General features: G+C 71.2%; 42 protein-coding genes and 3 pseudogenes (1 of these 45 cut by a window edge). 26 read left to right on the forward strand and 19 right to left on the reverse strand.

Annotated features, from left to right (window positions below; all coding sequences use genetic code 11):
- The 9 genes in view from AB0C69_RS00280 to AB0C69_RS00320 are tightly spaced (at most 49 nt apart) and all read left to right on the forward strand, a layout consistent with a single transcriptional unit that may run on beyond the window.
- Positions 1-499: the end of an NADH-quinone oxidoreductase subunit G gene (locus AB0C69_RS00280; protein WP_360347751.1), read on the forward strand. The gene continues 1,967 nt to the left of window position 1, outside the view; 499 of the gene's 2,466 nt are visible here — the last part of the coding sequence; its start codon lies beyond the left edge, outside the window; its stop codon occupies positions 497-499.
- The gene (nuoH, locus tag AB0C69_RS00285) at positions 496-1,836 is read left to right on the forward strand and encodes an NADH-quinone oxidoreductase subunit NuoH (RefSeq protein ID WP_345178222.1); all 1,341 of its coding nucleotides are present in this window, start codon (positions 496-498) and stop codon (positions 1,834-1,836) included. The genes AB0C69_RS00280 and nuoH overlap by 4 nt, the downstream gene beginning before the upstream one ends.
- Before the next feature lie 43 nt (positions 1,837-1,879).
- The gene (gene nuoI, locus AB0C69_RS00290) at positions 1,880-2,458 is read left to right on the forward strand and encodes an NADH-quinone oxidoreductase subunit NuoI (RefSeq protein WP_345178464.1); all 579 of its coding nucleotides are present in this window, start codon (positions 1,880-1,882) and stop codon (positions 2,456-2,458) included.
- Positions 2,455-3,375 (forward strand): NADH-quinone oxidoreductase subunit J, encoded by a 921-nt coding sequence (locus AB0C69_RS00295; protein WP_345178224.1) that lies wholly within the window; start codon positions 2,455-2,457, stop codon positions 3,373-3,375. The genes nuoI and AB0C69_RS00295 overlap by 4 nt, the downstream gene beginning before the upstream one ends.
- Complete coding sequence (gene nuoK, locus AB0C69_RS00300; protein ID WP_185028663.1) at positions 3,372-3,671, forward strand: NADH-quinone oxidoreductase subunit NuoK; 300 nt, start codon at positions 3,372-3,374, stop codon at positions 3,669-3,671. The genes AB0C69_RS00295 and nuoK overlap by 4 nt, the downstream gene beginning before the upstream one ends.
- Positions 3,672-3,681: 10 nt before the next feature.
- Positions 3,682-5,598, forward strand: coding sequence for an NADH-quinone oxidoreductase subunit L (nuoL, locus tag AB0C69_RS00305; protein ID WP_345178226.1), 1,917 nt, complete (start codon positions 3,682-3,684; stop codon positions 5,596-5,598).
- Positions 5,595-7,175, forward strand: coding sequence for an NADH-quinone oxidoreductase subunit M (locus tag AB0C69_RS00310; protein ID WP_360347756.1), 1,581 nt, complete (start codon positions 5,595-5,597; stop codon positions 7,173-7,175). Before nuoL ends, AB0C69_RS00310 begins: the two co-directional genes overlap by 4 nt.
- Positions 7,172-8,758 (forward strand): NADH-quinone oxidoreductase subunit NuoN, encoded by a 1,587-nt coding sequence (gene nuoN / locus AB0C69_RS00315; RefSeq protein ID WP_345178229.1) that lies wholly within the window; start codon positions 7,172-7,174, stop codon positions 8,756-8,758. The genes AB0C69_RS00310 and nuoN overlap by 4 nt, the downstream gene beginning before the upstream one ends.
- Before the next feature lie 49 nt (positions 8,759-8,807).
- The gene (locus AB0C69_RS00320; protein WP_345178465.1) at positions 8,808-9,809 is read left to right on the forward strand and encodes a polyprenyl synthetase family protein; all 1,002 of its coding nucleotides are present in this window, start codon (positions 8,808-8,810) and stop codon (positions 9,807-9,809) included.
- A gap of 193 nt (positions 9,810-10,002) precedes the next feature.
- Here the strand turns inward: AB0C69_RS00320 and AB0C69_RS00325 are convergent, their stop codons facing one another.
- Positions 10,003-11,190, reverse strand: a complete 1,188-nt coding sequence (locus tag AB0C69_RS00325; RefSeq protein ID WP_360347760.1) for an MFS transporter — start codon at positions 11,188-11,190, stop codon at positions 10,003-10,005.
- A gap of 88 nt (positions 11,191-11,278) precedes the next feature.
- On the opposite strand from AB0C69_RS00325, the gene AB0C69_RS00330 reads away from it, so the two are divergent.
- Positions 11,279-12,172 (forward strand): LysR family transcriptional regulator, encoded by an 894-nt coding sequence (locus tag AB0C69_RS00330; protein WP_360347763.1) that lies wholly within the window; start codon positions 11,279-11,281, stop codon positions 12,170-12,172.
- Here the strand turns inward: AB0C69_RS00330 and AB0C69_RS00335 are convergent.
- The 9 genes from AB0C69_RS00335 to rarD all read right to left on the reverse strand — a co-directional run bounded on the left by AB0C69_RS00335 (position 12,169) and on the right by rarD (position 21,953).
- Positions 12,169-12,783: an ATP/GTP-binding protein gene (locus AB0C69_RS00335; RefSeq protein ID WP_345178233.1), complete on the reverse strand. Its 615-nt coding sequence runs from the start codon at positions 12,781-12,783 to the stop codon at positions 12,169-12,171. The genes AB0C69_RS00330 and AB0C69_RS00335 overlap by 4 nt on opposite strands.
- The gene (locus AB0C69_RS00340) at positions 12,764-13,192 is read right to left on the reverse strand and encodes a DUF742 domain-containing protein (RefSeq protein WP_360347766.1); all 429 of its coding nucleotides are present in this window, start codon (positions 13,190-13,192) and stop codon (positions 12,764-12,766) included. Before AB0C69_RS00340 ends, AB0C69_RS00335 begins: the two co-directional genes overlap by 20 nt.
- Entirely contained in the window at positions 13,189-13,614 is a 426-nt protein-coding gene (locus tag AB0C69_RS00345; protein WP_345178237.1) for a roadblock/LC7 domain-containing protein, read from the reverse strand. The genes AB0C69_RS00340 and AB0C69_RS00345 overlap by 4 nt, the downstream gene beginning before the upstream one ends.
- Complete coding sequence (locus tag AB0C69_RS00350; protein ID WP_360347768.1) at positions 13,611-16,037, reverse strand: nitrate- and nitrite sensing domain-containing protein; 2,427 nt, start codon at positions 16,035-16,037, stop codon at positions 13,611-13,613. The genes AB0C69_RS00345 and AB0C69_RS00350 overlap by 4 nt, the downstream gene beginning before the upstream one ends.
- Before the next feature lie 208 nt (positions 16,038-16,245).
- The gene (locus AB0C69_RS00355) at positions 16,246-18,000 is read right to left on the reverse strand and encodes a prenyltransferase/squalene oxidase repeat-containing protein (RefSeq protein WP_360347770.1); all 1,755 of its coding nucleotides are present in this window, start codon (positions 17,998-18,000) and stop codon (positions 16,246-16,248) included.
- The gene (locus AB0C69_RS00360; RefSeq protein ID WP_360347773.1) at positions 17,997-18,917 is read right to left on the reverse strand and encodes a terpene synthase family protein; all 921 of its coding nucleotides are present in this window, start codon (positions 18,915-18,917) and stop codon (positions 17,997-17,999) included. The genes AB0C69_RS00355 and AB0C69_RS00360 overlap by 4 nt, the downstream gene beginning before the upstream one ends.
- The gene (locus AB0C69_RS00365; RefSeq protein ID WP_360347776.1) at positions 18,914-20,284 is read right to left on the reverse strand and encodes a cytochrome P450; all 1,371 of its coding nucleotides are present in this window, start codon (positions 20,282-20,284) and stop codon (positions 18,914-18,916) included. Before AB0C69_RS00365 ends, AB0C69_RS00360 begins: the two co-directional genes overlap by 4 nt.
- 380 nt (positions 20,285-20,664) lie before the next feature.
- Positions 20,665-21,024 carry a hypothetical protein gene (locus AB0C69_RS00370; RefSeq protein ID WP_360347779.1) on the reverse strand — a complete coding sequence of 120 codons (360 nt, stop codon included), beginning with the start codon at positions 21,022-21,024 and terminating at the stop codon, positions 20,665-20,667.
- Positions 21,025-21,062: 38 nt separating this feature from the next.
- On the reverse strand, positions 21,063-21,953 hold the full coding sequence (gene rarD, locus AB0C69_RS00375; protein WP_360347782.1) for an EamA family transporter RarD: 891 nt from the start codon (positions 21,951-21,953) through the stop codon (positions 21,063-21,065).
- Between the two features lie 77 nt (positions 21,954-22,030).
- Here rarD and msrA point away from each other — a divergent pair.
- The 5 genes and pseudogenes from msrA to AB0C69_RS00400 form a co-directional block, all read left to right on the forward strand.
- Positions 22,031-22,359 (forward strand): annotated as a pseudogene (msrA, locus tag AB0C69_RS00380) (peptide-methionine (S)-S-oxide reductase MsrA); the annotation flags it as partial.
- 54 nt (positions 22,360-22,413) lie between these two features.
- Entirely contained in the window at positions 22,414-22,725 is a 312-nt protein-coding gene (locus AB0C69_RS00385) for a hypothetical protein (protein WP_360347785.1), read from the forward strand.
- Positions 22,701-23,117, forward strand: coding sequence for a PIN domain-containing protein (locus AB0C69_RS00390; RefSeq protein ID WP_360347788.1), 417 nt, complete (start codon positions 22,701-22,703; stop codon positions 23,115-23,117). Before AB0C69_RS00385 ends, AB0C69_RS00390 begins: the two co-directional genes overlap by 25 nt.
- 42 nt (positions 23,118-23,159) lie before the next feature.
- Positions 23,160-23,257, forward strand: a pseudogene (locus AB0C69_RS00395) (peptide-methionine (S)-S-oxide reductase); the annotation flags it as partial.
- Between the two features lie 355 nt (positions 23,258-23,612).
- On the forward strand, positions 23,613-24,008 hold the full coding sequence (locus AB0C69_RS00400; RefSeq protein ID WP_360347791.1) for a helix-turn-helix transcriptional regulator: 396 nt from the start codon (positions 23,613-23,615) through the stop codon (positions 24,006-24,008).
- Between the two features lie 69 nt (positions 24,009-24,077).
- On the opposite strand, the gene AB0C69_RS00405 is transcribed toward AB0C69_RS00400, so the two are convergent.
- A complete protein-coding gene (locus AB0C69_RS00405; RefSeq protein WP_345178250.1) occupies positions 24,078-24,908 on the reverse strand; it encodes a LysR family transcriptional regulator in 831 nt (276 codons plus the stop codon).
- 95 nt (positions 24,909-25,003) lie between these two features.
- Here AB0C69_RS00405 and AB0C69_RS00410 point away from each other — a divergent pair, with 95 nt between their 5' ends.
- The 7 genes from AB0C69_RS00410 (at position 25,004) to AB0C69_RS00440 (ending at position 29,919) form a co-directional block, all read left to right on the forward strand.
- Positions 25,004-25,735 (forward strand): SDR family oxidoreductase, encoded by a 732-nt coding sequence (locus tag AB0C69_RS00410; RefSeq protein WP_360347794.1) that lies wholly within the window; start codon positions 25,004-25,006, stop codon positions 25,733-25,735.
- 521 nt (positions 25,736-26,256) lie between these two features.
- Positions 26,257-27,297, forward strand: a complete 1,041-nt coding sequence (locus AB0C69_RS00415) for a hypothetical protein (protein ID WP_360347797.1) — start codon at positions 26,257-26,259, stop codon at positions 27,295-27,297.
- 57 nt (positions 27,298-27,354) lie between these two features.
- Positions 27,355-27,771, forward strand: coding sequence for a DUF2809 domain-containing protein (locus tag AB0C69_RS00420; RefSeq protein ID WP_360347800.1), 417 nt, complete (start codon positions 27,355-27,357; stop codon positions 27,769-27,771).
- 191 nt (positions 27,772-27,962) lie between these two features.
- Positions 27,963-28,160, forward strand: coding sequence for a hypothetical protein (locus tag AB0C69_RS00425; RefSeq protein WP_360347803.1), 198 nt, complete (start codon positions 27,963-27,965; stop codon positions 28,158-28,160).
- Between the two features lie 218 nt (positions 28,161-28,378).
- Entirely contained in the window at positions 28,379-28,900 is a 522-nt protein-coding gene (locus AB0C69_RS00430; protein ID WP_360347806.1) for a flavoprotein, read from the forward strand.
- A 13-nt stretch (positions 28,901-28,913) separates the two neighbouring features.
- On the forward strand, positions 28,914-29,483 hold the full coding sequence (locus tag AB0C69_RS00435; protein WP_360347809.1) for a DUF2716 domain-containing protein: 570 nt from the start codon (positions 28,914-28,916) through the stop codon (positions 29,481-29,483).
- Positions 29,484-29,535: 52 nt separating this feature from the next.
- Positions 29,536-29,919 carry a hotdog domain-containing protein gene (locus tag AB0C69_RS00440; protein ID WP_360347812.1) on the forward strand — a complete coding sequence of 128 codons (384 nt, stop codon included), beginning with the start codon at positions 29,536-29,538 and terminating at the stop codon, positions 29,917-29,919.
- 279 nt (positions 29,920-30,198) lie between these two features.
- Here AB0C69_RS00440 and AB0C69_RS00445 read toward each other — a convergent pair whose 3' ends face one another.
- The 3 genes from AB0C69_RS00445 to AB0C69_RS00455 all read right to left on the reverse strand — a co-directional run bounded on the left by AB0C69_RS00445 (position 30,199) and on the right by AB0C69_RS00455 (position 34,210).
- A complete protein-coding gene (locus tag AB0C69_RS00445; protein ID WP_360347815.1) occupies positions 30,199-31,029 on the reverse strand; it encodes an ABC transporter permease subunit in 831 nt (276 codons plus the stop codon).
- A complete protein-coding gene (locus tag AB0C69_RS00450; RefSeq protein WP_360347818.1) occupies positions 31,026-33,500 on the reverse strand; it encodes an alpha/beta fold hydrolase in 2,475 nt (824 codons plus the stop codon). Before AB0C69_RS00450 ends, AB0C69_RS00445 begins: the two co-directional genes overlap by 4 nt.
- Positions 33,501-33,589: 89 nt before the next feature.
- Positions 33,590-34,210, reverse strand: a complete 621-nt coding sequence (locus tag AB0C69_RS00455; RefSeq protein ID WP_360347821.1) for a TetR family transcriptional regulator — start codon at positions 34,208-34,210, stop codon at positions 33,590-33,592.
- 135 nt (positions 34,211-34,345) lie between these two features.
- Here AB0C69_RS00455 and AB0C69_RS00460 point away from each other — a divergent pair, with 135 nt between their 5' ends.
- Together AB0C69_RS00460 and AB0C69_RS00465 are read left to right on the forward strand one after the other, a co-directional pair.
- Positions 34,346-36,922, forward strand: a complete 2,577-nt coding sequence (locus AB0C69_RS00460; RefSeq protein ID WP_360347838.1) for an MFS transporter — start codon at positions 34,346-34,348, stop codon at positions 36,920-36,922.
- 70 nt (positions 36,923-36,992) lie between these two features.
- Positions 36,993-37,814, forward strand: a complete 822-nt coding sequence (locus tag AB0C69_RS00465) for a YceI family protein (protein WP_345178274.1) — start codon at positions 36,993-36,995, stop codon at positions 37,812-37,814.
- Between the two features lie 198 nt (positions 37,815-38,012).
- On the opposite strand, the gene AB0C69_RS00470 is transcribed toward AB0C69_RS00465, so the two are convergent.
- The 5 genes from AB0C69_RS00470 to AB0C69_RS00490 all read right to left on the reverse strand — a co-directional run bounded on the left by AB0C69_RS00470 (position 38,013) and on the right by AB0C69_RS00490 (position 45,506).
- Positions 38,013-39,017, reverse strand: coding sequence for a hypothetical protein (locus AB0C69_RS00470; RefSeq protein ID WP_360347824.1), 1,005 nt, complete (start codon positions 39,015-39,017; stop codon positions 38,013-38,015).
- A 190-nt stretch (positions 39,018-39,207) separates the two neighbouring features.
- Positions 39,208-40,239 carry a 2-oxoacid:ferredoxin oxidoreductase subunit beta gene (locus AB0C69_RS00475; protein ID WP_360347841.1) on the reverse strand — a complete coding sequence of 344 codons (1,032 nt, stop codon included), beginning with the start codon at positions 40,237-40,239 and terminating at the stop codon, positions 39,208-39,210.
- Between the two features lie 82 nt (positions 40,240-40,321).
- Positions 40,322-42,163, reverse strand: a complete 1,842-nt coding sequence (locus tag AB0C69_RS00480) for a 2-oxoacid:acceptor oxidoreductase subunit alpha (protein ID WP_360347827.1) — start codon at positions 42,161-42,163, stop codon at positions 40,322-40,324.
- 427 nt (positions 42,164-42,590) lie between these two features.
- The gene (locus tag AB0C69_RS00485; protein ID WP_360347830.1) at positions 42,591-44,180 is read right to left on the reverse strand and encodes a hypothetical protein; all 1,590 of its coding nucleotides are present in this window, start codon (positions 44,178-44,180) and stop codon (positions 42,591-42,593) included.
- Between the two features lie 258 nt (positions 44,181-44,438).
- The gene (locus AB0C69_RS00490; RefSeq protein WP_345178283.1) at positions 44,439-45,506 is read right to left on the reverse strand and encodes a hypothetical protein; all 1,068 of its coding nucleotides are present in this window, start codon (positions 45,504-45,506) and stop codon (positions 44,439-44,441) included.
- A gap of 356 nt (positions 45,507-45,862) precedes the next feature.
- Between AB0C69_RS00490 and AB0C69_RS00495 the strand changes: the two genes are divergently transcribed.
- Positions 45,863-46,234 (forward strand): NADH-quinone oxidoreductase subunit A, encoded by a 372-nt coding sequence (locus tag AB0C69_RS00495; protein ID WP_345178286.1) that lies wholly within the window; start codon positions 45,863-45,865, stop codon positions 46,232-46,234.
- Between the two features lie 27 nt (positions 46,235-46,261).
- Positions 46,262-46,679 (forward strand): annotated as a pseudogene (locus AB0C69_RS00500) (hypothetical protein); the annotation flags it as partial.

The following is a 46,679-nucleotide window of genomic DNA, read 5'->3' on the forward strand; positions in this document are numbered from 1 at the left end:
GGTGCTGGACGCGCTGGCCGACGAGATGGACGTCCACCTGGGCCTGCCGGGCCCGGAGGCCGCCCGCCGCGAGATGGCCGGCCTCGGCGCCCACCGCGGCGAGCGCCCGGACACGCCGAGCGTCGCGCAGGGCCTGGCGCCGCACCCCGAGCGGGGCGAGGCGCTGCTGGCGACCTGGCGGCTGCTCCTCGACCGGGGCCGCCTGCAGGACGGCGAGCCGTTCCTCGCCGGCACCGCCAAGCCCGCCGCCGCCCGGCTGTCGCCCGCGACGGCCGCGGAGATCGGCGCGACCGGCGCGGTGACGGTCTCGGGCCCGCGCGGCGAGGTCACGCTCCCGCTGGAGATCACCCCCGACCTGCCCGACCGGGTGGTGTGGCTGCCGACGAACTCGGCGGGCTGCGCCCTGCACCGGGACCTCGGCGCGGCCGCGGGAGGCGTCGTCAAGATCGCGGGCGCGGTGCCCGCGACCGCGACCGAGAACGCTGGAGGCATCGAATGAGCTCCCTGGCCGCGGCGCCGGCGCCCGACCCGCAACTGCAGGACTTCGGGTCGGACCCGTGGTGGCTGATCGGCGGCAAGGTCCTCGCCATCTTCGTGTTCCTCGTCGTCACCGTGCTGATGACGATGTGGATCGAGCGGCGCGTCATCGGCCGGATGCAGCTGCGGGTCGGCCCCAACCGGGCCGGGCCCTTCGGCCTGCTCCAGGGCCTCGCCGACGGCGTCAAGCTGGCGCTGAAGGAGGACATCGTCCCCCGCCAGGTCGACAAGATCGTCTTCGTCCTGGCGCCGGTGATGGCCGCGGTGCCCGCGTTCATCTCCTTCATCGTCATCCCGTTCGGGCCGACGGTGTCGGTCTTCGGGCACCAGACGGCGCTGCAGGGCACCGACCTTCCGGTCGCGGTGCTGCTCGTCCTCGCGATGTCCTCGATGGCGATCTACGGCATCGTGCTGGCCGGCTGGTCCTCGATGTCGCCGTACTCGCTGCTCGGCGGGCTGCGCTCGTCCGCGCAGATGATCTCCTACGAGATCGCGATGGGCCTGTCGTTCGTGGCCGTGTTCATGTTCGCGGGCTCGATGTCCACCTCGGAGATCGTCGCGGCGCAGCACGACAAGTGGTTCGTGGTGCTGCTCGCGCCGTCGTTCGTCGTGTACGTCATCACGATGATGGGCGAGTCGAACCGCATCCCGTTCGACCTGCCCGAGGGCGAGGGCGAGCTGGTCGGCGGCTTCCACACCGAGTACTCGTCGCTGAAGTTCGCGATGTTCTTCCTCGCGGAGTACATCAACCTCGCGACGCTGTCGGCCCTGGCCACCACCTTGTTCCTCGGTGGCTGGCGCGCCCCCGCTCCGATCTCCACGGTGTGGGCGGGCGCCAACTCCGGCTGGTGGCCGGTCCTGTGGTTCCTGATCAAGATCTTCATGTTCATCTTCTTCTTCATCTGGCTGCGCGGCTCGCTGCCGCGCGTGCGCTACGACCAGCTGATGAAGCTCGGCTGGAAGGTGCTGATGCCCTTCTCGCTCGGCTGGATCCTGCTGGTCGCGACGATCCGCGCGCTGCGCAACGACGGCTACGAGATGCGGCAGCTGTTCATCGCCGCCGCCGTGGTCGCCGCGATCGTGCTGGTCGCCACGGTGATCTGGGAGATGGCGCGCGGCCGCGAGGACGACAAGGAGATCGTCCCGGGGGCGACGCCGGGGCCGCGCACCGACCCGGCGGCGGGCGGGTTCCCGGTGCCGCCGATGGACGCGCCCCACTACCACGGCCGCGCCCGCGAGCCGGTCCGGCCGGCCACGATCGAAACCCCCTCCGAGGAGGTCACCAGTGGGACTCACTGATTTCCTGAACCCGGTCAAGGGGTTCGGGGTCTCGTTCCACCAGATGTTCATGAAGAGCGAGACCGTTCAGTACCCCGAGGTGAAGAAGCCGACGGCTCCTCGCTTCCACGGGCGGCACCAGCTGAACCGGTGGCCGGACGGCCTGGAGAAGTGCATCGGCTGCGAGCTGTGCGCGTGGGCGTGCCCCGCGGACGCCATCTTCGTCGAGGGCGCCGACAACACGGCCGACGAGCGGTACTCGCCGGGCGAGCGCTACGGCCGCACCTACCAGATCAACTATCTGCGGTGCATCCTGTGCGGGCTGTGCATCGAGGCGTGCCCGACCCGGGCGCTCACGATGACCAACGAGTACGAGCTCGCCGACGACAGCCGCGAGAGCCTTATCTACACCAAGGAGATGCTGCTGGCGCCGCTGCGCGAGGGCATGGAGGCGCCCCCGCACGAGATGCGGCTCGGCGACACCGAGGAGGAGTACTACCGCCTCGGCCTCCAGGAGGGCGAGCCGTCGTCCGGGACGCCCTCGGCTCCGAAGATCCCTTCCGAGGACGGCGGGCGCGCGAGCGCCGACCAGGCCGTCGAGCGCGAGAAGGCGAAGGCGCGCAAGGGCGGTGAGGGCAAGTGACCGGCTCCGTCGCGAGCGCGCACGTGCTCGCCGCCGAGGTCGCCGACAAGCAGTCCGGGGAGCCGTTCTTCTTCTGGCTGCTGGCGATCGTCTCGGTGCTCGCCGCGCTTGGCATGATCTTCATGCGGAAGGCGGTGCACTCGGCGCTGCTGCTGGCGACCGTGATGCTCTGCCTGGCCGCGCTGTACGCGATCCAGAACGCGCCCTTCCTGGCGTTCGTGCAGGTGATCGTCTACACCGGCGCGGTGCTGATGCTGTTCCTGTTCGTGCTGATGCTCGTCGGGGTCAGTTCCACCGACTCGCTGGTGGAGACGATCCGGGGCCAGCGGTTCTGGGCGGTGATCGCCGCGGTCGGCTTCCTCGTCCTGCTCACGGTCGGGGTCGGCAACGCGGCGCTCGGCGGTTCGGCCGGGCTGACCCAGGCCAACTCCGAGGGCAACGTCGTCGGGCTGGCCCGGCTGCTGTTCTCCAAGTACGTGTTCGCGTTCGAGGCGACCAGCGCCCTGCTGATCACCGCGGCGCTGGGCGCGATGGTGCTGGCGCACCGGGAGCGCACCGAGCCGAAGCCGACGCAGAAGGACCTGTCGCGGCAGCGGTTCCTGTCCGGCTCCCACCCGGGCCCGCTGCCGGGCCCCGGCACCTACGCCCGGCACAACGCCGTCGACATGCCGGCGCTGCTGCCCGACGGGACGCCCTCGGAGCTGTCGGTCAACCCGGTCATCGCGGCCCGCACCGACACCGCGGAGCGGCACGCCGACCTGTACGGCGGCTCCGAGGAGGAGGCCCTCGAACGGGACGTGGCCGCGGTCAAGGCGGTCACCGAGGACGTCCGCGACTCGGACGCCGAGGAGCGCTCGGTCAAGTCGGGGACGCCGGCCGCCGGCGGCGGCGCGAGTGAAGGCGAGGCAGGAGAATGAGCCCGGGGCACTACCTGGCGCTCTCGGCGGTCCTGTTCACCATCGGAGCGCTCGGCGTCCTCGTGCGCCGCAACGCGATCGTGGTGTTCATGTGCGTCGAGCTGATGCTGAACGCGACGAACCTGGCGTTCGTCTCGTTCTCCCGAATGCACGGCAACCTGGACGGCCAGATCATCGCCTTCTTCGTGATGGTGGTGGCCGCGGCGGAGGTCGTGGTGGGTCTGGCGATCATCATGACCATCTTCCGGACCCGCAGGTCCTCGTCGGTCGACGACGCGAACCTGCTGAAGTACTGAGAGGCCAGGGATGAAAGCGGAAGGCATCCAGGCCGCGTCCTGGCTCCTCGTCGCGCTCCCGCTCGCGGGCGCCGCGATCCTCCTGCTGGGGGGACGGCGGACCGACAAGTGGGGCCACCTGCTCGGCGCGGCGATGTCGCTGGCGTCGTTCGCGGTGGGCGCCGCGATGTTCGCCCAGATGCTCGGGTACGACGCCGAGGCCCGGCGCCGCACCCTGCACCTGTGGGACTTCATCGACGTCGGCACGTTCAAGGTCGGCATGGACCTGCTGGTGGACCCGCTGTCCATCACCTTCGTCCTGCTGATCACCGGGGTGGGCTCGCTCATCCACATCTACTCCATCGGCTACATGGCCGGGGACCCCGACCGGCGCCGTTTCTTCGCCTACCTGAACCTGTTCCTGGCGTCGATGCTGGTGCTGGTCCTGGGCGGCAACTTCCTGATCCTGTTCCTGGGCTGGGAGGGCGTCGGTCTCGCCTCCTACCTGCTGATCGGGTTCTGGCAGCACAAGCCGACGGCCGCGACCGCCGCGAAGAAGGCGTTCGTCGTCAACCGGGTCGGCGACATGGGGCTGATCATCGCAATCGCGCTGATCTTCGCCTCGTTCGGCAGCATCGACTTCGGCGCGGTCCTCGGCACCGGCGCCGAGCACGTGGGGCTCGCCTCCAAGCTCGGCACCGGCACCGCGACGGCCATCGGGCTGCTGCTCCTGGTCGGCGCGTGCGGCAAGTCGGCGCAGCTCCCGCTGCAGTCGTGGCTGCTGGACGCGATGGAGGGCCCGACCCCGGTGTCGGCCCTCATCCACGCCGCCACGATGGTCACCGCGGGCGTCTACCTGATCGTCCGGTCCGGCCCGATCTTCGAGATGTCCGAGACCGCGCAGCTGGTGGTGACGATCGTCGGCGCGGCCACGCTGCTGGCCGGTGCGATCATCGGTTGCGGCAAGGACGACATCAAGAAGGCCCTCGCCGGATCGACGATGTCGCAGATCGGGTACATGGTGCTCGCCGCGGGCCTCGGCCCGGCGGGCTACGTCTTCGCCATCGCGCACCTCGTCGCGCACGGCTTCTTCAAGGCGGGCCTGTTCCTCGGCGCCGGCTCGGTCATGCACGGCATGAAGGACGACGTGAACATGCGCCACTACGGCGCGCTGCGCACGGTCATGGTGATCACCTACGCGACGTTCGGCCTCGGGTACCTCGCCATCATCGGGTTCCCCGGCCTGTCGGGCTGGTTCACCAAGGACGGCATCATCGAGGCCGCCTACGCCAAGGGCGGCACGTCCGGGATGATCCTCGGCTCCTGCGCGCTGATCGGCGCCGGGATCACCGCGTACTACATGTCCCGGGTCATGTTCATGACGTTCTTCGGCGAGAAGCGCTGGGAGGACGACGTCCACCCGCACGAGTCGCCGGCGGTCATGACCGTGCCGCTGATGCTGCTCGCGGTCGGGTCCGTCTTCGCGGGCGGGTTCCTGATCCTCGGCAGCTTCCCCGAGTTCCTCGAACCGGTCGTCGGGGCGCCCGAGCACGCGCACGAGTTCAAGTGGCTCACCGCGCCCGGCGCCGCCACCTTCGTCCTGATGATCGTCGGCGCCGGGATCGCCTGGATGCAGTACGGCGCCCGCAAGGTGCCGCGCGAGGCGCCCAAGGGCTCGTTCGTCACCGTCGCGGCCCGTAAGGACCTCTACGGCGACGCGCTCAACGAGTCGCTGCTGATGCGCCCCGGCCAGTGGCTGACCCGGCTCGCGGTCTGGTTCGACGGGCGCGGCGTCGACGGCGCCGTCAACGGGACGGCCGCCGGCGTCGGCGGCAGCTCCGGCCGGCTCCGGCGCGTCCAGACCGGCTTCGCCCGCTCCTACGCCCTCTCGATGCTGGGCGGCGCGGCCCTCGTGGTCGCGGCGCTCCTGGTGGTGAACGTGTCATGAGCGACTTTCCCTGGCTGAGCGTCCTCATCGCGCTGCCGCTGGTGGGCGCGGTGCTGCTCAGCGCCATCCCGCGCGAGCGGGAGACGCTGGTCAAGCAGTTCTCGCTCGGTGTCTCCCTCGTCGTCGCGGCCCTCACCGGGGTCATGGCGTCGGGCTTCGACGCTGGCGGCGCGCGGTTCCAGTTCACCGAGAAGTACTGGTGGATCAAGGAGTTCGGGGTCCACTGGGCGGTCGGCGTCGACGGCGTCGCGCTGGTGCTGATCGTGCTGTCGGTCGTCCTCGTCCCGCTCGTCATGCTGGCGTCGTGGAGCGAGGCCGACCGGTCCGGCGGCGTGGACGTCCCGGCGAAGCGGTCGGTGAAGACGTACTTCGCGCTGCTGCTGACGATGGAAGCGGCCATGATCGGCGTCTTCGCCGCGACGGACGTGTTCCTGTTCTACGTCTTCTTCGAGGCGATGCTCATCCCGGTGTACTTCATCATCGGGTACTACGGCGGCGCGCAGCGGTCCTACGCCGCGGTGAAGTTCCTGCTGTACTCGCTGTTCGGCGGGCTGCTGATGCTCGTCGCCGTCATCTGGCTGTACCCGCTGTCGAGCCGGTCGGTCGACAGGGGCGGCCTCGGGCACGGCACGTTCATGTTCGACGAGCTGTCGAAGATGAACGTCGACCCGACGACGGCCAAGTGGCTGTTCCTCGGCTTCTTCGTCGCGTTCGCGATCAAGGCGCCGATGGTGCCGGTGCACACCTGGCTGCCGGACGCGGCGCAGCAGTCCCCGGCCGGCGCGCTGGTGCTGATCGTCGGCGTCCTGGACAAGGTCGGCACCTACGGGATGCTCCGGTTCTGCCTGGAGCTGTTCCCCGGCGCCGCCAAGTGGGCGACCCCGGTCGTGCTGGGGTTCGCGGTGCTCAGCATCATCTACGGCGCGGTCCTCGCGATCGGCCAGGTCGACATGAAGCGCCTCATCGCCTACACGTCGGTGTCGCACTTCGGGTTCATCGTCCTCGGCATCTTCGCGATGACGTCGCAGGGCCAGTCCGGCGCGGCGCTCTACATGGTGAACCACGGGTTCTCCACCGGCGCGCTGTTCCTCGTCGTCGGCTTCATGATCGTCCGGCGGCGGTCGGCGCGGATCTCCGACTTCGGCGGGGTGCAGAAGGTCGCGCCCGTCCTCGCCGGGATGTTCCTGATCGCCGGCCTGTCCGCGCTGTCGCTGCCCGGCCTGTCCACGTTCGTCTCGGAGTTCCTCGTCATCGTCGGGACGTTCAGCCGGTACGAGTGGGCGGGCGCGCTCGCGGTCAGCGGCGTCGTGCTCGCGGCCGTCTACATCCTGTGGATGTACCAGCGGACCATGGGCGGCCCCAAGGTCCCCGCGGTCGAGGGCATGAAGGACCTGTCCGCCCGGGAGAAGTGGGCCGTCGCCCCGATCATCGCGATCATCGTGGCGATGGGCTTCTTCCCGCAGCCGGTGCTGCACGTGATCAACCCGTCGGTGGACCACACGCTGGCGCGGGTCGACCAGCACGACCCGGCGCCGGACATCACCGGTAACGTCGCCGAGAACGGAGCCCGTCCATGACCACCACCAGTCAGGTGAGCGCGGTCCTCGCGCAGGGGGGTGACATCCCCGCGCCGCACATCGAGTACGGGCAGATCGCCCCGCTGCTGCTGGTCCTCGGCGTCGCCGTCGCGGGCGTGCTCGTCGAGGCGTTCGTCGGCCGGACCGCGCGCTACTACGTGCAGGTGCCGCTGGCGTTCCTCGGCCTCGCGGGCGGGTTCGCCTGGACGATCCTGCTGGCGTGGCGCGACAATCCGCACCACGTCGCCGCCGAGGGCGCCCTGGGCGTGGACGGCCCCACCCTGTTCATCCAGGGCACCATCCTGGTGCTGGCCCTCGTCAGCCTCCTGCTCATCGCCGAGCGCGGCGACGGCAGGGCCGGCGGCCACTTCGCCGCGCAGGCCTCGGCCCTGCCCGGCAGCGAGGCCGAGCAGCGCACCACCGAGGCCGGGTTCACCCAGACCGAGGTGTTCCCGCTGATGATGTTCGCCGTCGGCGGCATGGTGATGTTCCCGGCGGCCAACGACCTGCTCACCATGTTCGTGGCGCTGGAGGTCATGTCGCTGCCGCTGTACCTGCTGTGCGGGCTCGCCCGCCGGCGGCGCCTCCTCTCCCAGGAGGCGGCGGTCAAGTACTTCCTGCTCGGCGCGTTCTCCTCGGCGTTCTTCCTGTACGGGGCGGCGCTGCTGTACGGGTACGCCGGGTCCGTCCGGCTGTCGGACATCTCCGCGCAGATCGGCAAGGACGCGGGCAGCGAGACCCTGCTCCTCGCGGGCGTCGCGCTGCTGTCGGTCGGGCTGCTGTTCAAGCTCGGCGGCGTCCCCTTCCACATGTGGAAGCCGGACGTCTACCAGGGCGCCCCCACGCCGATCACGGCGCTGATGGCGTCCTGCACCGTCGTCGCCGCGTTCGGCGGGATCCTGCGCGTCTACTACGTCGCGTTCGAGACGCTGAAGTGGGACTGGCGGCCCGTCCTGTGGGGTGTGGCCATTCTCACCATGATCGCCGGGTCGATCATCGCGATCACGCAGACCGACATCAAGCGGATGCTGGCCTACTCCTCGATCGCGCACGCGGGCTTCCTGCTCATGGGCGTGATCGCCAGCTCCCCGGACGGCCTGTCCAGCACGATGTTCTACCTGGTCGCCTACGGCTTCACCTCGATCGGCGCGTTCGCCGTCGTGACGATGGTGCGGGACGCGGGCGGCGAGGCCGGCCACCTGTCGCGGTGGGCGGGCCTCGGCAAACGGTCCCCGGTGGTCGCGGGCGTGTTCGCCTTCTTCCTCCTGGGCTTCGCGGGCATCCCGCTGACCAGCGGCTTCACCGGCAAGTTCGCGGTGTTCAAGGCGGCCGTCGAGGGCGGCGCGACGCCCCTGGTGATCGTCGCCGTGATCTCCTCCGCGGTCGCCGCGTTCTTCTACGTCCGTGTGATCGTCGTCATGTTCTTCAGCGAGCCGGACGCCGAGGGCCCGGTCGTGGTGGCCGGCCCGGCGACCGCGGTCGCGGTCGCGCTCGGAGTGACGGCTACTGTGGTACTCGGCGTGATCCCGCAGCCCGTTCTGGACCTCGCGGGGCAGGCCACGACCCACATGTTCGTCCGGTAGGGAGTCTTGGGTGAGCAACCCATTCGCTGAGAAGTCCGGCGGGCCGGCCATCCAGGAGACCGGCCCGTTCGGGCTTCCCGTCGACGCCGCGCTCGCGTCCGACGCCAAGGACCGCCTCGCGGCCGTCGAGTCCCTTCTGCTCGACTGCGTCCGGGGCGAGGACCCGCTGCTCACCGAGGCCTCGCAGCACCTCGTCGAGGCGGGCGGCAAGCGCTTCCGGCCGATGCTGGTGCTGCTGGCCTCCCACTTCGGCGACCCGGCCGCGCCCGGTGTCGTCCCCGCCGCCGTCGTCGTCGAGCTCACCCACCTCGGCACCCTCTACCACGACGACGTCATGGACGAGGCCACCATCCGCCGCGGCCAGCAGTCCGCCAACTCCCGCTGGACGAACACCGTCGCCATCCTCACCGGCGACTACCTGTTCGCCCGCGCGTCCGACCTGCTCGCCGACCTCGGCCCCGAGGCCGTCCGCATCCAGGCCCGCGCCTTCGCCCGCCTGGTCCGCGGCCAGATCCAGGAGACCGTCGGCCCCGGCGAGGACGCCGACCCCCTCAAGCACTACCTCCAGGTCGTCGCCGACAAGACCGGCTCCCTGATCGCCGTCTCCGGCCAGTTCGGCGCCCTGCTCTCGGGCGCCCCCGCCCACGTCGTCGACACCGTCACCTCCGCCTGCGAGAAGATCGGCATCGCCTTCCAGCTGTCCGACGACATCCTCGACGTCGCCTCCGAGGCCGAGGAGTCCGGCAAGACCCCCGGCACCGACCTGCGCGAAGGCATCCGCACCCTCCCGACGCACCACGTCCTCGCCGGCATCGGCTCCGGCCCCGACGACGCCCGCCTCCGCGAGCTCCTCACCCAGGACCTCACCGACGACGCCCTCCACGCCGAGGCCCTCACCCTCCTGCGCGCCCACCCCGCCATGGACCGCGCCCGCGCCGACCTGCGCCGCTGGGCCGAGGACGCCCGCAACGAACTCCTCACCCTCCCCGAGATCCCCGCCCGCGAAGCCCTCACCAACCTCTGCGACTACGTAATTACTCGTACTGGATAGCTTCTATCTCCTCCTTCGGGCCTGGCGGCCCTCCATCGTCGATAAAAGCGGGCGATCGCTGGCATCGCTCCGTCTCGCCTTGGCGGCTCGCTGCGCGATCAGATTCTTGCTTCGCTCGAATCTGCCTTCGGACGCGATCGCGGCCCTTGAGGTTGTCGCGTGGTTGCGGTGGTGGCTGAGGTCGGCGCGGGGGCTATTGCGGTGCTCGCTGCCGTAGAGGTCGCCTGGTGGTTGCGGCGGCGGCCAGGGCTAGGGCGGCTAGGGTTCCGCCCAGCCACATGACGCCGGTTTCGCCTGTGGTGTCGGTCATCTGGCCGCCTGCCAGGGCTCCCAGAGAGATGGCGAGGTTGAAGGTGGCGACGAACAGTGCCGATGCCGGCTCGGCGGCGTGCGGGGGCACGGCCTGGAGCAGCCAGTTCTGCAGCGTCACCGACACGCCGCCGTAGGCGACTCCCCACAGGACCAGCAGCACGATCGCTGGAAGCGGGGATCGGCCTGCCAGCGGGAACAGCAGGACGGCCGGTGCGAGCAGGACGGTGATCCGGATCAGGGTGCGGCGCGGGGCGCGGGCGGCGGCCGTGCCCGCGGTGAAGTTGCCCGCGATGCCCGCCACGCCGTACACCAGCAGCAGCGTGCTGATCAGGTCCGGGTCCACGCCGGACACCCGCTCCAGCACGGGACGCACGTAGGTGTACGCCGCGAAGTGCCCGGTGACCAGGAGGAACGTCACCAGGAGTCCGGCCTGCGCGCGGGGCGCGCGAAGCACCTGCGGCATGGCGGACAGACCCGCCGCGCCGGTTCCGGGCAGCGGCGGCAGCAGCGCGGCGAGCGCGGCGCAGGCGACCAGCGACAGCGCTCCGGCCGCGGCGAACGCCGCCCGCCAGCCCGCGAGGTCGCCGATCAGCGTGCCGGCCGGAACCCCCGCCACCGACGCCACCGCCACTCCGCCGAAGATCACCGAAGTGGCGGCGCCGGCGGAGCGCTCCGGCACCAGCCGTGCCGCCAGCCCGCCGGCGATCGCCCACACGCCGCCGATCGCCACGCCGACCAGGACCCGCGACGCCAGCAGCGCGGGCAGCCCAGGGGCGGCTGCCGAGCCGAGGTCGGCCGCGGCAAGCAGGCCCGCCAGCACGGCCAGCACCGCCCGCCGGTCCAGCCGGGCGGTCGCCGCGGAGAGCGCGGGGGCGGACAGCGCCGCGACGAGGCCGGGCACGGTCATCGCCAGCCCGGCCGTGCCCGCGGACACGCCGAGGTCCGGGCCGATCGAGGTCAGCAGGCCGACCGGCAGCATCTCGCTGGTGACGACGAGGAACGTGGCCGCGGCGACCGCGAGCACCGCCGGCCACCCCCGGCGCGGCGGGGGAGAGGAGGGAACCGTCATGCCCCCGACCCTGGCGGGCGGGCCGATGGGGAACAACGGCGAAGATCGCATCCTTGTATGAGCCAGACTCATCGATCGGGGGCGTCGCGTGCCGGAACTGGAGACCCGGGAGCTGGAGTGCTTCCTCGTCCTCAGCGAGGAGTTGCATTTCGGCCGGACCGCGGAGCGCCTCTACCTCTCCCAGAGCCGCGTCAGCCAGCTGGTGCGCGCCCTCGAACTGCGGGTCGGGGCCCGGCTGGTGGAGCGCACCAGCCGCCGCGTCCGGCTGACCCCGCTCGGAGCCGCCTTCCGGGACGAGCTGCGGCCCGCCTACGCGGCCCTCCTCGACGCCGTCGAAGGGGCCAGGAGCAGGGCGCGCGGTGTCGGCGGGGTGCTGCGGATCGGCTTCCTCGGGTTCCTGGACGAGGAACTGGCGGGTCTGGTCCGCGCGTTCCAGAGCGGTCACCCCGGCTGCGAGGTGCGGACCGTCGAGATGCCGCTGGCCGACCCGTTTGGGCCGGTCCTGGGCGGCGACGTGGACGCCGCGATCGTCCTGACCCCGGTGCGGGAGCCCGGCCTCGCCGTCGGCCCGGTCTTCTCCGAGGCGCCGCTGCGCCTGGCCGTCCCGGCTCGCCACCCGCTCGCGGACCGCCCGTCGGTCCGCGCCGAGGACCTGGCCGGGCATCCGCTCGTCAGGATCGCCGGCCCGGCGCCGCGCTACTGGCGCGACGCGCAGTCCCCGCCGCTGACGCCCGGCGGCGCCGCGATCCCGTCCGGACCGGCCGTCAGCACGATCCAGGAGGCCCTCGCGATGGTCGCCGCCGGGCGCGGCGCGATGCCGCTGTGCGTCCCTACCGCCCGCCGCCACGTGCGGGGCGACGTCGTCTTCGTCCCGCTTACCGGCCTGCCCGATTCGGCGCTCGCGCTCGTCTGGCATCGGGACCGCGCCACCGCGCGGCTCCGCGCCTTCGCCGGGACCGTCGCCGCGGGCGTCCGCGGCTAGGCGTTCTGGGGTTCGGGCTCCTCCGTGAGGCCGCGGGTCTTCATGGCGTGCAGGACGAGGTCGATGAGGACCTCCTTGCAGGAGCCGAGGCTGCGGGCGTCGCAGAGCATGACGGGAACCTTCGGGCCCAGGTTGAGGGCCATCTGGATCTCCGCGAGGTCGTAGCGCTGGGCGCCCTCGAAGCAGTTCACGGCGACGATGAACGGGGTGCCGCGGCGCTCGAAGTAGTCGACGGACGGGAAGCAGTCCGACAGGCGGCGGGTGTCGGCGAGGACGACGGCGCCGAGCGCGCCGAGCGAGACCTCGTCCCACATGAACCAGAAGCGCTCCTGGCCGGGGGTGCCGAACAGGTAGAGGACGTACTCGTCGCGCATCGTGATGCGGCCGAAGTCCATCGCGACCGTCGTGGTCGTCTTGCGCTCCACCCCGGAGATGTCGTCGACGCCCACGCTCTCGTCGGTGAGCAACTCCTCGGTGCGCAGGGGGCTGGTCTCCGAGACCGTGCCCACCATCGTGGTCTTGCCGACCCCGAAACCGCCCGCGATCACGATCTTGACCGCGGTGGGGAGCCGGCGGGCGCGCACGCCGCGCCTAGAGGGCCCGGAGACCATCGATCACCGCCTTGTAGAGCCTGATGTCGTGCATGTCCGCCTCCGGTTCGGGCTCCTGAAGGGAGACGAATCCCTTGTCGAGCAGGTCGCCGAGCATCACCCGGACGGTCGCCACGGGCAGATCGAGATGGCCGGTGATCTCGGCCACCGACATCACCGCCTGGCACAGCCGGATGATGGCCAGGTGCTCGGGTCCGAGGCCGATCGCGCCCTCCGGCTCCGGTCCGACCGCCACCACCAGGGTGATGAGGTCGAACTTGCCGCGGGTCGGCTCGATCCGGCCGCTGGTCATCACGTAGGGCCGCACCATCGGACCGGCGTGCTCGTCCAGGAACCGGTCGTCGACCGGCGGGCGCGTCGCGGCCTCGTCCGCCCAGGGCTCCTGGGCGGGATCCTCGGGGGGCATCATGCCGGGCGCCCCTCCTGCGCGGACTCCGAACGCGACGGGGAGGTGAGGTGGTGGCCCATGGCGGTGACGAGCATCGCCATCTCGTACGCGGTGAGGCCGACGTCGACCTCCTCGGTGGCGAGGACGGCGAGGCACGCGCCCTTCCCGGCGACCGTGACCAGCAGGAACGCCGACGCCATCTCGACGATCGTCTGCCGGACCGGGCCGCCGCCGAAGCGGGTCCCGGCGCCCTTGGCGAGGCTCTGGATGCCGGCGGCGACGGCGGCGAGGTGCTCGCCGTCGTCCTGCGTCATGCCCTCGGACGACGCCATGAGCAGGCCGTCCGCCGACAGCACGACCGCGCTGCGGGCGTGCGGCAGGCGGTGGACGAGGTCGTCCAGCAGCCAGCCCAGATCGGAGGAGGAACCGGTCTTCTGCGTCACTGATCTGCCTCGCCTTCCGCTGCGTTGGTGCCGAGGGCTTCCGCCGCGTCGACGCGGCCCCGCTGGGTGCCGCGCTGGTAGGAACCCATGATCCGCTGAATCTCCTCGGGGGAGCGGCCCGGGTCCTCCTGCTCGTCCTGCTCGTCGGCGACGGCGGGCTCGTCGGTGCGCAGGGGTTCGGCCAGGTTCGCCTGCGGCACACGGACGGGAAGACCGGACGGTGTTGTGGAGATGTCGGGCACGGGTGGCAGGTCCTCCGGCTCGATGGGGTCGGGACGTGCGCCGTCCGCGGGGTCGTCGTGCCGCGCGGGCGTGGGGGCCTCGGGCTCCGGTTCGGGGGCGCCGCCGGGGGGCCGCACGGGCAGCGGGTCCGCGGCCGGCGGGGGGACCGCCACGAGGGCGGGTGCGGGATGCTGCGGGCCGGTGCCCGCCGGGGGGAGCGTCGTCGTGGGGGACGCGGAGCGGACGCCGGACGCGGCGAGCGCCGCGGCGGGGCGCCGCACCTCCAGGCCGTTCGTGGTGGTGGTGCCGGCCGGGACCTGCGCCGGGCCCTGCTCGACGATCAGGTCCCGGGGGATGACGACGACGGCGGTGGTGCCGCCGTAGGCGGACCGCTTCAGCGAGACCTGCAGGTTGTAGCGCTCGGCGAGCTTGCTGACCACGAACAGGCCGAGCTGGACCGAGCTCTGCAGGTTGAAGTCGGGCGGGTCGGCGATCCGCGCGTTGATCTCGGCGAGCTTCTCGTCGGTCATGCCGAGCCCGCGGTCCTCGATGTCGATGGCGAAGCCGCTGGCGACCAGGTGCCCGCCGACCTGCACGATGGTGTCGGGCGGGGAGAACGACACGGCGTTCTCGATCAGCTCGGCGAGCAGGTGGGTGACGTCGCCGACCGAGCGTCCGGCCAGCTCGACCGGGCCGAACGGCAGGACGGTGACGCGGGTGTAGTCCTCGACCTCGCCGACGGCTGCGCGGACGACGTCCACCATCGGGACGGCGTTGCGCCATCCGCGGGCCGGGAGGGCGCCGGACAGCACGATGAGGTTCTCGGCGTTGCGCCGCATGCGGGTCGCGAGGTGGTCGAGCCGGAACAGCTCCTCCAGCTCCTTGGTCTCGATGTCGCGGCGGCGCTCCATCGCGTCCAGCATGGTGAGCTGCCGGTGCACCAGCGTCTGGGTGCGGCGGGCCAGGCTCAGCAGGACGTCCCGGATGCCGCGGCGCAGTTCCGCCTGCTCGACGGCGGTACGGATCGCGGTCTCCTGGACGGCGTTGAACGCGCGGCCCACCTGCCCGATCTCGTCGGTGCCGAACCGCAGCGGCGGCGCCTCGAGCTCGACGTCCACCTTCTCGCCGTGCCCGAGCCGCTCGACGACGCCGGGCAGCCGCTGCTCGGCCAGCTCCCACGCGGCGCCGCGCAGCCGTTCCAGCTGCCGGACGAGCGCGCGCGCCGTGGTGATCGACACGACGATGGACGCGATGACGGCGAGGAGGCCGAGGCCACCGGCGAGCAGCAGCCGGATGACGACCCAGGCGGCGATGGGAGTGGCGCGCTCCACCAGCCGGTCGCCGGCGTCCTGGATGGACTTGCGCATCTGGGCGAGCGCGGGCTCGGTCGCGTTGCGCCACTGCTCGGCGGTCATGCGGGGGTGCTGCGCCTTCGTCCGCTGGAGGAGCATGTCCTCCAGGGCGCTGACGGTGGTGAGGCGCTTGTTGGCGTTCAGCTCGTCCCAGGCCTGCCGGTCCGCGCCCTCGAGGTCGACCAGGGCGCGCTCGTAGTTGAGGCGCCGGGCGCCGACGGCCTTGGCGATGTCGATCTGGTCGACCGGGGTGATCCGGCCGGAGGCGAGGACGCCGGCGACCAGCGCGTCCTCCTGGGACAGCAGCTCCCAGGACCGGTTGACGGCGATCTCCGCGCGCAGGTCGGAGGTGAACCCCTTGTCGTCGAGCGTCGTCGTCCCGTCGTACATGTGGAAGATCGACTCGATGGTGTCGGAGTAGGCGTCGATGATGTGCCGGCGGTCGAAGGCGCCGGCGTCGATCGAGCGGCGGTCGCCGTCGAGCCGGCCGAGCAGCCGGACCATCGCGTCGAGCCGCTGGTCCATCTCGTCGTCGGCGGCGCGGCGGACCGAGCCGCTGCGGGCCTTCTCGACGACGATGGCCCGCTCCTTGTCGGTGCGGGCGCGCTGGGCGGCGAGCAGGTCGGGCCGCCGCTGGCCGGACGCGAGCATGGTCACGGTGAGGCGGCGCTCCTGCTGGAGCTCGACGAGCAGCGGGTCGCTCGGGGCCACGACGCTGTCCAGCGTGCTCACGAAGAGCAGGTTCACGCCCTCGCGCAACGTCACCCAGGCGGCGAAGGCCCACAGCGCGGTCAGCGAGACCAGCAGGGCCGCAATCTTGGTCCGCAGCCGTGAGTTGCGGAAACGCATTATGATCGCCCCAACAATTGTCAAGGTGCCTGCAATGCGAGGTCTTGGGCCCGGCTGCGAGACACTGGTGGCGGTGAGAGCGGGTAGCGCTATGCCGGATGATCGGCAAGGCACCGGTGAACCTTACCAACGCCACCAAACCCACTCAAGGTGAATGGTTTCCGGCTCAGGCGTACAACCAGGTCACCCTCGGACAGGGTGGTGAAATTCACCGCACTGAAACACTCGTGTCACGATGTGCCACACGAAGGGCGCCCAGGACCGCCGCCCGCACGATGGTCGTTGGGCGATATAGGTCTTTATCGTGCCAGAGAGGCGGCTTGCCGGAGTCAACGTCGCCCGGACCGCCGGTCAGGGTCCCCGGAGTGCTCCGCAGGGCCGCCCTGAGGTAGGCGCAGCCCCGCCGGACCGCTCGCTCCGCCGCCTCCCGCACCGCCGGGTCGGGCGCGGCGCCGCCGGACGGGCGGGCCAGCGTCAGGATGTGCACGGCGTAGGCCGTCTCCTCGGCGGTCCCGCACCAGCGCCCCCAGGAGCCGTCCGGGCGCTGTTCGCCCAGCACCCACGCGACGGACCGATTCACCGCGTCCGCCGATTCCGGGCCGCCGAACTCGGCCAGCGCCAGGGCGGCGCAAGCGGTCGCGTAGAGCGGCGAAGCGTGCCACCTGTCCTGCCAGCGGCCGTCGGACAACTGCTCGCCGACGAGCCAGGACGCCGCTTTTCGCGCGCTCGCCGCGTAACGGCCGGCCGGTCCGGCGCCGCCGCACTCCAGGTAATGGCCGAACGCCTCAAGCACGTGCGCGTTCGTCGTGACGGACCGTCCGTTCTCGCCGGGCCAGCTACAGAAATGCGTGCTCGTTTCGTACTTCCACAGCAGGTCGGGCGGGTGCGGTTCACCGAGAAGCGACAACGCGTACAGCACGCCGGAACTGGTGTCGGCGTCCGGGGGCAGGCCGGTGCCGCCCGGCGCGCCGTCCTCGCCGAGCGACGCCCGCATCTGGGCGATCAGCTCCGGCGGGGCGGCCGGCGCGAGCCCGGTGCGGGCCAGCCAGCCCAGCACCCACCCGCGCTCGAAGTTGGTCACCGGGACGGCGACGGAAACGGGACCGCCGTGCTGTTCGGCGGCGGCCTCCAGATAGCGCCGCGCGGCCTCGTCACCAGGGCCGTCGCCGTCGGGACCGCCGAGCCACGCGGCGGTGGCCGCGGTGGAGGCGCCGACGGTCGCGAACCGCCCCGGCCCGCCCACCGTCGAGAGGTCGCGGACGGCCCGCGCCGGTTCCGGCAGCGGCACGGGACGGACCGACCCGGCCCGCCGCGCCGACGCCCCCGCGACCTCCAGGGCGTGCTGGACCTTCAGCGGCACGGCGCCGCCGTTCTCCAGGTGGGCCTTGGCGGCGGCGACGAACGCCCCGTCCATCCCGGCGGGCGGGGCCAGCCGCCCGCCCGTCCACCAGGCGGCGAGGGCCGGGTCGTCGCGGAGCCGGTCGAGGTGCCCGTTGATCGCCTCGATGAGGGCCGGGGTGATGTGCTCGATGGCCGGCATGTCCGGGAAGTCGGCCGCGGCGGCGCCGGCGAGCCGCCGCGCGAGGGACCGCAGGGCGCGTCCGGCGCCGCGGACCACCTCGGCGACGGAGACGCCGGCGGGCCGGCGCCCGCCTTCCGGGGCGAGCACGGAGAGCAGCGCCTCGGTCGCGCTCAGGCTCGGGACGAGCGCGTAGCCCGGGTCGGGCGGCCCCCAGCCGCCGTCGGGCCGCTGCGTGTCGAGAAGGAACCGGATCCTTGCGGTATGTCCGGTCAGCCTGGGGGCGAGGCCCACCAGCCGCCCGGTCTCGTAGACCGACGGGGACGACCGCCCCCACGGGTGGCGGACGAGATCGTCCACCAGCGCGGCGGCGGCCGCGTAAAGATCGTCGGGGTCGGGATCGGCGGCCTCGGCCGTCTCCGGGCCCGCCTCCTCGACGGTCACAGCGACCCCCAGTAGTCGCTCAGCCCGTAGAAGCCCGTACTGAAGCCGATCTGCCGTTCGAGGTAGGCCACCGCCTCGGGGCAGTCGTCCCGCAGTGGCCCGACGCGCTCGCGGCAGCGGGCCACGATCTCGTCGATCCGCGCGGTGATCTGGGCACGTTCCACCCCGAGCATCTGCGCGTTCAGGTCGCCCCAGGTGACGTCCCGCTCGTAGGTGGCGAGGTCGTTGAGCAGCCGCAGCACCTGCTGGACGTCCCGGCTCGCGGCCTGCAGCTCGCCGATGTGGTCGAGGACGCCCTGGTCGGCGTGCACGATCCAGTGCGAGATGTTGACCCAGGCCGAGCCATAGTTGTCGGCGTTGTCCAGGTACTCGTCGAACGTCGGCCACGAGGCCACGTCGACCGACTTCCACGTCAGCTCGCGGGCCCCGGCGTGCAGCAGCCGCGCCAGTTGCGCCAGCCAGTCGTCGCGCAGCGCCGCGAAGGCGGGCGCCCCGGCCGCCTCGTCCCGGATGTCGGCGAGGAACCGGGTGAGCCCGTCGCCCGGCGTCGGCGGCGCCCCCTCCGCGACGTCGAGGCAGCGCCGGTTGATGTCGTCCACCTCGTCCCGGGACGTCGCGACATGGTCCACCAGCCAGTCCAGGCCGAAGATCCACAGCGAGGTGCGCGCCGCCATCCTGATCCCGGACGCGGTGAGCCACGGCGACCCGAACGCGTTCGCGCAGGCCACGGCGTTGAACAGGGTCTCGTCGATCGGCTTGACGTCGAACAGGTCCGGATAGGTCTCCGCGCATTTCGCCAGGTCGCGGGCGCACTTCACGGCCTGCGCCATGACGGCGCCGTCGTGCCGCGCGCCCTGCAGGGCGTCGGGCGCCGCGGGGCCGCCGGGCCGCGGAGGCGCCTTTTCCGCCGCCGTCACGCGTTCCGCCCGACCGGGGTCAGCGTCATCTCCATCGACTCCCGCGGCCGCAGCGTCGCGCCGATGCGCGGCATGGCGGGGATCGCGTCGGACAGGGCCGGGCGGAACCGGCTCAGGATGCTCGTCAGGATCATCCGCGCCTCGACGTCGAACACGTGCCGGCCGATGCACTGGTGCGGGCCCCCGCCGAAGGGGAAGTAGGCGTAGCGGTGCCGCCTGCGCGAGTTCTCCGGGGTGAACCGCTCCGGGTCGAACTCCAGCGGGCGCTCCCACACCGACGCCAGCCGGTGCGTGAGGAACGGGCTGATGAGCACCGGGTCGCCCGGCTCGATGTGCACGCCGCCGAGGATCGTCGGCGCGGTCGCCATGCGCGGGAACATCCAGCCCACCGGGTACAGGCGCAGCAGCTCCTGGACGACCTGCGACACGTACGGCAGCCTCGGAAGATGGTCCGGGCGGACGGGCTCGGCGCCCACCACTCCCTCGATCTCCTCGACCAGCCGGTCCAGGACCAGCGGGTGGTCGTGCAGCAGCGGCCACAGCCAGGTCAGCGCCAGCGTCGTGGTCTCGGTGCTGGTCGCGAACATCGCGAGCAGGTTGTCGCGGATCCACTTGTCGTCCGGCGGGGCGCCGTCCTCGGTCCGGGCCTGGCAGAGCGCGGTGAAGATGTCGCTGCCGTCGCCTGGATCGTCCCGGTAGCGCGCCACCAGCTCGAACAGGACCTCGTCCATCACCTGCACGGCGTCCTTGAACGCCCGGTCGCCCGGCATCGGGAGCACGCGCGGCAGGAACGGCAGCAGGAAGCGGACCGAGATCGACGTCGCGATCTGGTCGAACGTCGGGATCAGCTGGTTGGCCTCGACCGGGGAGATCTTGTCGCCGAACAGAACCTTGATCACGGTCTCGTTGACGATCCGGCTCATCTCCGGCAGCACGTCGATCGGCCGTCCCGCGCGGGCGGGCTCCTCCAGCTTGCCGACGGCGTCGTTGATCGCATCCGCCATCAGCCCGGTGAGCCGGTTGACGTTGCGGGTGGTGAAGACCGGCTGCAGCACCCGCTTGCTGTGCTCCCACTCGGCGCCCTCGGACAGGATGCTGTCGCCCATCAGCTCGCGCAGCGGCCTCCAGAACACCCCGTCCCGCTGGAAGATCTCCGACTCGCGCCGCAGGACCTGCTGGATGTGGTCGGGATGGGTGACCAGGTAGGGGTGGGACGCACCGAGGTCGAGCCGGATGAGCCGGCCGTCCCCCTCCGTGCTGATCCGCTCCAGCTGGCGAAGTGGGTCGCGGACGAAGCCGGCGACCGTGCGGTAAAGGGGGAAGTTCTTCGCCTTCTGGACTGGGACGGCGCCGACGTCAACGGACATTTACCGACTGCCCCTCGATGTTGAGTTGGAGTACCAGTGCTCGCGGTTGGCCGTTCCGGGGGCATGGGGGCGCCCGGGACGCACGGCGCCCCTCGCGGTGGGATGCCGTTAATGAGTGATTCGGGCTTTGTGGGAAGGTTGCGGTGTTATGTAGCTTTCTGTGGGAGTATCACATGATCAATTAACAACGGCAAGGCTTCGCCCGGTAGAAATCTCAACCTTTCCGACGTGACCCTTATCACTTGCCCGCTGTGTTGTCTCATTGTCCGAGTCGGCCTTACAGGCACGCCGAAGAGGCCCGCGAAAAGCACTTTCGCCGGCGCGTGAGAACACGGAGAGTGACGCCCGCTAAATGGAGCTCTCTTCCGGTTTATACCGAATTACTTTGCCCGGTGGTCGATCGGGACCAGATCGGGCCACGCCACTCGCCCCGCCACTCTGACCTTGCCGGTCACTCTGCGTGATCCGCAGCGCACCACCACCGGGTAGCTGCCGGGCGCCGCGTCGCGCCTCACGACGGTCGAGTGGTCCACGGCCCGCCCGGCGAACGCTTCGGAAGTGGCGGCCACCGTGCCCCTGCATCCCGGCACCGAAAGCCGGATCCGCTCACCGGGCCGCGCGGCGGCGGGCTCCACCGAGACCGGACCGTCCCCGTGCGCCGTCGCCCGCCCCGTCGCCGGAGCCAGCATGCCCGCCGCGACGAGCGCTGTTCCCAACACGGTGACGCTGAGCAGACGCAACGACGACTCCCTCGCTCGGGGGTGTGACGTCCGGCACTTTAGCCCCTTGGCCCGGTTTGGGGCACCGCTTCCCTTCGTCCGGCGGCCACCCCGTCCCACGTGAGCGTCACCAGGGCGAGCCAGACCAGCAGGAACCCCGCCCACCGGCTCGGCGGCATCTCCTCGTGCTGCACGAAAAGCCCGATGGCGAACTGCAGCACCGGCGCCAGGTACTGCAGCATGCCGATGGCGCTCAGCGGCAGCCTGACGGCCGCCGCGTTGAAGAGCATCAACGGCACGGCCGTCACGATCCCGGCCCCGGCCAGCAGCACCGCGTGCCCCGCCCCGTGATGCCCGAAGGTCGCCTCGCCCCGTCCCTCCAGCAGCAGCACGAACCCCAGCGCCGGCAGGAACGTCACCGCCGTCTCGACCGCCAGGCTCTCCGCCGAGGGCATGTCGGCGAACTTCTTCAGCAGCCCGTACACCGCGAAAGCGGACGCCAGCACCAGCGCGATCCAGGGCGGCCGCCCGTAGTCGACGGTCAGCGCGACCACCGCGGCCATCCCCATCCCGACCGCCGCCCACTGCCACGGCCGCAGCCGCTCCCGGAAGATCACCACGCCGAACAGCACGCTGATCAGCGGGTTGATGAAGTACCCGAGCGCGGACTCGATCGTGTGCCCGGTGTTGACGGCGTAGATGTACGTCCCCCAGTTGACGCTGATCACCAGCGCCGCCAGCGTCAGCAGCACGCCCCGCCGCCATCCCAGCGTCCGCAGCCACCCCCGGCTCCGCCGCACGGCCAGCACCGCGACCACCGCGACCAGCGACCACATGATCCGGTGCGCGAGGATCTCGCCGGCCCCCGCCGGCTTCAGCAGCGGCCAGTAGAGCGGGAACAGCCCCCACAGCACGTACGCCGCGACCCCGCACACCACTCCCCGCTTCACCGAGGCAACATATCAGCAGGTAATTAACCAAAAGGAACAACGGTCCTGACGACCGGGACCAGCAGCCCGACCCCCACCACGAGATCCTCGACGAGCCCCTCGCGCCGCCCTCCCCCGACGGCGCCGAATTCGCCCTCGGCTGCTTCTGAGGCGCGGAACGCAATTCTGGGAGCCCCCCGGCGTCATCTCCACCTCGGTCGGCTACGAGGGCGGCCACACCCCGAACCCCACCTACGAAGAGGTCTGCAGCGGCCTGACCGGCCACGCCGAGACCGTCCGCGTCGCCTACGACCCGGCGAAGAACGCCTACGACGCCTTGCTCCGCGTCTTCTGGGAACCCCACAACCCAACCCAAATCAAGCGCCTGGGCAACGACGTCGGCCCCCAGTACCGCTCAGCGGTCTTCGCCCGCACCGACGCCCAGCTGAAGTTTTGCTACTTGAGGTAGTAAACTGCGGGCATGGCTGCCGAGGAGAAGGAGTTCGGGCTGGGTGAAGGCCCGGCGGTGAAGGCGAGCGTCTCACTGAGAGCAGGAAACATCCGTGCCGTCCGCGAACGGGTGGGAACCCGCGGCTTCTCCGCTTACGTCGATGCCGCCGTTGAGCGTCAGATAGAGCGGGACCTGCTCGAAGAGGCACTACAGGCCAATGAGAACGCCTCGGGGCCGATCCCGCAGGCGCTTCGCGATGAGGCAGCAGATCTCTTTCGTGCGGTCAAGGCGGCACCCGAGTTGCAGGAGGGCGCCGAGTGGGCCGGACACGACGCAGGCTGAGTGCGGGGACGCTCGTCCTCGACTGCGAGGGTTTGGTCAAGTGGTGCGGAGCCGATCAACGCGTCACCGCTCTGGTCCGCGAAGCCCAGGACAACGACTTCCGCGTGGTGATCAGCGCGCTCACTCCGATCGAAGCCCAGGACGTCCGGACCAAGTCGGACAGGCTCCGTTGGTACCTCTCCAGGCTCCGCATCGAACCGGTCACCGAAGAGATCAGCCTGGCGGCCGTCGACCTCCTTCGCGCTCACCGGCTGCACGGGCACAAGTACGCGATCGACGCGGTCGTTGCCTCGACCGCGCTCCAGGCTCCCAAACCCGTCGTGCTGCTGACCTCCGACGAGGACGACATGACGACCCTCTGTGGAAAGACCGTCAAGGTGGTAGCCGTATGACCCGCTCCGCCCCGGTCACGGCTTGTCTGCACCGATGGCTGCCACCAGCAGTACCTCTCAGGCAACCAAATCCCGGCGGCTACTGCGGAATCGGCGGAACTGGCTTGTCCTGCCCTGTAGGCGACTCCCCGGCCGAATGACCCAGACAGCGGACGACGAGCTATCGCGGCTCTGGGCGGAGCACTCGAAGCTCGCCTTCCCGGATGCGCTGCGCTGGCTCGACGCGCCTAGCGGTGAGTCAGTGGCGACACTCGACGCCTTCGTAGCCGGATGCATCTCGGCCTACCTGCGAGATGGGGCTTTCAGCGTTGAGTGTCAGTCGGGCGTGCGTGGATGGCTGGATGACCTTCGAGGCGTCATGCCGCACCTGCACGGCGAGGATGCCGCTTATGTGACCCGGTTGCTCCGCATGGCGGAACTTGCCTCTGCTACGCGGTAGCGGCGTAGGCGGCGAGTACCTCGCGCACTTCGGGGACGTCCCGGTACGGCTCCAGCTTGGCGACGACCTGCCCGCGCTTCGCAGTCCGGTCGCTGGGGAAGCGAGCCGAGAGGTTCAGCAATGCGCGGCGCGGTGCTGGCCGCCTCCGCGCTCTCCGTGAGGAGCGTGGCTGGAGTCAGAGCGAACTGGCCAGGAGGGCGGAGATGACCCAGTCGGCCGTGGCCCGGTTCGAAGCTGGGCGGCACCGTCCCGACACTGGCGGTCCTCGAACGCCTGGCCCGAGCTCTCGGTGTCGAACTCGTCGTCAAACTGCGGAGTCCGGCCGCCTAAGACGGCGACCATGTGCAGAGACGGGTACCACCAGCAGTACCTCCACAAGAATCCGAACGGCTACCGGTGTATTGCGATGCTCGCGGTGGTGCGCACCCTCATCTAGAGCTCCATGCCGATAGCGGCTTCTCCGCCAGGCCCGGGCGTAGGGCGCACGGTGGCGTGGTTGAACGGCTGCCGCCGCCTGCGCTCTAGAGGCGGGTGGCCGTCTGGATCAGTCCGGCGAGGGCCAGGGACCGGCTGTGCGGCGGCCAGGCGATCACGGTGGTGACGGTCGGCGCGTCCAGGATCGGCACGAAGGCCAGGTCGCGGCGGAGATGGCTCCGGGCGGTCTCCGGCAGTAGGGCCACCGCCCTGCCCAGCGCGATCAGCTGCAGGAGCTGGGCGTGGTCGTGCACCTCGGGTCCCGGGCCGTCGGGGTAGCCGCCGTCGAAGTGCGGCCAGCGTGGCAGCGGGAGGTCGGCGATGTCGGCCATGCGCAGGTCCGTACGGCCTTCGAGGGGGTGGTCCTTCGGCAGGACCAGGATCTGGCCCTCGGTGCTCAGCTCCTCGGTGTCCAGGCCGGTCGTCGAGTCGAACGGCCTGTGCAGCAGGCCCACGTCGGCCCGGCCGTCGCGGAGCAGCCGCTCCTGCTCTCCGATCCCGCACAGCAGGACCTCGACGGCGACCGCGCCGGGCTCGGCGGCGTAGGCGTCCAGGAGTTTCGGCAGCAGCTCACCTGACGCCCCGGCCTTGGTGACGAGCACCAGTTTCGGCTCCGTGGCGGCGGCGCGGCGGGTGCGGCGGCCGGCGGCGTCGACCGCGTCGAGGGCAGCCCGGCCCTCTCTGAGCAGGACCTTTCCGGCCTCGGTGAGTCCGACCGTACGGCTGGTGCGTTCGAGAAGCCGAACGCCCAGGCGGCGTTCCAGCTGCTTGATCGCCCGCGAGAGGGGCGGCTGGGCGATCCCGAGGCGCTCGGCGGCGCGGCCGAAATGGAGTTCCTCGGCGACGGCGACGAAGTACCGCAACTCTCGCGTCTCCATGCTCTCACCGTACCGGGGGATCAATACCCGCAAGGTATCGAACGCTACCCAAGCGGTGTTGGAGTGCTCCCGGCCGTGCGGCCAGGATTTCGGGTATGAGCGAACAGACGATCACACTGATCACCGGTGCCAACAAGGGAATCGGATACGAGATCGCCGTCGGGCTCGGCGCCCTCGGCCACACCGTCGGCGTGGCGGCCAGGTCCCCGGAGCGGCTCTCGGCGGCCGTCGAGAAACTCCGCGCCGAGGGGGTCGACGCGTTCGCGGTACCTCTCGACGTGACCTCCGACGAGAGCGTCACCGCCGCGGCCTCCCTGCTCTCCGAGCGCTTCGGACGGCTCGATGTGCTGGTCAACAACGCCGGGGTGACCGGTGGGATTCCCCAGACGCCCACGACCGTCGACCCCGTGACCATGCGAACGGTCGTGGAGACCAACGTGATCGGCGTCATCCGCGTCACCAACGCCATGCTGCCGCTGCTCAAGCGGTCCGCCGCACCGCGAATCGTGAACATGTCCAGCAGCGTCGGGTCTCTCACCCGCCAGAGTTCTCAGTCCGGCGTGGAGGCCGTAGGCCCGATCTCCGCCGCCTACGCGCCCTCCAAGACCTTCCTCAACGCCGTGACCCTCCAGTACGCCAAGGAACTGCACGACACCAACATCCTGATCAACGCCGCCTGCCCCGGCTACTGCGCGACCGATCTCAACGGCTTCCGCGGCATCCGCACCGCCCAACAAGGCGCCGCCATAGCCATCCACCTGGCCACCCTGCCCGACAACGGCCCGACCGGCTCCTTCTTCGAAGACGCCGGCGTGGTGCCCTGGTAACTCGTCGACCATGCTGGCGTTGGCCCAAGTGCACTCGGCGGCGCCCACCCTCGGAAGGCAAAGCGTAGATATCAGCGGATGCGCAGTGCGGCTAGAGCAGTGGATGTGATGTGCTCCCCGCTTCATTGGCCGTTGTTGGAATGGGCTCTTCATTACGCTGGGTTTCCTGAACACAGGCACCGGGACTCTCGCCCTGGTCGTCGAAAACGGCATTTCAGCGGGCCAAGCATTTGAAACTGCTGGTGGCGTGCCCGGGCTGCACTGCCATCACCCTGAGCTTCTCCTGGGCTGGTACTCCTCCATTGGAGGATCGCGCGGTCAAGCGGGTGGCCTGCTTCGGTCATATGAACGGGCGTGTCTGTTTGGCTTAGGTGATCTTGGGATAGGTAGGTCTCGAAGCTTGCCAGTAGATGGCGGCGAGATCTTGGGGGGCTGCCGCCGGACCGCCCGGAGTTTGCATGGCTGGACATCGAGTTCTTCGCGCCACCGCTTGGACCGCCGCCTTCTCCGGCCTGCTGCTCATGCCCTCCGCCGCCACCGCGGCAGCCCCGGAATGGGAAAAGGTGCCCACGCCGACTCTCGACGGTCTCGGGGTGGTGACCGAGATAGCGGCGGCCGGGCCGCGGGCCGCGTGGGCTGCCGGGATCGAGGACGCGTCGTCGAGTGGAAAACCCGTCATGCTCGCCTGGAATGGTCGGCAGTGGCAGCGCCAGGAGCTGCCGCCGGGCACGGGCCAGGTCGTCGACCTCGCCGCCGCCGGACCGCGGAACGCCTGGGGCATCTACCTGAACGAGAGCGGTTCGCCGGCACTGCATTGGAACGGCACCGCTTGGCGCAGGGTCGGTTACCCGGCCGGGGTCCGGCCCACCATGCCGTCACCCCTGCCCACGTATCTGCAGATCGTCTCGGCGGCGCCCGGCGGACCGGCCTGGTCGGTCGGGTACGACTCGCAGGCGAGGAAGGCCGTCGCCCTGCGCTTCCAGAACGGACGATGGGTGCGTCGGAAGACTCCGGTGCCGATGGTCAGTGCCTCCACCGTCGCCGTCCGGTCGGCGAAGGACATCTGGATCGCCTGCACCTGCGACATCCCGGGGGCCGGTCCTACCGAGGCCATGCTGCATTGGAGCGGCACCAAGTGGAGCACGATCCGGTACCCGTCCAAGGAGCAGACCTACATCGCGAAGATCGTGCCCGTCTCGGCCACGAGCGTCTGGGCCTACCGTGCCAGCACCAGCTATGCGTCCCCCGAGCTCATGCACTGGGACGGCGAGAGCTGGACGCCGACGACGATCCCCGCGTCCCCGTTCGCCTATCACTTCCCCACGCTCGCCAGCGATGGTGACCAGGGTGCCTGGGTTTCGGTGAGCACGGTCGACGACGACAAGAGCTACCTGCACTACAGCGACAGCGACGGTAGCTGGACCACCGAAAGCGGCGCGGGACGCCCTGGCACCGCCGTCTGGATCCGTGACCTGGCCCGAGTACCGGGAACGCGCTCGATCTGGTCGACCGGCCTGCCCAGTTCCCTCGCCGGCGCCCCTTTCATAGAGCGCCGACGCTGACCACGCGGCCGCCCGGGTCCAGGTCCTTCCAGTCCGCTCAGTCAGTATGATCGCGCGATGTCGCTCGCAGCGCGGTGGATCCGGCCGCTGATGGTGGTCACGGCGGTCGGTTGCGCGGGCACGGCCTACGCGATCCGGGCCGCGCTGGACGGGCCCGTCGAGCAGTACTCAGGCGCCGCGCTGTCCGCCGCCATCGTCTACACGATAGTGATCTTCATAAGGCCGTCGATCTCCCCACTGGCTGCCGGCGCTGCTGCGATCGCCTATTGCTGGCTCATCGAGTTCGCACAGCTCACGCCTGTACCGGAGGCGCTTTCCCAACGTGGCTGGATCGTGCGCCAGCTGCTAGGAGGCCGGTTCGACCCGGTTGATGTCGCCTGGTATCCCGTCGGCGTCGTTCCTTTGGTCGCCGCGCACTGGTTTTTTCGGGCCCGCGCGCATTCTCGAGCAGAGCCGACGTCCGTCGAGCTTTAGCCGAGCCTTTCGTTCCGGCGGGGTGGTTGCGGCAATTCCGTGTCGGCTGTCGCTCGATCTGGACGCCCTGCTCGTCCCTGAGCGGCGAGGCGTCGCAAGGACGGCCCTTGCCGCTGCGTTGTCACTGAAGCGCGCGCTCGGACGGTCGCAAGAGAAAAGCGTTTCAGAGCGCGCGCAAAGGAGACTCCCTTATGAGCCCCGTCACTGGCCGGCAGCTTGCCCGCAGGGCAGGTATCGCGGCTTTCTGCCTCGGGCTGTTGTGCTTCGCGGGCGGCATCTCAAGCCTGATCGTCAACGGCGCCGGCGGCCTCAACTCGATGAACGTCGCTCTCGGCGCCCTCGACATGGTCGTCAGCGGTGTGATCATCTTCAATGCCGGGCACCGGTGACAGCGGAAGCCCGGCCCCAGCCGAAGCGGCTCCTCACCCTGAGGGGTCGCTTCGCTCTTGAACGAGCCCTTCAAGCCGTCGCGTCCGACGCGCATTCGCGCGTGATCTGTGGCTGATCTACCTGCGGGCTGTGCTTGGGGCCGATTCCGAGCGGGTCAGGACGGATGCCATGCTCATTGCTGGTCCGCAGAGAACACGCGCAGGGGGGAGGCGGGTCGATGACCTCGGCGAAGGTGCTCTACGTGGTCGTGTGCGGGGCTGGTGCGGCGTCCGATCTGGAGGCTTTCGTGCGGCTGGCCCAAGGCGCGGGCTGGCATGTCCGGGTGATCGCGACCCCCATGGGGGCCAAGTTCCTGGACATGGACCGGCTCGCGGCCCTGACCGGCGGCCCGGTGCGGACCGACTTCCGGCAGCCGCACGAGACGTCGAACGGGCTGCCTCCCGCGGACGCGATCGTGGTGGCTCCGGCCACGTTCAACACGATCAACAAATGGGCGCTGGGCATCACGGACACCGTCGCGGTCGGCATGCTCTGCGAACACCTCGGCATGGGCGTGCCGACGCTTGCGGTGCCGCAGGTCAAGGCAGAACTGGCCACGCATGTGGCGTTCGCCCGGAACCTGGACGCCCTCCGCTCGATGGGCGCCCATGTCCTGTTCGACCCCGCAGCCCCTCCGGACGCGCGCATGCCGACCTGGCAGGACATCCTCGCCGAGTTGAGCAGCATCCTGGACGGCTGACCGTAAGGACGCAATGCCCGACCAGACCTATGGAGGCGCAGTGACGGACGGCACGGTTGTCTGGTCGAGGCTCCCCGACTCGGAGCATTTCCGGGTCTGGGACGAATTCGCGGCGTTGGCTTCCTTTAGCATCGTCCACCCGGACCGGTGGCCGAGGATTCTGGAGCCCTCTCCGTCGGTGACCTGGGACCTTGCTCGAGAGCGCCCCAGTCGTACAGATCGGAGCTGGGACTGCGCCGTAGAGCCTGACGACGTCGACGTGCTGTTCCATGAGGCCTTCAAGACCTGCGTCGATCGGGACGAGTGGCTCTACGTCCTGGACTGGCGGCATCCCGGCTACCGGTTCTGGCCGCATCGCCTGACCGAGCCGGAGAACCAGGCCTCCTGGGTGGTCCCCGTCTTTCCGGACGGGGACTACTACCTCTTCCTGTCGCAGGATCTCTCGTTCTGGACGTTCGGGCATCCATGGGAAGCCAGCCTCTGCGTTTACGGCGACCGGCTCTTGGACGCCGTCGAGACGAAGAACAGCGGCACGCTGAGCAAAGTTCTCCGCCGCAACGGCCGCGTGCCCCGAGAAGCATGAGGCGCGGTGGCTGCTCCGGCTGGCTGGGCGCCTGGAGGGGCAGGATGGGCGCATGGAGTTGACGCCGGGGTTGCGGGCCGAGGTCGAGATCGTTGTCGCGGAGGCGGACACGGCCGTCCGGATGGGGAGTGGGGACGTGCCCGTGCTGGCGACGCCCAGGCTCCTCGCGCTCGCCGAGGCCGCCACGGTGAAGGCAGTCGGGTCTCGGCTCGGGGACGGCGAGACCTCGGTCGGGACGCGGGTCGAGGTGCGTCATCGCGTCGCCACGCCCGTCGGTGGACGGGTGACCGTGACGGCGGAGTTGCGAGAAGTGGACGGGAGGCGCCTGGCCTTCGACTTCGAGGCCGTCGACGATCAGGGCGTGGTCGTGGGCGACGGCCGCGTGGAGCGGGCCGTCGTGGAGAGGGAGGGCTTCCTTTCGCGGCTCTCCCGGTGAGGTCAGTACGGCAGGAGGCGGCCCGAAGGGGTCCGCAGGTCGGGTGGGCTCGGTTGACGTGGGGGCCTGGGGCGCTTGACGAGCTGCTGCCGTGCCATGGTGATCATCTCCCCCCGCCGGGCTGCCTTTAAAACCCGGGGATCGGGCCGTTGCCTCGTATGACGCGGTCGCGCCGGTCGAGGTTCGCCGAGCTTATGCCACCTGAACTGCAGGTTCGACCGATTTTCGGGGGGTTGTGAGCCACGGTTCGCGTCCGGAGGAACACGGAGCGTGGGCGGATCAGGAGACGATGTCGCGTGTCCGGAAGCGGCGGAAGGCCAGCGCGAGCAGGACGGCGGCGTAGGAGAGGGAGAGGGCGGCGCCCTTGGCCATGCCCGCCCACTGGATCTCGGGCTGAAGCGCGTCCATCCAGGAGTACATCCAGTGCGTCGGGAGGAAGTCGCGCCAGGAGCCGAGGGCGGTGACGGCGTCCAGGATGTTGCTGACGATGACGAGCCCGACCGCGCCGCCGACCGCGCCGAGGGGGGAGTCGGTCGTCACCGAGAGCAGGAACGCCAGGGCGGCGACGACGAGCTGCGCCACGAGGGAGTAGCCGATGATGATCGCCATGCGGCCGAGGGCGGTGCTCACCGGGACGGTGCCGCCGGTCGGGAGCTCGACGTCGCCCCAGCCGAATCCGGCCGTCCCCGCGACCAGCGACATCAGCGGCAGGCTGACGACCGCGACGACCGCGTAGGAGAGGGCGACGATCAGTTTCTGGCGCAGCAGCCGGGCGCGGGGCACGGGCGCGGCGAGCAGGTAGCGCAGGGACGACCAGCCCGCCTCGCTCGCCACCGTGTCGCCGCAGAACAGGGCGACCGCGACCACCAGCAGGAAACCGGTGGAGACGAACAGGGCGAAGAGGGCGAAGTTCAGCGCGGACGACGTGGCGACGTCGACCAGGCTGGGGACGCCGTCCGGCCCCGGATCCCCGCCGATCTTGAACGCGGCGACCAGCACCCACGGCAGCACGAGCAGGAACGCGAAGGCGACCAGCGTGCGGCGGCGCCGGAACTGGCGGACGGCCTCGACCCGCAGCGGAAGGGTGCGCCGGACGTGGTAGGCGGTCATGAACCCTCCCCGATGATCTCCAGGAACGCGTCCTCCAGGCGGCGGCCGGATCCGGTGATCTCGGCGACCGGGCCGGCGGCGACGCGGCGGCCGCCCGCCATGACGACGGCGTGCGTGCAGGTCTGCTCGACCTCGGCGAGCAGGTGGCTGGAGACGATGACCGTCCGCCCGGCCGCCGCGTACCGGACGAGCACCTCCCGCATCTCGCGGATCTGGGGCGGGTCGAGGCCGTTGGTGGGCTCGTCCAGGACGAGGAGGTCCGGCAGGCCGAGCATGGCCTGCGCGATGGCGAGACGCTGCCGCATCCCCTGCGAGTACGTGCGGACGGCCCGGTCGAGCGCCGAACCCAGGTTGGCTATCTGCAACGCCTCGTCCAGGTGGGCCTCGTCCAAGGGACGCCCGGTGGCGCGCCAGTAGAGGTCCAGGTTGTCGCGACCGGAGAGGTGGGGCAGGAACCCAGGCCCCTCCACGAAGGAACCAAGGCGGGACAGCACGGGTGCGCCCGGGTACACGCGGTGCCCGAAGATGCGGATCGAGCCGGAGTCTGGGTGGATGAGGCCCATCAGCATGCGCAGTGTCGTCGTCTTTCCCGCGCCGTTCGGCCCCAGGAGTCCGAGCACCTGCCCCTTCTCCACCCGGAACGACAGGTCGGAGACGGCGAGGTGCCCGTTCTTGTACGCCTTCGTCAGCCCCGTTATCTCCAGGGGCACGTCGCTGTCGGTTTCGGCGCCGCGCCTACGGCGTCCAGGGAGAAGTATGGCGAGCGCCAGAGCGACGGCTGCGACAGGCAGAGCCCACACCCAGACGGGCAGAGGCGCCGGCGCGGCCTTCAACGACGGGACGGACGGGATGGTCAGCGGCGACACCACCTGCACCTTGTACGACGACGGCTTCGCGGGCGTCGCGAACCCCATGTCGGTGGTGGCGACGACCAGGCGGAGCCGGTGCCCGCGGTCGAAGCGGTAGTCCATCGCCGGGAGCGTCACCGTGACCTCGCCGCCGGACACCCGGAACGGCGCGGCCAGCCGTCGCGCCGGAGCGGCGCCTCCGCCCGGCGAGACGTCGTAGAGCTTCGCGAACAGGGGACCGTCGCCGGTGACCTTCAGGCGCACGGTCGCGGCGCCCGTCAGCCACAGCGGACGGTCCAGCGGACGCGTCTCGAAGGTGGCGGTCTGCCCGGGCATGTCCGATGGCAGCTGCCCGCCCAGCGAGCCTCCCAGCGACCCGCCCAGGGATCCGAGCGCTCCCAGCCCCGGCAGGGCCGAGATCGAGGCGGGCGACCCGCCCGCCGGATTGAAGATCGTCTGCTCGGCCCCGGCCAGCGGCAGGCGCGACGCGTCACCCGAAAGCCCCGTATACCGCCGCGTCGACGCCTCGTCCACGACGACCGCCTGGGTGGAGGAGTCGAGCCCGCCTGCCCGCGTCACGGTGAAACCGTCCGGGGAGGGCGCGGACGACCGCATGAGGCGGGCGTCGAAGAAGTCGCGCACGAGCCCCTCGACCCGTTCGGTCTCCGGGTCGCCGCCGTCGTGCCCGCCCTGGAACCACACCACCGACACCGGCGCGCCGTTCCGCGCGATCGCCTGCGCGTTGGCGTCGGCCTGGTCGAGCGGGAACAGCGAGTCGGACTGGCCCTGGACGAGCAGCGTCGGCACCCGGATCCGGTCGGCGACGGATGCGGGGCTCGACCGGTGCAGCATCGTGATCGCCGACTCGGTGGCACGGCCCTTCTCCGCCACCTCCTGGTACATCTCGCACACGGACGGCAGGAAACGCCCGCACGCCGTCCGGTTCGCGCTGTCCGTGAAGAACAGCCCCGCCCACAGCTTCTTGAAGACGCCGTCCGTCGGCTTGGCGCCAGAGGCGGCGTCGGGGAAGAGCGCGTCGGGGAGGCTGTTCCAGGTGATCTGCGGCGCGATGGCGTCGACCCGCCGGTCGTAGGCGGCGGTCATCAGCGCGATCGCGCCGCCGTAGGACTGGCCCGCCATCCCGACGCGCGGGTCGCCGGGGCCGTCGAGCCGGACCTCGGGCCGCCGGGCCAGCCAGTCGATCAGCTGCCGGGCGTCCTTCACCTCGTAGTCGGGCGAGTTGAGGGCGATCTCGCCGGTCGAGCGCCCGAACCCGCGCGCCGACCAGGCCAGCACCGCGTACCCGGCGCGGGCAAGGTCGCGGGCCTCGCCGGCGACGTCCCGCTTGCTGCCGCCGAAGCCGTGGCCCAGCAGGACCGCAGGGCCCCTGGCCCGTCCGACCGGCTTGTAGAACGTCGTGTCGAGCGTGACGCGCTGGTCGTCGTTCGGCCCGTCGACGACGGTGACGCGCTGCTCGGACGCCTGGACGCGGGCCTCGCCGCCGGCCGTCGCGCCCCATGCCGCGGCCCCGCCGGCGAGCGCCACCGCGACCGCCGCCGACGCCCAGCGCGCGGGCCGTCCCGTCCTGTCCCACCGCGCCCTGACAGCGCCCGCCCGCCCCATGAGCAGAACCCTATGCGCGCCTCGCGGCCGTCCGCTCCGCCCTGAAGGCGATCCCGCCTGCTCCCGCCGGGGTACGCGGCCCCGGGGCGCTACGTCTCGCGGTGGACGGACGGGGCGAGGGCCGCGGTGAACATGGCGGTGAGGCGGTCGGTGAGGTCGTCGGGGTCGGCGGCGCGCAGGTCGCCGAGGCCGACCAGGCGCCGCACCGGCCCGCCGCCCATGATGATCGTGGACGCGAGCAGCGCCCGCGCCCGCGCGTCGGGCCCCTGGAGCTGCGCCACCATCGGCTCGACGATCACGTCCTCCAGGTAGCGGAGCAGGATCTCCTTGACCTCGGGGTGGCCCGCCGACCGGTCCAGCATCCGGGACATGGCGGTGACCGAGCGCTGGTCGACCTGCCGGACGAAGTGCTCGGCGAGCCGGCGCGGCAGCCCCCCGGGGTCGCCCGCGATGACGCCGCGGATCACCGACTCCCCGGCCAGGACCTCGCCGAACAGCGCCGCCTTGGAGCCGAAGTACCGGTGGACCAGCGCCGTGTTCGCCTCGGCGTGCCCGGCGATCATGCGGACGGTGACGCCGTCGTAGCCGTGCTCGCCGAACAGGTCGCGGGCGGCGTCGAGGATGCGGCGCCGGGTGGCCTCCCGGTCGCGCTTGCGCCCCGGCGCCGCCGCGCCCGCGGCCTGTTTTCCGATCTGTTCCCCGACCTGCATTCCGCCAGCCCCCGGTCGCCGTTACAGTCGGTGTCCATTATGTCCTGAGTTGCAAGTAAACATGCGTCTACATAAGATACATGCAAAACACAGGTAATTCATCTGAGTTGTGGGGGCAATGTGGCTCAGGCGAGCGTGGCGTCGCACGGCCCGGCGGCGCCAGAGCAAGCGAGACCGCAGTACACGCACCGACAGATCCTGGAGATCCTCGCCGGTCTGATGATGGCGATGCTGACGTCGATGATCTCGACGTCGGTGGTCGCCACGGCGCTGCCGACGATCGTCGGCGACCTCGGCGGCCAGGACAAGCTGTCCTGGGTCGCGAGCGCGTCCCTGCTGACCATGACCGCGTCCACGCCCCTGTGGGGCAAGCTGTCGGACATCGCCGGCCGCAAGCTCATGTTCCAGACCGCCCTGGTCATCTTCGTGGCCGCCTCGGTGGGGGCGGGGCTGTCGCAGAACATCGGCCAGCTGATCGCCGCCCGCGCGTTCCAGGGCCTCGGCGTCGGCGGCCTGTCGGCGCTGGCCCAGGTCATCCTCGGGGACGTCGTCGAGCCCCGGCAGCGCGGCCGCTACGCCGGGTTCATGGGCGCGGTGTTCGGCGTCTCGACGGTCGCGGGGCCGCTGCTCGGCGGGTTCATCGTCGACGCCGACAGCCTCGGCTGGCGCTGGTGCTTCTACGTGTGCGTGCCGCTCGCCATCGTCGCCTTCCTCGTCATCCAGAAGGTGCTCAAGCTGCCGAAGGTGCGGCGCGACACCCGCATCGACGTGTTCGGGGCGTTCACCATCACCGGCAGCGCCGCCGTGCTGATGCTGGTGCTGTCCATGGGCGGGATCGAGTTCGACTGGAACTCCCGGTGGACCTACGCCCTGCTCGGCGTCGCCGCTCTGCTGCTCGTCCTGGCGGTCGTCGCCGAACGCATCGCGCGTGACCCGATCCTGCCGCCCCGGCTGTTCCGCAACCCCACCTTCCTGCTGACCTCGTTCGTCTCCGTCTGCGTCGGCATGGCGATGTTCGGCGTGATGATCTACATGCCGCAGTACCTGCAGATCGTCAAGGGGATGAGCCCCACGACGTCCGGCCTGATGACGCTGCCGCTGGTCGTCGGAATGCTGATCACCTCCACCGGCTCCGGCCAGGTCGTCACCCGGACGGGCCGCTACAAGATCTTCCCGGTGGTCGGGCTGCTGTGCGTCGCCGGCGGGCTGTACCTGCTGTCGCTGCTGCACACCGACTCGCCCAAGGTCATCGTCGGCGCCGACCTCGCCGTCCTCGGCGTCGGCATGGGCCTCAGCCTGCAGATCCTCATCCTGGCGGCGCAGAACGCCGCCGCGCCCGCCGACCTCGCCTCGACGACGTCCGGCGTCTCGTTCTTCCGCAACCTCGGCGGTGCGATGGGCGTGGCCGCGTTCGGCGCGATCCTCACCAACCGGGTCGCGGAGGAGATCACCAGCGGCTTCCGCGCGGCGGGCATCCCCGTGCCGGCCGGCGGCGGCGCGACCGACCTCGGCTCCCCGGAGGAGATCAGCAAGCTTGATCCGCAGATCAGGGGCATCATCCAGGACGCCTTCACCGACTCGCTGCAGAGCGTCTTCCTCGTCGGCATCCCCATCGCCCTGGTGGGCTTCCTCGCGATGCTGGCGCTGAAGGAGCTCCCCCTGCGCGGCTCGGCGCACCGCGGCAAGGACGCGCCGCCGTCCGAGGCGCCCGCGACCGACGTCCCGGCGGAGAGCGGCGTCGTGCGCCCGCCGTCCGCGGTGGTGCGGACCGGGGCGGTCGGCGCGGTCGGCGCCGGCAGGCACGCACGCGACAACGGCTACCCGGACGACGGCCGCTTCGCCACCGTCGCCGCGGCCCCGCCCGCGCAGGCGTCGGAGACCCCGGCCGCCGCGGAGCTGGCGGCCCAGGCGAAGCTCCTCGCCCAGCAGATCGAGCAGGACGCCAACGGCGGCGGCGTCCCCGTCCGCGGCGTGGTGCGGACCCGCGAGGGCGAGCCCGTCCCGTCCGCCGCCCTCACCCTCATCGGCGTCGACGGCCACCAGCTCGCCCGCGCGATCACGCGGGAGGACGGGCGGTACGCGCTGCCGACGCCGGGCCCCGGCAGCTACGTGCTGATCGCCGCCACCGGCGGGCACGAGCCGCAGGCCGCGACCCTCGTCGTCGGCGACCGGCCGGTCGAGTTCGACCTGCTGCTGGCCGGCAGCGGCGGCCTCGCCGGAACGGTCCGCAGCGCCGACGGCACCCCCATCGTGAACGCGATGGTCGTCGTCACCGACGTGCGCGGCGACGTCGTCGGCACCGGCCGCACCGACGCCGACGGCCGCTACACGTTCAAGGACCTCGTGGCCGGCGCCTACACGCTCGCCGTCAGCGCCGCCGCGCACCGCCCGGTCGCGATGCCGGTGGAGGTGACCGGCAACGGCCAGACGCGGCTGGACGTGGAGATGCCGCCCGGCGCCCGCATCCGCGGAACGGTCCGCAACGAGTCGGGCGAGCCGGTCGGGGAGGCGCGGGTCACGCTCGTCGACGCCGCCGGCAACGTCGTCGCGATGGTCATCACGGGACCGGACGGCGAGTACGCCTTCACCGACCTCACCGGTGGCCAGTACACGGTGATCGCGTCCGGATATCCTCCGGTCGCGACCGGCCTGTCGCTTTCCGGCAGCGGGCTGGACGACCACGACCTCAAGCTCGGCTACCCGGACGAGTGACGGGCACGAGCGAGCCGGGCCGCCCGCAGGCGGCGGCCACGAGACACGGAACCTGGAGTGCGGGTCGTTGATGGACGCTAACCGAGGTCTGCGCGGAACGGTGCGGACGAAGGACGGCTGGGCGGTGCGGCACGCCATCGTCACGGTCACGAACCTGGCGGGCGACCAGGTCGCGCGCGAGCAGACCGGCGAGGACGGCGTGCTCGCCGCCGGCCCGCTGCCCCCCGGCACCTACACGGTGATCGTGACGGCCATGGGCTTCCAGCCGGCCGCCGCCACGATGATCGTGTCCAGCGCCGGAAGCGCCGACATCGGCAGGATCGTCCTCGGCCGGGCGGGCGGCACCGAGCTCCCGCCGCCCGGCGTCTGGACGATCGACCCGGCGCACTCCAACATCGGCGCCGTCGCCCAGCACATCGGCCTGTCGAGCGTCCGCGGCCGGTTCGCCGCCTTCGAGGGACGCATCGAGATCGCCGAGCCGGTGGAGGAGTCCCGCGTCACGGCGCGCATCGAGGCGGCGTCCATCGAGACCGGCAACAAGATGCGCGACGACCACCTGCGCTCGGCCGACTTCCTGAACGCCGACGTCCACCCCGTCCTCACCTACGAGGGCGACGGGCTGACCGGCGCCGGACCCGACCGCTGGACGGTGCACGGCCGCCTCACCCTCAACGGCATCACCCAGCCGGTCGACCTCGACATGATCTATCTCGGCATGGGCTCCGACCCGTGGGGCGGCCTCCGCGCCGCGTTCCGCGCGACCGCCGATCTGCCCCGCACCGACTTCGGCATCCGCTTCAACCAGATCCTGGAAGCGGGCATCTCCCTCGTCGGCGAGAGCCTCAAGGTAGAACTGGAGATCCAAGCCGTCCAAGGCGAAGACCTGCCGTAAGAACGGGCCGCCCAACGACCTCAGCCCCCACCGCAACCACGCGACAACCTCAGGGTGGCGATCGCGTCCGAAGGCAGATTCGAGCGAAGCAAGAATCTGATCGCGCAGCGAGCCGCCAGGCGAGCCGGAGCGATGCCAGCGATCGCCCGCTTTTTCGACGATGGAGGGCCGCCAGGCCCGAAGGAGGAGAAAAAGCAATTAAGAACGCAGCTGGCGGACCAGGGCGTTGGCCGAGGGGCGGTCGGGGGAGCCGGTGACGACGACCTTTCCGTCGGTGATGGCCATGTCGACGCGCGGCAGGGTGACGAGGCGGTCGCGGACGACGAAGGCCAGGTCGCGGCCGACCGTCGCCCGGGTCAGCTCGGCGAACGCGCGGCGGTCGCCGGGGCGCAGTGTGAGCGCCACGTCGTACCCGCCGGGCTTCACCCGCGACTTCTGCACGCGCAGGTCGGCGACCTTGTGGATCGCGATCCCCTGGGTGAGCCGGTAGCAGGTCACCCCGGTGGCGGCCTGCCCGGTGATGCCCTGCGTCCCGGCGGGGCACGGGCCCGGCAGCACCTGCGCGACGGGGTAGATGTGCAGCGGGGCGGCCAGCGTCACCGGGCGCGTCCGCATCGAGGACGCGATCATCCCGCCGGTCACCGCGACGGCCGCGATCAGCAGTCCCAGTGTGAGCACCATGACCAGCATCGCCGACCGGTGCTGGTCGGCGGCCCTCGCGGGCGCGGCCTCCCGGTACGGGCGGCCCTGCCGCCGCGCCGCCCGGCTCCGCTTCATCTCCGCGGCCTCCCGCTGCCGCTGGGCGGCCCGCGCCCGCCGCCTCTCGGCCTCCGTGCCCAGGGGGCGCGTGGCCGCGGGCAGAACGGCCGTCGTGGCCTCGGAGCGCGGCCCCGCGTCCCGGAGGCTCTCCTGCCCCAGCGCCTCAGCGGGGTCGCGGCCCGGCTCGAACCCGGTCTTCATGGGACGGGTGTCCGCGGTGGGCGCGGTGTCCTCGGGCGGGACGGGGGCAGGGGGCCGGGCGGTCGTCGGTTGGGGCTGCGTCGTCGCGGCGGCGTCTTCGGGGAGGACCGGTGCGGGCGGGGGCGGCCATTTCAGGCTCGGGTCCGGAGCCGCGGGTTCGGGGGACGGGGCGGGAGGCGCCGGGACCGGTGCGGGTTCCTCGTCCCGCTGACGACCCTTGTTCAGGCGCGGTATGACCCGCATCGTCACCTCCCGGTTCGTGATCTCCTCAGTCTGTCAGGCGAGGACGCCGCCGCGCACGGCCTCCCGCCCGGAAGACCGCCGCGGATCGCCGGCCGACCGGCACGTGGGAGACCGTGCCCCGTTCGCGGGGCTTCCAAGCGCGAAAAGGCCCGGCCCCCGTGAAGCGGGGCCGGGCCTGCGGAGACGCCGTCTAGTCGATGCGCCAGGTGTCGCCGCTGCCGAGCAGGGCCGCGAGGTCGCCCTCGCCCTGCGCCTGGACGGCCTCGTCGAGCTGGGCCCGCATCAGCTCGTCGTAGGACGGGCGGTCGACGTCCCGGAAGACGCCGATCGGGGTGTGCTCGAACGCCGGCTGGTCCAGCCGCGACAGCGCGAACGCCTGCGACGGGTCCGGGTTGTGGGCGTCGTGCACGGCGATCTCGGCCGGGTCGACGTCGGCGACGTTCACGACCTCGAACGACCCGGTCGGGGTGCGGCGCAGCGCCTTGGCACGGTCCGCCCCGAAGACGATGGGCTCGCCGTGCTCCAGCCGGACGGTGACGTCGTCGCGCACGTCCGCGTCCTTCAGCGGGTCGAACGCGCCGTCGTTGAAGATGTTGCAGTTCTGGTAGATCTCGACGAGCGCGGTGCCGCGGTGCTGCGCGGCGGCCCGCAGGACCGACTGCAGGTGCTTGCGGTCGGAGTCGATGGTGCGGGCGACGAACGTGCCCTCCGCGCCGATCGCGAGCGACAGCGGGTTGAAGGGGGCGTCGAGCGAGCCCATCGGCGTCGACTTGGTGATCTTGCCGATCTCCGAGGTCGGCGAGTACTGGCCCTTCGTCAGCCCGTAGATCCGGTTGTTGAACAGCAGGATCTTGAGGTTGACGTTGCGGCGCAGCGCGTGGATCAGGTGGTTGCCGCCGATGGACAGCGAGTCGCCGTCCCCGGTCACCACCCATACCGACAGGTCGGGACGGGACGTGGCGAGGCCCGTCGCGATCGCGGGCGCGCGGCCGTGGATCGAGTGGAACCCGTAGGTGTTCATGTAGTACGGGAACCGCGACGAGCAGCCGATGCCGGAGATGAACGTGATGTTCTCGCGGCGCAGCCCGAGCTCGGGAAGGAACGACTGGACGGCCGCGAGGATCGCGTAGTCACCGCACCCGGGGCACCAGCGCACCTCCTGGTCGGTCTTGAAGTCCTTCATCGTCTGCTTCCCGTCCGCCTTCGGGACGAGGGAGAGCAGGCCGCGGCCGTCCGCCGGTCCGTTGCCGTTGCCGTTGGCGGACCCGTTGCCGTTGGCGGGGACGGTGCCGTGGGCTCCGTTGTCACTCACTGTCGATCACATCCTGGATGACGCCCTGGAGCTCCTCGGCCTTGAAGGGCAGGCCGCGGACCTGGTTGTAGCCGATCACGTCGATGAGCAGCCGGCCGCGCAGCAGCAGCCCGAGCTGGCCGAGGTTGATCTCAGGGACGATCACCTTGTCGTAGGAGCGCAGGACCTCGGGCAGGTTCGCGGGGAACGGGTTGAGGTGGCGCAGGTGGGCCTGCGCGATGGCGCGCCCGGACGCCCGCACGCGCCGCACGGCGGCGGAAATGGCCCCGTACGTCCCGCCCCAGCCCACCACCAGGACGCGGGCCGCGCCGGACGGGTCGTCCACGGCGAGCGGCTCGATGTCGTTCGCGATCCCGTCGATCTTGGCCTGGCGGAGCCGGACCATGCGGTCGTGGTTGGCGGGGTCGTAGGAGATGTTGCCGGTGACGTCGGCCTTCTCCAGGCCGCCGATCCGGTGCTCCAGCCCTGCCGTGCCGGGGACCGCCCACGGGCGGGCGAGGGTCTCCGGGTCGCGCGCGAACGGCTGGAACTCCTCCTGCGACGGCTCGGCGAAGTTCGGCTCGATCTTCGGCAGCGTCGCCACGTCCGGCAGCCGCCACGGCTCGGAGCCGTTGGCGAGGTAGCCGTCCGACAGCAGGATCACCGGCGTGCGGTACTTCACCGCGATCCGCGCCGCCTCGATCGTCGCGTCGAAGCAGTCCGACGGGGACTGCGGCGCGATCACCGGGACGGGCGCCTCGCCGTTGCGGCCGTACATGGCCTGCAGCAGGTCGGCCTGCTCGGTCTTGGTCGGCAGCCCGGTGGACGGGCCGGCCCGCTGCACGTCGATGACCAGCAGCGGAAGCTCGGTCGCGACGCCGAGGCCGATCGTCTCGCTCTTGAGCGCGACGCCGGGCCCCGACGTGGTGGTGACGCCGAGCGACCCGCCGAACGAGGCGCCGAGCGCCGCGCCGACCGCGGCGATCTCGTCCTCGGCCTGGAAGGTGCGGACGCCGAACCGCTTGTGCTTGGAGATCTCGTGCAGGATGTCGGACGCCGGCGTGATCGGGTAGGAGCCGAGGAAGATCGGCAGCCCGCTTTGCACGCCCGCCGCGACCAGCCCGTACGCCAGCGCGAGGTTCCCGGTGATGTTGCGGTAGAGCCCCGGCTCGTGCTCGGCCGGCTTGATCTCGTACTGCACCGAGAACGCCTCGGTCGTCTCGCCGTAGGACCAGCCCGCCTGGAAGGCCGCGATGTTGGCCTTCATGATCTCGGGCTTGCTGGCGAACTTGCGCTCCAGGAAGGCCAGCGTCCCCTCGGTGGGACGGTGGTACAGCCACGACAGGAGGCCGAGCGCGAACATGTTCTTCGCGCGCTCGGCGTCCTTCTTGGAGATGTCGAAGTCTTCGAGCGCCTTCACCGTCATCGAGGTCAGCGGCAGCGCGTGGACCCGGTACTCCGACAGCGAGCCGTCCTCGACGGGGCTGGCCGCGTAGCCGACCTTGGCGAGGTTGCGCTTGCTGAACTCGTCGGTGTTGACGATGAGGTCGGCGCCGTGCGGAAGATCCCCGAGGTTCGCCTTGAGGGCGGCGGGGTTCATCGCCACCAGGACGTTGGGCGCGTCGCCCGGGGTCAGGATGTCGTGGTCGGCGAAGTGCAACTGGAAACTGGACACGCCGGGGAGGGTCCCGGCGGGGGCGCGGATTTCGGCCGGGAAGTTCGGCAACGTGGAAAGGTCGTTGCCGAACGCCGCGGTCTCCTGGGTGAAGCGGTCGCCGGTCAGCTGCATGCCGTCGCCGGAGTCTCCGGCGAAGCGAATGATGACGCGGTCGAGCTGCTGGACCTGTTTGGTCACAGAGGAAGACCTCCTCGACGCGCAGCATCCGTCCTGGGGGAGGCACCCAGGATCGTGATGCTACTTAGGCTTACCTTCATGGTATGTCCGGGACGGGATGGGTTAGCGGTGACGGGCCGCACACTGGGATGACCGCGCGGGGAAGGCGCGCGTTCCTCGTCCGGTGCCGGTGGCCGCGCGTCATGGAGGCGAGCGACGGGCGGCGAACGCTCCGCAGGTCCTATCGGGCGATACGACCTGGACGGGCCCCCGGGTTCATCCCGAACACAGGCAGCTGCGCTGGCGGCACAGGTCGACGTGCAGACGCCGGACCAGTGGCCGCGCGGGACTCGTCGAGGAGCATCCGCTCCCCAGAGGCGTGGAGTTCACGACCCGAAGTGTAGACATCCGGAATCCCGTTCGACCGCACCGCCCCTGCACGTGGGGCTCACGGTGTCCCTGGTGTCTGAGATGTGGCGATTTCCGGTCGCTCCGAGCGCTTGACCGACGGTTCGGCCGACACCGTCGGGCCCGGCGTGCCCGCGGCCGCCTTCACCACCGCCCTGCGCTCGCGGTCGACGCGGGCGAGGAGCTTCGGCACGTCGGCGACGTCGACGGCCTCCCCTACGACGCGCGCCTTCGCCTCGTAGGGGTAGGAGCCGGGGTTGTCGAGGGCCGCGCGCATCCAGTGCCGCCACAGTTTGCTCGTCACGGTGCAGCGAAGGACGAGCGACCGGTTGGCCGGGACCGGTCCCGCCCCCGAGCACGACCCGAGCGGCTCACCCTTGGAGGAGAGCGCCGCACGCAGCACCGCCCGCGCGCCGTCGGGCACCGTCGCGGGCTCGGTGAGCGTGGCGGGCATGCTCACCGTGCAGCCGCTGGTGTTCTGGTCGCAGTTGCTGAACGCCAGCGTCCCCGGCGTGAAGCGCAGGCCGGGATCGAACGCGCCTCCGAGCCGGGCCACCCGCGGACGCAGTTCGGCGAACAGCGTCTCCGGGGCCGCCACCGGCGCGACGGTGAAGTGCTGCGCCGCCTGCCCGGCCGGGCGCACCGCCAGCAGCCGGTACGGGGCCTGGGCCGTGAGCACGTACTCCGCGCCGGACGCCTTGACCTTGAAGGCGCGGACGCCGCCCACGTTCTCCGTGGGCGGTTTCGCCGGGGACTTCGCCAGCGACCTGGCGATCGCCTTGGGCCCGAGGACGTCCGGGACGTCGAAACCGGGCACCGAGGCGGGCGCCTTGGACCAGCGTCCCGCGTAGTACTCCGGGTGCGCGACGCCGCTCGCGTAGGTCTGCCAGAACGCCGTCCCGGCCCTGAGGTAGGTGTCGCCGCCGATCGCGACGACCTCCGCCGTCAGCACGCCCGCGGTGAGCGTGCCGCTCGCCGCCCCCGCCGGGGTCACGCGCAGCCGCGCCTGGACCGGCCGGCCGTTGATCGTCAGAGTGCCGTCGTAGCGCAGGCCCGTCCCGGAGGTGAGGGCCCGGCCCGCCGCGACCGTCCACGCCGGAGGAGGAGCCGGCGCGGTCGCCTTCGGCTTCGGCTTCGGGGCCTCCTCGCCCCCGGTGAGCGCCACGGCCGCCACCGCTCCGGCCACCACGACGGCGGCCGCGGCCCCGGCGAACACCACCACGCGCCGGCCCCGGGGCCTGCGCTGGCGCCCCGGCGGGACGGGACCGCTCTGCGAGAAGGCCGCGCCCGGCTCGCCCGGGAAGCCCGCGTCAGGCGGGAGGCCCGCGCCGGGCGGAGCGGCGGAGGGCGGGCCCGCGGGGACGAAGGAGGGCGTGCCGCGCGGATCGGTGGGGGTCGCCTCCGGATCCGAGCCGGGGGAGCCCGTGTGAGCCGCGTCCGGACCGGTGGGAGCGGCCGCGCCGGGTGGGGCCTGGCCGCCGGCGACGCGGACGTCCCCCGGGTGGGGGCCCTCCTGGACGGGGGCGCCCTGCTGCGGGCCGCCGTCCGGGTGGGAGGCGTCGCCGGACTCGTCCGGGTACGGGGGTCGGGAAGAGGCCGTCGGCGACGGCTCGTCCTGTTCAGCGCTCACTCGGGGCTCACTCTGCTCACTTCCGGGGCCAGGTACCGGCCCGACCGTCAGACACAAAGCAAGGGATCTGGAGGCGTCCCCCGGTGGGCGCCGACGGGCTCCGAAACGTTCCGGGGGGAAGGGCGGCCGCCGGGCCCTGGAGGGGCCGTCCACAAAGAGCATAAGGGTGCCCGGCGGCGCGTCCTCCCGGAACGGGAGGAGCGCCACCGGGCACCCTTGCCGGCGCGGATCAGCGCGTGAGGCGCCTCACCTGCGGCGTCATTCGCTGTCGAGGCCGTTCTGCAGAGCGGACACCTCGGCGGAGGTGGCGCCGATCACCTTGTACTCGGCGTGCTTGTAGAACGTGCCGCCGGTCGCCTTCGCCCAGCTCGTCCACGAGCTGCTCACGACCCGGCAGCTCGCCCACTGGGACAGGGAGCTGGAGATCGTGATGCGCGCGGTGCAGTTGCCGAGGTCGCGGCCGGTCAGCGTGCCGGCGGTGAGCCGGAACCGGACGTCGATCGTGACGGGCTTCTCCACGTCGTACGGCGGCCGGATCTTGGCCTCGACCGTGCAGCCGGAGTTGCCGTTGCAGCCGCCCTTCTTCCACTCGTCGACCGTCGGCTTGGACGAGGCGTTGAAGGCGTCCTTCAGCTCGCCCATGCTGGTGCGCATGTCCGAGATGAGGGACGAGGCGTCGCCGGAGTCCTTCGGGGTGACGTCCAGCGCGACCCGCGGCGTGGTCGCCTCGTAGCGGATCAGCTCGGCGTCGTCCTCGTCGGTGATGTAGAGCGTGGAGGAGAAGGTGCTGAACTTGAGCGCCTTCTTGCCCATCCAGGTCGTCTCGATCGGCTTGACGCGCGACAGCCGGGCCGAGCGGATCTTGCTCGCCAGCGCCGTGGGCGACAGCTGCTCCTTGAAGTCGAGGTCGAGCTCGTCCGCGCTCAGCCGGCCCCACTGCTCACCCGAGGTGAGGTAGTAGGGGTCGTCGGTGGAGGAGATCTGCCGCGTCCAGTAGGACTTGTCGCCCTTCACGAACAGCTTGCCGTCGGCCGACAGCACGGTGACCTGGTCGGTGTTCCAGGTGACCGGACCCATCGCGCGGCCGCCCTTGGTGACGTTCAGCTCGCCGCGCAGCGTCTCGCTGCCGCCGAACGTGCCCTTCAGCGAGACCGCGCGGGCGGCGTCCATGTTGGTCGCGGCCGCGGTCAGCTTCTCCTCGGGGGACTTGCCGCCGCCCTTGGCCACCACGAACACCACGACCGCGATGATCACAAGGAGGACGAGGCCGCCGCCGATGAGGCCGATCACCAGGCCGCCGCCACCGCCGCGCTTCGGCGGAGGCATCGGCGGGCCCATCGGGCCGCCGGGGGGCGGGGGGAAGAAGGGGGGCGGCGTTCCGGGACCACCGAAGCCGCCGGGCGGGGGCGGGCCGCCCGGGCCTCCGGGTCCGCCGGGACCGGGCCCGCCCGGGCCCGCTGGCGGCGGCGGAGGCGGCCAGGAGGCCCCACCCGGGGATTCCCAGCCCGGGGGAGGCGGGGGGTTGCTCATCCGGTCACGTCCTTCCAGGTCAAAACCGACCCATGCGAACCTAGTGTGCAGCAAGAGCATGACATTGTGATCCTCCCGGGTGGAGGTACCACGTCACACTTCTCGATGCTGCTTCGCGAGATACTGGATGTGACGCACACGAGGAGGATCTGGTGCATAACTATTTCGACACATATGTCGTTCTGGTCGTGTTGCTCCTCGCGGGCGCCGGGATCGTCGGGGGAGCTCTCGCGGCGAACCGGTTGCTGCGTCCCCATCGTCCCACGGTCGAGAAGCTGACGACGTACGAGTGCGGCGTCGACCCTGTCGGCGAGGGCTGGGCCCACTCCTACGTGCGCTATTACGTCTTCGCCTACCTCTACGTGGTGTTCGCGGTGGACGCGGTGTTCCTCTTCCCCTGGGCGACCGTCTTCTCCGACCCCGGCTACGGCGCGACGACGCTCGGCGAGATGTTCGTCTTCCTGGCGTTCCTGGCCGCGGGCCTCGCCTACGCGGGCAAGAAGGGCGTCCTGTCCTGGGTCTGACCCCTCCGGCGCTGTAACAATGGCGTCGTGGGCACCATCGATCTTCCCCCGCCGAGCGTCGGGCCGCTGTCGCGGCTCGCGCCCAAGCCGATCAGGTTCGTGCTCAACTGGGGCCGCCGCTACTCGCTGTGGGTCTTCAACTTCGGCCTGGCCTGCTGCGCCATCGAGTTCATCGCGACGTCGATGAGCAGGCACGACTTCATCCGGCTCGGCGTCATCCCGTTCGCGCCGGGTCCGCGGCAGGCCGACCTGATGGTCGTCTCCGGCACCGTCAGCGACAAGATGGCCCCCGCGGTGCGGCGCCTCTGCGAGCTGGCCCGCCGGCTCGCCGGGGCGGACCCGGACCGCGCCCGCGCGGAGCTCGCCGAGGTCGTCGCCATGGCCGAGCAGCCCCGGCCGCCCCCGTCCCGGCTACCCCTCGCGGCAGTCCTTGCAGCGCCCGTAC

Source organism: Actinomadura sp. NPDC048032, from assembly GCF_040653175.1.
In the GTDB taxonomy this organism is placed as follows: Bacteria; Actinomycetota; Actinomycetes; order Streptosporangiales; family Streptosporangiaceae; genus Spirillospora; species Spirillospora verrucosospora.

What these genes read in the sequence shown, in the direction of transcription:
- nuoH (WP_345178222.1), top strand. Translation starts at nt 496, where the DNA reads ATGAGCTCCCTGGCCGCGGCGCCGGCGCCCGACCCGCAACTGCAGGAC.
- nuoI (WP_345178464.1), top strand. Translation starts at nt 1,880, where the DNA reads ATGTTCATGAAGAGCGAGACCGTTCAGTACCCCGAGGTGAAGAAGCCG.
- nuoK (WP_185028663.1), top strand. Translation starts at nt 3,372, where the DNA reads ATGAGCCCGGGGCACTACCTGGCGCTCTCGGCGGTCCTGTTCACCATC.
- nuoL (WP_345178226.1), top strand. Translation starts at nt 3,682, where the DNA reads ATGAAAGCGGAAGGCATCCAGGCCGCGTCCTGGCTCCTCGTCGCGCTC.
- AB0C69_RS00310 (WP_360347756.1), top strand. Translation starts at nt 5,595, where the DNA reads ATGAGCGACTTTCCCTGGCTGAGCGTCCTCATCGCGCTGCCGCTGGTG.
- nuoN (WP_345178229.1), top strand. Translation starts at nt 7,172, where the DNA reads ATGACCACCACCAGTCAGGTGAGCGCGGTCCTCGCGCAGGGGGGTGAC.
- AB0C69_RS00325 (WP_360347760.1), bottom strand. Translation starts at nt 11,190, where the DNA reads ATGACGGTTCCCTCCTCTCCCCCGCCGCGCCGGGGGTGGCCGGCGGTG.
- AB0C69_RS00335 (WP_345178233.1), bottom strand. Translation starts at nt 12,783, where the DNA reads ATGGTCTCCGGGCCCTCTAGGCGCGGCGTGCGCGCCCGCCGGCTCCCC.
- AB0C69_RS00340 (WP_360347766.1), bottom strand. Translation starts at nt 13,192, where the DNA reads ATGATGCCCCCCGAGGATCCCGCCCAGGAGCCCTGGGCGGACGAGGCC.
- AB0C69_RS00350 (WP_360347768.1), bottom strand. Translation starts at nt 16,037, where the DNA reads ATGCGTTTCCGCAACTCACGGCTGCGGACCAAGATTGCGGCCCTGCTG.
- AB0C69_RS00365 (WP_360347776.1), bottom strand. Translation starts at nt 20,284, where the DNA reads ATGTCCGTTGACGTCGGCGCCGTCCCAGTCCAGAAGGCGAAGAACTTC.
- AB0C69_RS00385 (WP_360347785.1), top strand. Translation starts at nt 22,414, where the DNA reads ATGGCTGCCGAGGAGAAGGAGTTCGGGCTGGGTGAAGGCCCGGCGGTG.
- AB0C69_RS00405 (WP_345178250.1), bottom strand. Translation starts at nt 24,908, where the DNA reads ATGGAGACGCGAGAGTTGCGGTACTTCGTCGCCGTCGCCGAGGAACTC.
- AB0C69_RS00410 (WP_360347794.1), top strand. Translation starts at nt 25,004, where the DNA reads ATGAGCGAACAGACGATCACACTGATCACCGGTGCCAACAAGGGAATC.
- AB0C69_RS00415 (WP_360347797.1), top strand. Translation starts at nt 26,257, where the DNA reads ATGCCCTCCGCCGCCACCGCGGCAGCCCCGGAATGGGAAAAGGTGCCC.
- AB0C69_RS00420 (WP_360347800.1), top strand. Translation starts at nt 27,355, where the DNA reads ATGTCGCTCGCAGCGCGGTGGATCCGGCCGCTGATGGTGGTCACGGCG.
- AB0C69_RS00425 (WP_360347803.1), top strand. Translation starts at nt 27,963, where the DNA reads ATGAGCCCCGTCACTGGCCGGCAGCTTGCCCGCAGGGCAGGTATCGCG.
- AB0C69_RS00430 (WP_360347806.1), top strand. Translation starts at nt 28,379, where the DNA reads ATGACCTCGGCGAAGGTGCTCTACGTGGTCGTGTGCGGGGCTGGTGCG.
- AB0C69_RS00435 (WP_360347809.1), top strand. Translation starts at nt 28,914, where the DNA reads ATGCCCGACCAGACCTATGGAGGCGCAGTGACGGACGGCACGGTTGTC.
- AB0C69_RS00440 (WP_360347812.1), top strand. Translation starts at nt 29,536, where the DNA reads ATGGAGTTGACGCCGGGGTTGCGGGCCGAGGTCGAGATCGTTGTCGCG.
- AB0C69_RS00445 (WP_360347815.1), bottom strand. Translation starts at nt 31,029, where the DNA reads ATGACCGCCTACCACGTCCGGCGCACCCTTCCGCTGCGGGTCGAGGCC.
- AB0C69_RS00450 (WP_360347818.1), bottom strand. Translation starts at nt 33,500, where the DNA reads ATGGGGCGGGCGGGCGCTGTCAGGGCGCGGTGGGACAGGACGGGACGG.
- AB0C69_RS00455 (WP_360347821.1), bottom strand. Translation starts at nt 34,210, where the DNA reads ATGCAGGTCGGGGAACAGATCGGAAAACAGGCCGCGGGCGCGGCGGCG.
- AB0C69_RS00465 (WP_345178274.1), top strand. Translation starts at nt 36,993, where the DNA reads ATGGACGCTAACCGAGGTCTGCGCGGAACGGTGCGGACGAAGGACGGC.
- AB0C69_RS00470 (WP_360347824.1), bottom strand. Translation starts at nt 39,017, where the DNA reads ATGCGGGTCATACCGCGCCTGAACAAGGGTCGTCAGCGGGACGAGGAA.
- AB0C69_RS00490 (WP_345178283.1), bottom strand. Translation starts at nt 45,506, where the DNA reads ATGCCTCCGCCGAAGCGCGGCGGTGGCGGCGGCCTGGTGATCGGCCTC.